Source organism: Amorphus sp. MBR-141 (assembly GCF_053628695.1).
In genome coordinates, this window is record NZ_JBRJGW010000003.1 from 115,343 (window position 1) to 171,468 (window position 56,126).

A 56,126-nucleotide genomic window follows, 5' to 3' on the forward strand; every position below is an offset into this window, starting at 1 on the left:
ACCTGATGCTGCTGCGCGGCTATGCCCATTACAATCTCGGCCAGTGGAACGCCGCGGAACAGATCTTCGAAGCGGTCGACAAGGCGGCCTCCACCCCGGATTCCCGAGGCGCCCTCAACGTGATCCGCTTCGCCCGCGAACCCCAGCAGCGGCGCTACTAGATCGCCCGGCGACGGCTTCGCCCGCGCGCCTCTTGCACGTCGCTATCCCGGGAGTTCGCGTCGTGTCGGCCCTCGTCCAAGACAGCCGCAAGCGCTATGATCGGCTCCGGTCGGCCCTGCCCCGCGCCAGTCCGGGCGGCATCGGCCGCGCGCGATCGATCCGGTCCCGCGCGATGCTGTTTCAAGGGTGACGGATCCGAATGATCCTCGACATTGGCACAATCATCGTGATGGTCGGTGTCACCTGCGCGGGATTGACCGTTCTCACCTTTGTCGTATGGCTGTCGCACCGCGAAGAACGCTTCCTGCTCACCTGGTCGATAGCGACCCTGATCCTCGTCGGCTCGATGGGGGCCTTCGGCTTCTACGAGCAGAGCCCGTCGCTGCTGATCGGCTGGATTGCGGCCGCCTCGACGGCGGTTGGCGCCGTCGGCGGATGGATGACCGCCATGCACCTGAAGCGGCGGCGTCTGGCCATCTGGGGCGGCGCGGTGCGCATCGCCGTCGCCGAGATCGCGATCGCAGCGCCCGCCGTCAGCGGTCTGCCGGGAACGATGATCGCCGCCTTCAACATCGTGGTCTTCCTCTGCCTGATGGACGCGGCGTCGGTGTTCTGGTCCATCCGGAAGGAAACCCGGGTCTACATGACCAGCCTCGCGGTGCTGTCCACGACCATCGGCGCAACGTTCCTTCTGTGCGGCCTGCACCTTCTTCTCTTCGAGCAGCCGGACTTCCTCGGAATCCCGCAGACCGCGCTCGAAACGGTCAACGGCATCGTCACCCTGTTCGGACTGACCGGCATGGGGGCGCTCATGCTCACCCTGGTTCACGAGCGGATCGCCAACCAGCACCGCGCCGACGCCATGACCGATGCGCTGACCGGGCTGCTCAACCGCCGCGCCCTGCTCGACATCGGCAACGCGAGCGGCACCCATGACTCGGCAGCCGTCATCATCTTCGATCTCGACCACTTCAAGAACGTCAACGACACCCACGGTCACGCCGTCGGCGACCTGGTGCTGCGCCGCTTCACCGTGATCTGCCGGCAGGCCCTTCGCGCCACCGATCTGGCCGCGCGCATCGGTGGCGAGGAGTTCGCGGTGGTTCTTCCGGGCACCGGCGAGGCCGAGGCGATCCTGGTCGCCGACCGCATCCGCCGGCGCTTCCAGCGCGAAGAGATCGAGACCGACAGCGGCACCGTGCAATGCACCGTCAGCGCCGGCGTGCACGCATCGCCGCGCGGCTCCGAATGGCAGCTGCACGACCTGCTGCTGGGTGCGGACCTGGCGCTCTACGAGGCCAAGAACGGCGGCCGCAACCAAGTGTGCTGGACCGAGCCGAACCGAGGCCGCAGCTAGGTCATCTCCCGTCCAGACCGAAGCGATCCGACAAGATCTTCTCAAGCCATTGATTCTGAAGTCTATTTCTGCACGATCAGGTGATTCCACCTGATCGGCTTCTGGACCGGGACGAGCTGGATCCCCAGCGCCTATCCGGCCGGACCGTCGTCGGCATCGCCACGCTTGCGGTCATTGCCCGGCCTGCGGGCATCGGCGGCGCTGCGCGGCTCGCCGGCCCGCGAATCCCCGGCGCCACGGCGGCGGCGGAGCCGCGCCGAGCTCAGCGCCCGCCGTCCGACCATCAGCGCACCGAGCACCATGGCGCCGACCGCGAACGCGCCGCCCGTGAGGCCGCCCATCGGCCGGTTGTCGTCGCCGTCGGTCTTTCGCTGATCGGGTACCATCGGATCACTCCGTACCTGACGCCCTCATCCGGCAGGGCGAAGGCTGAGTCTAGACCAACTCGGCGCAAGTCGAAAGGAGCGCCCGAAGCGACCGCGGGAGCCGTCGTGCACGAGGAACGGCGGAAGCCGATTTTCGCCGGCATTCCGCTCCAAGACACGAGGGTCGAGCAGACCTGTTTCATCGTGATCTCACGTCCGACGTGAGCTCAGGTCCGAGAAGACGGGCGCGCCCTCCACGAGGATCCGCGCGACCACGTCGCGCCCCTCCTGGGTGACGGTGAGGCTGTGCCGGTCCGGATAATGGATCGCCAGCCGGCGGCGGGTGTTGTCGAGACCGACACCACGCCCCGGACCGGGGCGCGGCGCATAGACGCCTTCGTTGGCGACTTCGATGGAGAGCCGGGCTTCGTCGCCCGCCACGCGGACCCGGACATGGAGCGGGCCCGGCGACGACGTCAGGCCGTGTTTCACCGCATTCTCGACGAGCCCCTGCAGCACCAGCGGCGGCAGCAGGACGCCGAGCGCCGCATCGTCGACGTCGAGGGTGAAGTCGAGCCGGTCCTCGAAGCGGAGCGCCTGGATGCGAACGTAGGCGCGCGCCTGCTCCAGCTCGGCGGAAAGCGGCGACAGCACCTGGGCGCGGCGGTCGAGCCCACCGCGAAGATAGTCGGCGATCAGGCGGTTCATCTCCAGCGCCGTTTCCGGATTGTCGGGGATTTCCGCCGCCAGCGTGTTGAGGGCGTTGAACAGGAAATGCGGATCGAGCTGCATCTGCAGCTGGTGCAGTTCCGCCTCGAGGGCGGCCGCTTCCGCCTCGATCCGCCGCAGGCGCTCCGCCCGCATCTCCGAATGCGCCATCAGCCAGAAGCAGGCGACCGACCAGCTCACGAACACCGTGGTGAAGAAGAACAGCTGGATGAACGGCCCGCCGAAGCCCTGGTGGAAACGGCCGGTCAGGATGACGTAGGCGCGCAGGATGTTGACGCAGCCGGTGAGCACCAGCCCGGCCGCCAGGCTGAGGCCGATGACCAGCAGCACCGCCCGCGTGAGCCGTACCCCCGAGGCGAGCTCGCGGAGATAGATCCAGCGCAGGAAGATCGTGTAGGCGAACGTCAGCGGATCGAGGAACGCGCTGAGGATCAGGGCATGGCCGGCGTTCTCGTAGAACACCGCACGGGCGGCGAAGGCGAACACGACATAGAACGCGAAGGCGACCAGGTTCGCCTGCCAGAAGGTGATCCGGGCGAACCCGGCATAGGTAGCATCGCGGCCCTCCGCGGTCGCCGGATCAGGCCCCGGCCCTCCGGCACCCCCCGCGCGGCCGCCGCGTCCCGACGTCCCGGTCAACGGCATGATCGGCATCGTGCGGATCGGATCATGGGACGGCGTCTGCTCAACTCTCTTCCCCTCCGGCCCCCGCCGGGATAGGGGGAGCGGCAAGACCACGGCCGCGCGACCACGCGGTCCGACGGCCCGAACCGGAGCATAGCTTTCGTGCCGATCCAACGCACGCGCGCCCCCGCCACCCTCGTTGCCGCCGCCTTCGTCATGACGCTCTCCTCGGCGTTCGGCCAGACCTATTTCATCGGCCTGTTCGCACCCTGGCTGAAGGAGGAACTGCAGCTCACCGACGGGTCGTTCGGCACGCTTTACATGGTCGCAACGCTGGCGAGCGCCGCCGTCCTCATGTGGTCGGGCCGGATCGCCGACCTGTTCCGGATCCGCCGGCTCGCGGTGATCGTGCTGGTCGGTCTCGCCGCGACGGCGACCGCCATGTCGCTGGCCCCGTCCGCCCTCGTGCTGCTTCCGGTGCTCTTCGGGCTGCGCCTGTTCGGCCAGGGCTATCTCGGACACCTGGCGATGACCGGCGTCGGCCGCTGGTACGTGCGTCGCCGCGGCCGCATGATGTCGGTGGCGGTGCTGGGCTTCCCGGCGAGCGAGGCGGTGATGCCGTTCGCCGCCGTGGCCCTCATCGGCGCCGTCGGCTGGCGCGAGACGTGGCAGCTCGTCGCCGCCTTCCTGTGCGTCGTCTCGGTGCCGCTGGTGCTGGTCTTCCTCCGCCGCGAACCCTCGCCCGGCGAGGCGGCCGAAACCGCCGACACGCCGGCCGCGCCGCGCCGGCACTGGACCCGCGCGGACGTGCTGCGGCAGCCGGTCTTCTACGCGCTGCTGGCCGGCATCGTCACACCGCCGTTCGTCGTGACCGGCATCCTCTTCCACCAGGCCACCCTGGTGGCCGCCAAGGGGTGGACGCTCGCCTGGTTCACCGCGTGGTTTCCCGTCTACGCGCTGGCAAGCGTCGCCACGGCGCTGGCCAGCGGCGCCCTCATCGACCGCTTCACGGCACGACAGCTGCTCCCCACCTACCTGCTGCCGCTGGCCGTCGGCGTGACCGTGCTGGCGCTCACCGATTCCCTCTATGCCGCCCCGGTGTTCATGGCGCTCGCGGCCGTCACCAACGGTGCGGCGCAGACCCTCATCGGCGCGCTCTGGGCCGAACTCTTCGGCGTCCGCCATCTCGGCGCGATCCGCTCGGTCGCCTTCGCGGCCATGGTGTTTTCCACCGCGCTCGCCCCGGCCATCATGGGCGTCCTGCTGGACGCCGGCGTCCGCCTCGAAGCGCAGTATCTGGTGATGGCCGCCTACACCGTGTTCGCCACGCTGCTGCTGTGGTCGCTGGGGCCGCGGCTCGGCCGCATCGCATCGGCGCCGTGAGGGTGCCGAAGGTCCGGGCATTGAGGCGGCCGCGGCCGGTGATAGACTTGGCCGCACCGTTCCTCTCCGCGACCCGAGCCGAAGCCCGCCCGTGACCTCCATGTCGATCATCTTCGCCAGCGCCGGCTTCGAGGCGGCGCGTTCGCATCTCGGCGACGCCGTGCCGGACGCGCAGATCGCGGCGATCGACGGCGGCGTGCTGCGGCAGGACGGCGCGGAAGCCGAGATCCTCATCCCGGCGATGACGCGCGTCGACGGGCCGCTGATGGACCGCATCGCCGGCCTGCGGCTGATCCACCAGTTCGGCTCCGGGCTGGAGGGCGTCGACGTGGCGGCGGCGACCGAGCGCGGCATCGCCGTCGCCAACGTGCCCACCGCCGGCACCGGCAACGCCGAGTCCGTCGCCGAATGGTGCGTGATGGCGGCGATCGCCGTCATGCGCCTGCTGCCGGTGTCGGTCCATGACATCCGCGCCGGCGGCAGCTGGGGCAAGCCGGCCGGCCGCGCGCTCCTCGGCAAGACGGCGGGCATCGTCGGCCTCGGCGGCATCGGCGAGGCGGTGGCGGCACGGCTCGGCCCCTTCGGGATGCGCCGGATCGCCGTGAAGCGCACGGAAGATCCAGCCCAGGCGGCGCGGCTGGGGATGGCCTGGGTGGGCACCATGGAGGCGTTGCCGAAGCTGCTCGAGGAGGCCGACATCGTGTTTCTGTGCCTGCCGGTGACGGCCGAGACGCGGGCGATGATCGACCGGGCGGCGCTGGACCGGCTCGGGCCGGAGGGGGTGCTGATCAATGCGTCGCGCGGCGGGCTCGTCGACGAGGACGCGCTGACGGCCGCCCTCGCCGAGGGCCGCATCGCCGGGGCCGGCCTGGACGTGTTCGCCACCGAACCGCTGGACCCGGCGTCGCCGCTGCTGAGGCTGCCGAACGTCGTCGCCACGCCCCACATCGCCGGCGTGACCGACGTCTCCTATGCCGGGATTTCGGCGGCGTTTGCGGAAAATGTCCGGCGGCTGCGGGCCGGCGAAGCGCTGGCGAACTGCGTCAACGCTGAGGCCGTGCGCAGCTGATACGCGCGCCGCACCGATCTGCGCATTTCGGGTGTTTTTCTGCGCGTTCCTGCGCTTTTCGGGTGCGCACGCTCAGGCGAGATCGCGCGCCGTGCGCACCAGCGCCGCCGCCTCGCCGATCGGTGCCGTCGCCGCCACGTAGTGGTCGGGCCGGAGCAGGATCGCGTGCTCGCGATAGCTGGCGTGCGCCTTGCCGCTCAGGTGCCGCGACGCGTCGCGCACGATGGTGAAGTCGGCGGCCTGGGGGTTCATGCCCTCCGGCGTCAGACCGATCACCCGGAGGCCCACCGCCTCCGCGTCGGCGAGTGTCGCGCGTGGCAGGGTCCGGTCCGGCGCGTCGGAGAACACGATCAGGCAGGCGGCGTTGCCGATCAGCGCGTCGAGGAGGAGCCGCGTCCGGTCGGGCCGTTCCACCACCGGCTGCGGGAACAGCTTGCCGACCAGCGTCGCCTTCCGGGAGCGGCCGTCCGGCCAGATCAGCCCGCCGGTCAGCCGCGGCGGCGGCTTGTAGCGCATCTGGGAGAGGTAGTCGCGCGCCGGCGGATAGACGCCGAGGAGCCGGAAGCCCGCGCGCACCGCCCATGCCCGCCCCCGCGAGGACGGCGTCATGATCCGGCCCATCGTCAGGGCGAGCTCGATCATCGACCAGGCGTGCGGCTTCCGCTCGGTCTCGTAGGAGGCCAGCAGCCGGACGACCGCTGGAGAGTGCGGATCGGACGACGGTGCAGACGGACCGGGCGCGCCGGTCCCGTCGCGGTCCCGCTTCAGGGCCGCGGCCAGCTTCCAGCCGAGATTGTGGGCGTCGCGCAGGCCGCTGTTCATGCCCTGGCCGGCGAACGGCGGGCTCAGATGGGCGGCGTCGCCGGCGAGGAAGACCCGGCCCTCCGCCCAGCGCTCGGCGAGGCGGGCGTGGAAGGTGTAGACCCGGGAGCGGCGGATCGGCGCGTCGCGGTCGGGGCCGACCGCGGCCATCAGCCCGCGCACGAAGGCGTCGTCCTCGGCGACGGTGTCGTCCTCGCCGTCGAACAGCATGAACTCGTAGCGGCGGATCCCGTCCGGGCCGGGCAGCGTGATGCAGGGGCGCACCGGATCGCAGTAGACCTCGGTGTGGCGGAACCGGTTGAAGGTCTGCGCCAGGTCGAGGATCAGCCAGCGCTCGGAAAAGGAAGATCCCACGAGCCCGATCCCGAGCTGCTTGCGCACGAAGGACCGCCCGCCATCGGCACCGACCAGATAGGCGGCGCGGACGCTGTGCTCCCCGTCCGCCCCGGCCCGCCGCAGGCGCGCCGTGACGCCGGTCCCGTCCTGCGAAAAGCCGACGAGCTCGGTGCGAAAGCCGGCGGTGACGGTGGCGTGGCGGGCGAGACCGGCGGCGAGCACGGCTTCGAGCTCGGGCTGCTGGAAGCCGTTGCGCTTGTCGAAGCCGTAGTCCCGCGACACCGGATCGACGGTGAGGAACAGGTCGCGGTTCGGCCCGAAATAGCGCGACCCGTAGCCGCGCGCGACGATCGCCTCCACGGCGCCGTCAAGGCCGATCGCCTGCATGGTGCGCATGGATTCGTCGTCGATGGAGACGGCCCGCGGCTCGTCGACGGTGCCGGCGTTGCGCTCGACGAGCACGGTGGAGACACCGTAGCCGCCGAGCAGGTTGGCGAGCGTCAGCCCGGTCGGGCCGGCACCGACGATCAGGACGTCGGTCGCTTCCGGCAGTGTGGTCGTGTCAGCCATCACCGGACCTTCGGACGGGGAGCGCGGGCCTGCACCGGCACGCTCAGGAGCGCATGATCGCACGGCCCCACAGGTTGAGGGTGCGCGGCCCCTGCGGCCAGTCCTTCGACGGCCGGTCGTGGATCACCTCCAGCTCGGCCGAGATCTCGATCCAGTTGCCGTCGGGATCGGCGATGAAGGCGAACAGGTTGTTGCCCGGCCCGTGCCGCCCCGGCCCCCACATGAGCTCGATGCCGAGGCCGCCGAACCGGTCGCACCAGTCCTTGATGGTGTCCCAGGTGCCGGCCTCGTAGCTGTGATGGTCGACGCCCTGCCGGTCCGACTTGAAGCAGGCGATGGTGTGGTGCTCGTGGTTGGAGCGCACGAAGCAGGTCGCCATCTCGCCGCCCGGATGCAGCACCCGGTCGGACAGCGCGAAGCCGAGCCGGTCGCAGTAGAACGCCCGGAACGCCTCGACGTCGAAGCTCGCGAAGGTGAGATGCTGGGTGGGGGCGTGCAGGCCGGTGAAGCCGTCGGCCTGGGGCCTGGCCAGCCCGAAGCAGATCAGGTTGCCGTCCGGATCGCGCACGCCGAAGGCGCCGTCCTCGAAATAGGGCGACGGCGACGCCTCGATGGCGATGCCTTCCGCTTCCGCCCGCGCCCGGATGGCGGCAAGGCCGTCCGCGTCGCGGCAGGCGAGCCCGGCAAACGCGAGCTGGCGGGCGCTTCCCTTGCGGGCGACGAACCGCCGCGCCGGCCCCTCGCAACGCCATTGGCCGTCGCCGACCGCCTCCAGCCGCATGTCCATCGCCTCGGCATAGAAGCGGGCAAGGCGTTCGGGATCGTCGCTCTCGAATGCGACGTGATGGAGGTAGGCGCCAGCGTGCACGGTGGTGAGGGTCATGGCCGGATCCTTCGTGTTATCCGACATAATTATCAAAAACTGATAATTATGTAAATATGCGCCGTCCGAGTTCCCGTCCCGATCGAAGCGACCCGACCGAAAGGGAACTGCTCAAGATATTGAATCTGGAGCCATTTCTGATCGATCAGGTGATTCCACCCGATCGGAAAAGGCTCTAGAATCGGCCCTTCCCGTCAGAGTGGCGCGGCAGCCATGGGAGACCGATTTGGCCGGACTGGAACGCTTCATGGCGATCCTGCACCTGTTCGACGAGGAGGCGCCCGCGTGGACCGTGCAGGCCGTCGCCGACAGGCTCGGCGCGCCGGCGAGCACGGTCTACCGCAGCGTGCGCGCGCTGGTGGCGGCCGGCTTCCTCGCCCCCGCCGGCGAGGCGCATTACCGGCTCGGCACCGCGTTCCTGGAGTTCGACCGGCTGATCCGGCTCACCGATCCGCTGACGATCGAGGGCACGGCGATCCTGTCGAGCCTCGTCGGGCGGGCCGACATGGCGTGCGTCGGCCTGGTGGCGAGCCTCTACGGGGATACGGTGATGTGCGTGGCCGACGCGGCCGCCGGCGGGCCGACCTTCCGGTCGAGCTACGAGCGCGGCCGGCCGATGCCGCTGCTGCGCGGCGCCACCTCCAAGGTCATCCTCGCCGACCTGCCGGCGCGCCGCCTGAAGCAGCTGGTCGGCCGGACGGCCGACCTTGCCGGCGACGAGGCGGAGCGCACCCGCTTCCGCAAGTCGCTCGCCTTCGTTCGCCGCCAGGGCCATTGCGTCGCCCGCGGCGAGATCGACCCGGGCCTCGCCGGGCTGGCGGTACCGATCCGCGAACCGGACAGCCAGACGGTGGCGAGCCTGAGCCTGGTGGTGCGCGAAAGCGACCTCACGCCGGCAGCCGAACGCAGCCTCGTCACGCTGCTGTCGGCCTCCTCGGCGCAGCTGGCCGAGGCGCTCGCCCGGGGGCGGGCGGGCGAGCCACCGGCGACAGGCCCCGCCGGTCAGGCGGCCGCGAGCCGGGCAAGCTCCAGGTCGAACAGGTAGGCCGAGTTCGGCCCCTCGCCGATCAGGTCGTGCTTGTCGAGGACGGCGCGGGCGAGCTTCTCCTCCTCGTGCTGTTCGCCGGCAAACCACTGCAGGAACTGGTCGGTGGCGTAGTCGTGCTCGCTGCGGGCCAGTTCGATCACCGCGAAGATGTTGCGCGAAACCGCCTGCTCCTCCGTCTGGAAGCGCTCCAGCACCTCGCGGATGCTGGTTGCATTGATGTCGGGCGACGGCTGCGCCTTGATGGCGATCGGCGCACCGAGGTCGTCGAGATAATCGAGGAACTTCAGCATGTGGACCCGCTCCTCGGCGGAGTGACCGAGAAAGAAGGCCTTCGCCCCTTCCAGATTGTGGCCGCAGGCCCAGGCGGCCATCTGCAGGTAGGTGTTGTGTGCGGCGAGTTCGCCGTTGAGGAGATCGTTGAGTTTCCTGGCAAGCTCTGCTTTCGCCATGGGGCGCTTCTCCGAATGACCGAGGCAATCTCCCGCGACAGGCCCGCGAGGGGCCGGCGCCCGGCGGAGGGGCGGGCGTCGAAACGGCTGGCAGACGCGCGGGTCCGGCGGCCTCAGCCGCCGGGAATCCAGCCCACCGTCTGGCCGAGCACGACCACGTTGAGGATCAGCAGGATGACGGTCGTGGGCCACAGCAGGATGCGGATCCACGGGCGGTTGGCGAAGGATCCCATCGTCGCCTTGTCGTCGGTGAACAGGACCAGAGGCAGCATCGCGAACGGCAGCTGCAGCGACAGGACCACCTGACTCCACACCAGGATCTCCACCGGTGGCGCGTTCATGAAGATGGCGACCAGCGCCGGCGCCATGGTCACGCTGCGCGTCCCGAGGCGGATCAGGAAGGGACTCACGTTCGGCATCTTCAGGAAGCCCTCGAAGACCACCTGGCCGGCCAGCGTGGCCGATGTGGACGAGGCGACGCCCGCGACCAGCAGCGCGATCGCGAAGATCAGCCCCGCCCCCTGGCTGAGGATCGGCACGAGCGTCTTGTAGGCGTCGTCGAAGGATTCGATGACGGTCCCGGTCTTCATGTAGATCGGATGGAAGACGGCCGCCGCCACGATCAGGATCGCCGCGTTCACGAACCAGGCGAAGGTCAGCGAGATGTTGGTGTCCCAAAGCGACCAGCGATAGAGCGTGCGCGGCGACGCCAGCCCTTCCCGCACCCGCGAGATCGCCAGGTGCGAATGGAGGTAGAGATTGTGGGGCATGATCGTCGCACCGATGATGCCGACGGCGATGAAGAGCGCGCTGGCGTCGAGGATATCGGCGCTCGGGAGGATGCTGTCGCGCGCCACCGCACCGTAGTCCGGATCGCTCATGAACAGCTCGATCACGTACATCGAGCTGACGCTGGTGAGGAACACCAGGAAGACCGTCTCGATCGCCCGGAAGCTCCAGCGGTTGAGGAGCAGGATCAGGAACACGTCGACGGCGGTGATGATCGCGCCGGCCCACATCGGGATCGCGAACAGCAGGTGCAGCGCGACCGCGACGCCGATGATCTCGGCGAGATCGGTCGCCATCATCGACAGGACGGCGGAGACGAAGAAGATGCGGGCCGCCCAGGGCGGGAACCGGTCGGCGCAGTGCTGCGCCAGGTCCTTGCCGGTGGCGATGCCGAGCTTCGAGCAGAGATTCTGCACGAGCGCGCCGATCAGGCAGCTCAGCGACAGGACCCAGAGCAGCGTGTAGCCGAACTGGCTGCCGGCCTGCAGGTCGGTTGCCCAGTTGCCGGGATCGAAGTAGCCGATGGAGATGATGAAGGCCGGGCCGAAGAACCGCCACCAAGCGGGCCGCGTGACCACGACCTTCTGCTCGAGCGGAAACGCCTCGCCGCGGGGCAGCAGAATTTCCACCGACTGCCGCCTACCCTCGTCGTCCCGCCCCATCGCAACCCCCAAGTCGCCTGCCTGGGGCGGCCAGTAACAGCCGCAAGGATTTCAGGCAACAGGACGCGATGAATTGATAATTATTCCATCTCTACACTGTACATGGCGAAAATTTTCTTCTTGATACTTTGATGACGGCCGGCGCGGAGGCCTGTGGACAACCGACCTGCGGCGATGGCGGCCGGCAACGCCGCGTCCGGCCGCTCCAGGCACGGGTTGCCGGCGGCCGGACCTTCGGCCGCGCGGCAACCGACTGGCCGCATCAGATCCAGCCGGGCATCTGCGGGACGAGTTCGACCTGGTCGTCGACCGACCTCACGCCCGGCGTGTTCTCCGCCGCGACCCGGAGCGCATCCTTGATGCGCGGGTCGATGACCGCGCCCTTCAGCTCGACGGCGCCGGCGCGAACGGTCACGTCGATGGTCGACGACGGCACCCAGCCGTGGCGGTGGATCTCGTCGACGATGTGGTTGCGGATGCCGAGATCGTCGACGGTGACCGGCGGGGCGGGATCGGCGCGGCGCACCAGCGCCCGCAGGAAGTTCGACCGCGAGACGATGCCGGTCACCTTGCCGTCGCGGACCACCGGCAGGCGGCGGTAGCCGTGTTCTTCCATCAGCCGGACGACCTCCGACAGCTCGGCGTCGGGCGCCACCGTCACCACGTCGCGGGACATCACGTCGGAGACCTTGCGGGCGTGGGCCCGCACGTACTCGTCGGCGAGCGTGCCGGCGCTCATCACCAGCTCCATCCAGTGGCGATGCTCCTGCTCGGTGCCGAGCTCGGTGCGGCGCAGGAGGTCGCGCTCGGTCACCATGCCGATCAGCATGCTGTCCGCGTCGACCACCGGCATGCCGCTGATGTGATGCTCCAGCATCAGCTGCGCCGCCTGGCCGATCGTGGTGTCCGGCGAAACGGTCGCCGCGCCCACGGTCATGATGTCACCGACCTTCATGGTCCTGCCTCTCCCTGTTCGCCCCCGGAAAGGGGGCCGTTCGTCTGTTTGTCGACGCTTCCGGCCGTGGCCGCCTTGCGCAACGTCAAGTCCGGCACCGCATGCCGCCGGCCGGGCCATCGCCTCCACTGAACGTGCGTCCGGCCGCGCGCCCCTGCAAGGGGCCGACCGGGACGGCAGGGCCAAAGGCCCGCGGGGTGCGGCGCACGGCGCCCGTGACACGGCACGCCCGGAACGTTGACACCGATCAATGCGTTCCAGGCGAGTGCGATGCACGGTTGCGCATCAATCCCGCCGCGACCCGAAGGATCATCCCCATGTCGGACACTCCGCACCACGTCGGCAACCCGTTCAAGGACACCCTCGACTTCGGTGGCCCGTTCGCCAAGGCGTTCGCCTTCGGCGGTCCCTACGGCGACATCTTCGCCTCCCGCGCCCCGTTTGCGGACGTCTGGAAGACGATGATGATCGACGTGCCGATGACCATGACGGCCGAGATGATGCGCTTCGCCGGCCGCCGCTTCGCGGCCCAGGCCAACCTGTGCGACCAGCTCGCCAAGTGCGGATCCATCGCCGACGCCATCGATGCCCAGTCGGAATTCGTGGAAGAGGCGATCGGCGACTTCAGCGCGGAATCGGCCAAGCTCGCCCAGGAATCCCAGGCGGTGGTGACCCGCGAGACCGCCTGAGGCTTTCGGCCGGCACGACAGGTCAGGGGCGCGGCAATGGCCACGCCCCCCTTCTCCTATTCCTGCAGCACGTAGGTGCCGGGGGCGTCGCACAGCGGCGGATAGCCGGCCGCGGCGTTGCCGAGGGCGGGCGGCGCGACCGGCTCGCCCGCCGACTGCGCCGCGAGCCATCCGGTCCAGGCGCTCCACCACGAGCCGTCGCGCGGCTCCGCCAGCTCCAGCCAGCTGTCGGGATCCACGTACGGCGCCTGCTCCTTCTTCTCTCGGATCCGGAAGTGCGCCTTCGGGCTCGACGGCGGCGCGACGATGCCGACGTTGTGGCCGCCGCTCGCCAGCACGAAGGTGACGTCGGCGTCGGAGAACAGGTGGATCTTGAACACCGACCGCCAGGGCGCGACGTGGTCGTGTTCGGTGCCGACGCAGAAGATCGGCGCGCGGATGTCGGAGAGCGCGATCGGCCGGCCGTCGACCTCGAAGCGGCCTTCCGACAGGTCGTTCTGCAGGAACAGCCCGCGCAGATACTGGGAATGCATCCGCGCCGGCATCCGCGTCGCGTCGGCGTTCCAGGCCATCAGGTCCGACATCGGCGCCCGCTCGCCCATCAGGTAGGAATGCACGAGCCGCGACCAGACCAGGTCGTTGGAGCGCAGAAGTTCGAACGCCCCCGCCATCTGCTTGGAATCGAGGGTGCCCTGCGACCACATCAGATCCTCCAGGAAGCGCACCTGGCTTTCCGAGATGAACAGGGTCAGCTCGCCCGCCTCCTCGAAGTCGGACTGGCCGGCGAACAGCGACACCGTCTTCAGGCGGTCGTCGCCGTCGCGCGCCATGGCGGCGGCGGCGATCGACAGCAGCGTGCCGCCCAGGCAGTAGCCCGTCGCGTGCACCTTGCGGCCCGGCACGATCGCGCCGACCGCGTCGAGCGCCGCGCCGATGCCGAGCCTCCGGTAGTCGTCGATGGACAGGTCGCGGTCGTCGGCGGTCGGATTGAGCCAGGAGATCATGAAGACCGTGAAGCCCTGGCCGGTGAGGTAGCGGACCAGCGAGTTCTCCGGCGACAGGTCGAGGATGTAGTATTTCATGATCCAGGCCGGCACGATCAGCACCGGTTCGGGATGCACGGTCCCGGTCGCGGCCTCGTACTGGATGAGCTCGATGAGGCGGTTGCGGTAGACGACCTTGCCGGGGGTGACGGCGACGGTCCGGCCCGGCACGAAGGCCTCGGCGCCGACGGGCGGGCGGCCGGTGGCCTCGCGCTGCCAGTCCTCCAGGAAATTGCCGAGCCCGCGGACCAGATTGGCGCCGGCCGTCTCGACGGTCTCCTTGAGGACCACTGGGTTGGTGGCGATGAAGTTGGCCGGCGAGACCATGTCGAGGACCTGCCGGGTGGCGAACTCGACCACCTGCTCGTGGTGGCGCGACACCCCCGGCACGCCCGTCGTCGCGTTGTGCCACCACTGCTGCTGCAGCAGGAAGCCCTGCTGGATCAGGTTGAAGGGAAAGGCGTGCCACTCGGGGTCGGCGAAGCGCTTGTCCTGGGGAAGCGGCTCGATGCCGGCGGCGCCCGAGCCGCCCGCCAGCAGGCTGCGGCCCGCGAAGTCGGCGAACCGGCTCCACTTGCGCGCCGCCTTGCCGGCGAGCTGCACGGACTTGCCCGGTGCGGAGGCGAGATGCACGGCCCAGTCGGTGAAGGCCTCCGACAGCCCCGCCGGGGCGAGGCCGCCGGTCATCCGCGCCACCGCGGCGTGGGAGGCCCGGTCGATGGTCTCGGCGAAGGCGTCGAGCGGATCCGCCGGAGCGGACGAAGCCGAAGGAAGGGTCGGGGAAGACGAGGTCACGCTCTGCACTCCAAACGGGGTGGCGCCTCGGACGAAGCGCCGGACGTTCGACAGGGCCCGGTCCGGAGGCCGATGCCCTATGCCGCCAGCCGGCGCGCGCGCACCCGGACGCGCCGCGATCCGTCGAGCGTGATCAGCCCGAGGTCCTGCAGCTGCGTCATCGTGCGCGACACGGTTTCGATGGTCAGGCCGAGATGGTCGGCGATGTCCTGGCGCGACATCGGAAGCTCGATGACGGCGGGCTGCTGCTGGCGCTCCGACAGGGCGCGCAGGAACGCCACCACCCGTTCCAGCGCGCTCCTGCGGCCAAGCAGCGTGACCTGCGACCGCAGGCGCTCCATCGACCGGAACGTGCAGGCGAGCATGGCCCGGCACAGCTCGGGTTCCCGCGCGGCGGCCATCTCCAGGGCGGCGCGGCGCACCCGCATCACCCGGCACGGGCCGACCGCCTCCGCCGAGAAGCCGTGGCGCTCGCGCGGCTCGAAGCCGAACACGTCGCCCGGCAGCTGGAACGAGCCGATCTGCCGGTGGCCGTCCTCGAGATAGACGCACGTGCGCACCACCCCGGAAACGACCTTGTAGAGATGCGTCGCCGGCTCGCCCTGGGCGAAGATCTCGGCGTTGCGTTCGACGGCGATGAGGGATCCGAATTCCTCCAGCGCCTGGCCGAGGGCATCGTCGGGGACGGCGGGCGTTGCAGCCAGGCAGCCGGCCCGGGGCACGACGCCCTGCCGATCTGAAGCGTGCGCGTGCAGCATGACCCCACCCCCTCCTGCGTCGGACCCCTTCGATATGGGCCCGGCGGGGAACGATCGATACTTCGGCATACTTCGTAGGTGTTTGTGCGTACGTAGCGTGCCGGACCTCGAATTTTGGCCGGGCAGCCGGCATAAGACCATCGGCCCGGACCGACGGGGCCGCCGCCAGGGAGGGACCTGCCCATGCTGACTTTCCCGCCGGCACGCCCGGCCGGCCGGAGCCGGCGCCCGTGAAGCCGCCGATCGCAATCGTCGAGGACGACGCGGCGGTGCGGGAGGCGCTGCGCACCGTGCTGGAACTCGACGGCTACGCGGTCTCGGCCTTCCAGAGCGCCGAGGCGCTGTTTTCCGCGGGCGGGCTCGACGCCGCGACCTGCCTGATCCTGGACGTGAACCTGCTCGGCATGAGCGGGCTGCAGGCGCTGGACCGCCTCCGCCTTGCCGGCGGCGCGTTCGCCGCGATCGTCGTCAGCGCCCGCGCCACCGACGAGATGCGGCGCGAGGCGGCCCGCCTGAAGGCCGCCGACTTCCTGGAAAAGCCGATCGACGTGGATGCGCTGCTGGACACTCTCGGCCGGCTCGCCGGCGAACGGACTTAGAGCGTGCGGTCAGGTGAGCCCACCTGACCGACAAGGCTCTATTGCCCGAACCAGCGGCCGATGTAGACGAGGTCCGGGAAGCTCAGCAGGAGGCCCACCACGAACAGCATCATCAGCGCGAACGGCGCTGCGCCGGCGAAGATGTCGCCGAGCTTGATGCGGTCGTCGGGCAGCGATCCCTTGATGACGAAGCACGCCATGCCGAGCGGCGGCGTCAGCAGCCCGATCTCCACCGAGATGATGGTGACGATGCCGAACCAGACGATGTCGGCGCCCATGCCGTTCAGGATCGGCAGGAACAGCGGCACCATGATGAGGATGATCGAGACGGAATCGATGATCGTGCCGAGCAGCAGGATCACCGCGATGTAGATCAGCATCACCATCAGGAAGCTGTTGCCGTCGCCACTGACCAGGCCGGACAGCCAGAACGGCACGCCGGCCACCGTCAGGGCGCGGCTGTACATGGTGGCGGAGATGATCAGGAAGCACACCGAGGCGGTGATGTGGCCGGTCTCCAGGAGCACGGTCCAGAAGCTCTTCAGCGTCAGGCTGCGCCGGGCCACCGCGATGGCAAGCGCCGCCAGCGAGCCGACGGCGCCGGCCTCGGTCGGCGTGAACACGCCGCCGTAGATGCCGCCGAGCACAATGGTGATGAGGAGCAGCAGCGGCCCGGCCTTGCGGACCAGTTCGCCGGCGGACAGCCGCGGCCGCTCGGCGCCTGCGTATCTGTCGGAGAACCGGCCGTCCACGTCGTAGACGAAGCGCGGCGTCAGATAGGCCATGCCGATGATGCCGGCGCAGTAGACCGCCGACAGCAGGATGCCCGGGCCGATGCCGGCGTAGAACATCATCCCGATCGATTGCTCGGTGAGGATGGCGTAGATGATCAGCAGGATCGACGGCGGGATCAGCATGCCCAGCACCGACGAGCCGGCGACGACGCCGACCGCGAAGCGCGGATGGTAGCCCAGCCGCAGCATCTCGGGCACGGCGACCCGGGTGAACACGGCGGCGGCGGCGATCGACACGCCGGTGACGGCGGCGAAGACGGCGTTCGACGTCACCGTGGCGAGCCCCAGCCCGCCGCGGATGGAGCGCAGGAAATGGTCGGCCACGTCGTAGGCGTCGCGCCCGACGTTCGACGCGCTCATGATCAGCCCCATCAGCACGAACAGCGGGATCACCGCAAAGGTCTGGCTGGCGATGCTATCGGCGGCGGCGAGCGTCAGCAGGTGGACGGCGATGGCCGGATCGTTCCGCAGCACCGCGACCAGCACGAAGGAGACGATCGACAGGGCGACGGCGATGTAGGAGCCGGCGTAGATCAGGAGCACGATGGCGCCGATCGAGATCAGCCCGAGTTCGTGGGGAGCCAGGACCATCACGTCCGCCCCGGGGTCGCGTTCAGCGCCCGCATCAGCGCGACGTTCTGCCAGGCGAGCACCCCGAACTGGACGATGCCGAAGATCGCGCCGACCAGCAGGATCGCCTCCAGCGGCCAGGTCGGCGCCTGGAAGACGCCGGGATTGCCCTTGTAGAAGCCGTTCTCCCAGGCGCTGACGAGGCGCGGCAGCTGGCCGTAGACGATGACGGCGAGCACGAAGGCGCCCATCAGGTTGAAGACCGTCCGGAGGGTGAGGTTGAGGCGCGGCATCCGGCGCTCGGTGAGATCGAGGAGCATCTCCGACCGCGTCAGCCGGCCGACGGCGATGGCGTGGGCGAGCTGCAGATAGACGATGGCGACGATGCCCATCTCGGTGAGCTCGACGGCACCGTCGAGCGGCGAATTGAACAGCCAGCGGCCGAGGACGTCGACGTTGACGAGCAGCGCCATCAACAGGACCACCACGGCCCCGATGGCGTTCATGCCCGTGACGGCGGGCGTCAGGCCGGGCACGTAGCCGGCGTGATCCCGGGACGAGTCCTCCCCGGCAGCGTCGTGCGATGGCCCGGACATCGTTCCTCCCCGATCTGTCATCCCGGTCCGGCCCGAGCGGGCCCGGACGGAGAGAATAGCCTCGATCTCAATCGGCGAAAGCCGGTCCGGGCCACCGGATGGCCGGACCGGTCGATCCGCCTCCCCCGGAGCCGATCAGGCGGCGGCGCCCGAGCGCACGGGGCAACGGCTGTGAATGCAAGCGCTTGGAGAACCGGCGCGCTCGGACCGGCGCGATCCGAACGCGGTGCCGACCGACGACACGGCTGTGGCCGCCCGGGCCCGGGACGAACCCGGGGCCGTCTCCGATCAGGCAGCGCGCCTGATCGACGAGGCATGGCCCCGGGTTCGCCCCTCGAACCGGTCCTTTCCGGTCGGATCACGGACCTGAGCGGACAGGGCGCTAGTTCTGGTCCCACTGGCGGGCGATCGGCTGGTCGGCCGCGCGCATCGCCTCCATGTAGTCGTGCAGGATCGCCTTGCCGGGAATGCCCTTGGCTTCCAGGTTCTCGGCCCACTCCTGGGCGATGTTCGGCAGCTCGGCCGCCCAGTCGAGGCGCTCCTGCTCGTCGATGTCGACGACGGTTCCGCCGCTTTCCTTGAAGGTGGCGATGGCCTTCTCGCCGAGCTCGGCGGCGAACTCGCCGATGGCGACGCTGTAGGCTTCGGCGCCCGTCTTGAGGGCCGCCTGGACCTCTTCCGGAAGCTGCTCCCACTTCGACTTGTTGACGTTCACCGCGTAGGTGTTGGCGCCGCCGAGGTTGGCGTTGAAGTAGTACGGGCACACCTCGTAGAACTTCAGCGACACGACGGACTCGCCCCACACCAGAATCGCGTCGGTCACCCCGGTCTGGGTCATGTTGTAGAAGTTGCCGAGATTGGCGTTGACGCCGACCGCGCCGATCGGCTCCACCCAGCGCAGGTTCGGCCCGATGCCGCCGATCTTCAGGCCGTCGATGTCGTCCACCGATTCGATCGGCTTGGACGAGCAGATGATGTAGTTGTCGGCGATGCCCGACGCCGACAGCGTCACCTGGTCGAACTTGTCCCAGGTTTCCTTGAAGGCCGGATACTTCTCCACCAGCCCGTCGACGACGTTGTGGACGAGCACCATGTCGGTGGTGGTGAACGGCGTCACGTAGCCGATCAGGTAGAGCGGGATCTTGTCGGCGTGGATGGCGGTGACGATGACGCCGACATCGGCGAGGCCGGTCTGCACGGCTTCCAGCTCGCCGCCCGGGGTGGCCAGCGTGCCGGAGAACGCCTCCTGCCAGTTGATCTTGTAGTCGCCGGACTTGGCGAGCTCGGCGTCGACCGTCGGGATGAAGCTCTCCTGGAGCATCTTCACCGCGGCGACGCTGGGCGAAAATCCGGAGACCACGGTCAGGTTGATCGTCTCCTGAGCGGCCGCCGGCGCGGTCATCAGCGCCGCGAGGCCGAGGCCAAGCCCAAACTTCCTAAGGTTTCGCATGCGTTCTCCTCCCGTTTTGACGTCTTGTTTTCGTTTTTCGTGGTGACCGCTCAGCACGCCCGCGATCAGCCTGCTGCCGGTTCGCCGATGCGCCAAGGCCGAAAATGTCCGATGCGGACATCTTCGCACCGGGACCTGCGCCCGGCCGTTGCGAGGACCGTTTTCCGCGGAGCCTTCCCGGCCATCCCGGAACCGACGGTCAGCGCCCTGTTTCCTTCCCCCTCTCGCTCGCCGTGCCATTTCGGCCCGGTCAGGCGTCGGTCCAGTCTCCTTCGTTGATCCGGAGCCGGTGGGCCACGGTGTTCGACACGGCCAGGGTCTGCTCGACGAAGCAGGCGCGCTTCGACGCCTCGACCAGCCGCGCGACGTCCTCGGCCGGCGCCCCCGACGTGAGGTCGACGTCGACGCTGAAGCTGCGCGGAAAGCCCTCGTAGGGTCCGAGCTCACCCTTTTCGGCCGTCCATTCCGCCCGGCAGTGCACCTTCAGGTCCGAGACCTCGATGCGCATCTTGCGGGAGAACACCCGGATCTGGGTCATCAGGCAGCCGACGAGACCGGTGAGAAAATACTCGAGCGGCGTCGGGGCGGTGCCCTCGCCGCCCTGGAACGGCCCCTCGTCGGTGGCCAGCACGTTGACGCTCTTGAACGGCGAACTCGCCGTCAGCGTCACCTCGTTGCGCATCTTGCCGACGGCCACGCCCTCGGCATCGAAGATGACTTCGAACATCTGGCGGTTCTCCGTGGCCCCCGTCAGGCCGTTTCCATCGTGTCGAGCCCGCGCAGCATCGGCTGCAGCTCGCAGGCCTCGCCCCACGTGCGCATCTGCAGCGAACGGGCGAACTTGCCGACGCCGTCGGTTTCCGCGCAGACGAGGCCGAGCTCGACGATCTCCTCGTCGCTGAAGTGCCGCTTCAGATCCTCATAGACCGCGTCGTCGTCGATGGCGTCGTCGCCCGCCTTGAAGGCGGTGGCGAAGCGCAGCGCCGCCTTTTCGCGCGCGTCGAACAGCGGGCTCGCCTCGAAGTCCATGGTGGCCATGAGCTTCTCCTCCGTCAGGCCGGCCTCCTGGGCGATCCGCGAGCGCACCGTGGAGCAGTAGCCGCAGAAGTGCTTCATCGAGATCAGCACCCGGCACATCTCCTTCAGCGGCACCGGCAGCACGCCGCCGTTCAGCAGCTCGTTCCAGTGGCGCAGCCAGTTGCGGCCGGCCTCGGCCCGCACGTAGATGCGGGCGCAGAGCGGATCCGGAGCGCCGTTGGCTTCGGCCGTCTGGATGAGCAGGCGCTGGGTGCCGCTCGCCTCGGCGTCGCTCAGGGGTTCGATACGCGGTGCCATGACCATGTCCTTCCGTTTCCGGCCGCCCGATGGCCGGTCGTGTCGTGCTGCAATCGATTGTAGCGCCACGCTTTCATGCTAAAAACGCAAATTCAGAGATGATTATGATGCGAGGTACGCATGGATAGATCGGACGAGAGCGTCAGCGATCTCTACCGGTTCCTGGAAATCGCCGAGCAGCGGAACCTGACGGCGGCGGCCGAACGGCTCGGCGTGTCCCAGTCGGCGCTCAGCCGGTCGGTGCAGGCGCTCGAGCAGGCCTACGGCTCGCGGCTGCTCGATCGCGGCAAGCGCGGGGTGCGGCTGACGGAGTCCGGCCAGATCTTCGTGGAGCGGGCGCGCGAGATGGTGAACCTGCACGAGGCGACCGTCCGCGAGCTGAGCGACTTCGACGCCGATCCCGGCGGCCGCGTCCGGATCGGGCTGCCGATCTCCACCTCGCGGGTGTTCGCGACGCCGCTCGTCGCGCTGGTGGCCGAGCGCCATCCGCGCGTGACGCTGGCGATCACCGAGGACATTTCGGAGAACATGGAGATCGGCCTGTCGAAGGGGCACCTGGATCTCGCCATCCTGGTCAGCCCGAAGACCCGGCGCGGCAAGCTGCATACGTCGCCGATCGCCGCCGAGCAGCTGCTGGCGGTGATGCCGCCGGACCACCCGCTGGCGGCACGAGCGACGCTGGAGTGGCGCGACCTCGCCGGCCAGCCCATGGTGGCGCACCCGGAAGGCAACTTCATGCGCCACTGGCTGACAAGGATGAACGCCCGCTACGGGCTGGGCGTCCATCTGGCCGCCGAGGTGAACTCGCGCACGCTGATGGTGGAGCTGGTCAAGGCGGGGATCGGCGTGGCTCTGATGCCGGGCTGCGCCGTCGTCGAGGAGCTCACCAACGGGGCCGTCGCCGGACGGCCGATCAACGGGATGCGGATCGTCTGGAGCGTGGCGTTCGATGGGCAGCGGCAGCCATCCGGCATCGTCGAACGGGTGCAGGTGCTGATGCAGGAGCTGGCCGGCGAACTGGCCCGCCAGGGGATCTGGACCCCCGTCGCCGCGCCCCGCAGCTGACCGGCCGGCCTGCCGCCGCGCCGAGGCGGTCGCTGCCGCCGCGGCGCGAGCATTTCCCATCGATCAGGTGATTTCACCCGATCGGAAAGTCTCTAATGCGGCAGCGTGCGCGGTGCCGACGCCGGCACGCCGCGGGCGACGCCGACCGCGTCCTTGTCCGGTCCGCTCTGCGGCTGACCGGTCCAGCGGGCGAGCACGGCGCGCCGGTCGAGCACCAGCTTCGGCGGCGCGATCTCGGTGGGCGTCCCGAACAGGCCGAGCCGCGCGGCGAGCAGGCCACTGCCCCGGGTCGAGCTGCCGTAGATGATCAGCGGGGCGAGCACCATCGGGATGCCGACGGGAAGCAGCCAGGGCAGCAGGTCGGGCGTGAAGACGCCGGCGACGCTGAGCGCGAGGATGCCGGCGGCGGAAATCCACCAGCTTCCCGCCCAGGATTCGGCGAGCGAGATGCCCTCCTCGCGATCGGACACCGGCCATCCGCCGTCCGAACCCGTCACGATCTGGAACACCGAGCGGCTCTGGTAAAGGAGCATGATCGGGGCCATCACGCTGGACCAGATCACCTCCACCAGCGTCGACCAGACCACGGCGGCCGCGCCGGAGAAACCATGGTGGCGGGCCGAGCCGGAGGCGCGGACCAGAATGAGGAGACGCGGCAGGATCAGGAGCCCGAACACCGTGACCAGCAGCATCAGCGCCTTGGCGGTGTCCACATGGGGGAACCGCGGGAACAGCATGCCCTGCTCGGGGAAATAGACCGGCCCGCTCACGAAGAACGGCGCGATGAGGCTGGACACGAGGAAGGCGAGCCAGAGCGGCGAGGCCAGATAGGCCATGATCCCCTGCACCAGAAAGAAGCGGCTCCACAGCCGCAGCTTCGGCGCGAACAGCAGCCGCATGTGCTGGAGGTTGCCCTGGCACCAGCGCCGGTCGCGCTTGGCGTAGGCGATCAGGTCGTCGGGCGCCTCCTCGTAGGAGCCCTCCAGGTCGGTGTAGAGCCGCAGCTTCCAGCCGCCGCTGGAAAGCAGCGCCGCCTCGACGTAGTCGTGGGACAGGATGTCGCCGCCGAACGGCGGCTTGCCGGAGAGCTTCGGCAGCCCGCAGGTGGCGGCGAACGCCTCGGTGCGAACGATGGCGTTGTGGCCCCAGAAGGTGCCGGCGGTGCCCTGAACGGCCGCCAGCCCGCGCGAGAACGACGGCGCGAAGAACCACGACGCGAACTGCATCGAGCGGCCGAACCAGGTCTTGGCGTTGATCACCTTGGGGAGCGTCTGGATGAGGCCGACGGTGGGCTCGGCATCCATCCGCCGCGCCATCTCGACCATGATCTCGCCCTCGACGAGGCTGTCGGCATCGAGGATCAGCAGAAAATCGTAGGCGGCGCCGGAGCGGCGGACGAAATCCGCGACGTTGCCGGCCTTGCGGCCGTGGTTGACCGCCCGGCGCCGGTAGAACATCCGGCCCTCGGCGCCCGTCTCCTGGACCAGCCGCTGGAACCACGTCTCCTCTTCGGCCGCGATGGCGTCGTCGCGGGTGTCGGAGAGGATCATGAAGTGGAAGTCGTCGTGGCGGCCGGTGGCGACGAGGCTGTCGCTCATCGCGGCGACGCGCGAGAAGGTGCCGACGGGATCCTCGTTGTAGATCGGGACCAGGACGGCGGTGCGCCGCGGCCGCGACAGCGGGCCGGGCGGCGGCGCCTTCGGATCCCGCGCGAACAGGCCGGCAAACGCCAGCGTCGCGCCCCAGGCGATGCCGAAGGAGGTAATCGCCAGCAGGGCCACCCGCAGGACGTCAAGCGCATCCAGATCGTCGGACGCGACGTAGTCGAAGAACAGCGACGTCGCGACGTAGGTCAGGATCAGTGCGGCCGTGAGGGTGAGGACCCGATAATAATAGACCATCAAATCCCTTGCTGGCGGAAGGCGGGCGGAGGGGGCGAGACCGTCAGCCGGCGGCCCCGACCAGGGACGGCCGCACGACGGCCAGGCGCAGACGCGCCGACCATCCGACCTCGAGGGTCTGCAGCGGCATCGCCATCGGCGCCGACGGCGGAGCGTATGCGTCGATGAACGCCGCGCGCTCCTGCGGCTCGACCGGCAGGCCCATATCGGCGTTAGTAACGTCGTTGCTCATCACCCAGTCTCCATTGGTAAAGCCACGTCTCGGTCAGGCGGCGCCCGGCCATGTCCAGACGGACAGAAAGCTCAACCGGCCCATCCCCGGCCGGCAGAACATCGAAGGCGAACCGCCATGTCCCGTCGTGAATTCGGTGCAGCGACGAGGTCTTCACCTCGCCCCCGGCAATTGCGGTGACGGGCGAAATGCCGGCATCAGGCCCGAGGCCGCGCAGCATTCCGCCCTGGTAGTCAATGACGAACTTCCGAAGTCCGTCTTCGTTCCGTACGCCGGACGGACCACCGACTCCGGTCCGCGTTGCGATCGCCCGGGCCAGGCTGGAATCCTCGGATCCCGGGGTGCCCCAGACCAGGCGATAGCCGAGCGACAGCTCGCTCCCCGCGGTGACGGGGTCGGCCGGCGTCCAGAAAGCGACGATGTTGTCCATATGGTCGGCGTCGGCGGGGATCTCAACGAGCTGGATCTGCCCCTTGCCCCATCCCTCGCCGGTTTCCACCCGCAGCGACGGACGCTTCTCGTAGTGGGCTTCGGCGTCCTGATAGTCTTCGAAGGCACGGTGGCGCTGGTTGAGGGCGAACGAGACCGGCTGGTCCTCGCCCAGGAACGAGTTCGCCAGCACGTGCGGATTGCTCAGATGCCGCCAGAGCTCGTCGCCGTTGCGGCGCACGACCCGCAGGCCCTCGGAATCGTGGACCCGCTCGCGGTAGTCGTCGAAGACCGTCCGGTTGTTCTCGCCGAACAGGAACATCGACGTCATCGGCGCCACGCCGAGCCGCTCGACGTCGGCGCGGAAGAACAGCCGCGCCGTGACGTCGGTGACCGTATCGGTGCCCGGGGTCACCCGGAACGCGTAGGCGCCGGTGAGGCTGGGGCTCTCCAGCGTGGCGTAGATCATGATCGAGCGCGCGTCGGGCTGCGGCTTCTCGATGTAGAACTCGCTGAACCGCGGGAACTCCTCCTCGCGGCCGGTCGCCGTGTTCACCGCCAGCCCGCGGGCGCTGATGCCGTAGACGTTTCCGTAACCGACGGCGCGGAAATAGCTGGCGCCCTGGAAGGCGATCACCTCGTCGAAGACGTCCGGCCGGTTCAGCGGAAAATGCAGGCGGAACCCCGCGACCCCCGGAAACGGCAGGTTCTCGAAGTCGGCGGGATTGAGCGGCGGCCGGTATTCGAAATCGGCGCTGCCGAAGGTGAGTTCCTTCGCCTCGCCGCCTTCCACCACGAACAGCTTCACCGGCTGGTTGAACAGCCACCCGGCGTGGAAGGCCTGCAGGCGGAACGGCAGGTCGGTGTCGCCCCACAGCGCACGCTCGGGGCGGAAGGCGACCTGCTTGTAGGCCTCGTAGTCCAGATTGCGGATCGGGTCGGGGATATCGAAGGTCGGGTTCTCGTAGCTCCGCGTCGCCGCATCGCGCATCCGCGCGGTCAGCGCCTCGAAGGAAAAGCCGGCCGGGGCCTGGCCGGCCTGCTGAGCGGCGCCGGCTTCCTCGGCGCGCACGCTCCGCGCAATCGTCGCGCTCGCAAGCGCACCGGTCATCCCGCCAATGACGGATCGACGACTGAGCATTCGTCCTCCTCTGCTTCGGCCATCAGCCGGATCATGCACGATGGGATCCCCGCCCCAGGTCGACGTTGCACTGCAAACCCGCGTAGGGGCCCGAGAGTTCCGCCGTTAACGTGGTGATATAGTGGATTAATTCGTGACGTTCTTGTGGCCGTGGCGTGCGGGCGAGAGGGCGATTGCTTGCTTATTTTGCAATCGCGACCAGTTGCTTGCGCGTGCGTCCCGTCCACGCCGGTCCCCGTGGACCGGCGCCCCCTATATGGTGCGGCGCAGCACATGATGCCCAATTTCCGGGGCGGGCGACTCTTAAATTTCAGGGGGAAGACCTGCGCCGATCCGGCAACCGATCCGACCGGCCGGCGGAGGGGCATTGCCGGGGCCACCGCCGCCCGTCCCGGCCATGGCAACAGGGCCGGAATCGGCCGATTTCCGACCGTCGGACGCGTTTGTCTGCCGGGCGGCGCGCCCGGCAGACGAGGGGGTGCGGCAGGACGCCGCACCCCCTCGTCTGGGGCGCGGGGACCGGCGAGTCCGATCCCGGCCGGGCGGCGATCAGCCGGGGAAGTCGAACGGCAGGTACTGGTACATCCAGGTCTCGCTCAGCACCTCGTCGCCGAGCTTCAGGTAGCAGCGCAGGTCCACCGCGTCGGTGCCGGTCACATCGAGGTCGAAGAACGCCCGCCAGCGGTCGGTGCCGACGACCTTGACCACGTAGCGTCCGCTGACCTTGCCGCGCGAGGTGTCGACGATCGGCTCGATATCGAACCGCTGCTCCAGCGCGCCGAGCGGGCCGCCCTGGAAGTCGATGACGAACTTCTTGGTGTCGCCCCGGCGCTGCTGGCCGGGAACGCCGCCGCGGCCGATGCGGGTGCTGACGACCCGGGCGACCGACTTCGGCGGGAACGGCTCGCGCGAGACCCAGTGGAGCCGGTAGGGGAAGTGGAGCGCATCGCCGGCGCGGACCGGATAGGCCGGTTTCCAGTAGGCGGCGATGTTGTCGTAGATCTCGTCGTCGGTGGGGATCTCGACCAGCTGGACCTCGCCTTTGCCCCAGTCCGACAGCGGCTCGACCCAGATGCCCGGGCGCTTGTCGTAGAAGGCGCCGTCGTCCTGGTAGTTGGCGAAGTCGCGGTCCCGCTGCAGCAGCCCAAATCCCTTCGGCGCGCTGTCGGTGAACGTGCTGGTGCGCACCGTCTTCGGATTGTTGAGGGGCCGCCAGATGCGCTCGCCCGCGCCGGTCCACAGCGCCAGGCCGTCGCTGTCGTGCACCTCGGGACGCCAGTCGTCGCCCTGGAAGCGCTTCGCCTCGGAATACCAGAACATGCTGGTCAGCGGCGCCACCCCCAGCCGCTCGATGTCCTTGCGGATGTAGAGGTAGGCGTCGACGTCCATCAGGATGTCGCCGGGCTTGGAGATCTTGAAACGATAGGCGCCGGTGCAGCTTTCGCTTTCCAAGAGCGCGTCGACGATCATCGCGTCGGGGTCGTCGCCGGCGCCGTGCAGCCAGAAGGCGGAGAAGCGCGGAAACTCCTCCGGCCGGGCCATGCCGGTGTCGATCGCCAGGCCGCGCGCCGACAGGCCATACTGGCCCTCGGGGCCCGACGAGCGGAAGTAGCTGGAGCCCAGGAAGGCGAGCCAGTCGGTCTCGGAGCCCGCGTTCATCAGCCGGAAGCCGGCGTAGCCGAGATCGTCGGGCAGCTTCTGCTCCAGCGCCTTGTCCTTGTAGGTGAAGGCGTCGTGGTCGTAGCCGATCTCGCGCGCCTCGCCGTCCTTCACCAGGTAGAGCTGCACCGGCACCTTGAAGTAGCGGCCGAGATGGAACAGGCGGATGGGCACCGTGGTGTCCTCGCCGGGGCCGAGCGTGCGGTCCGGCCGGAAGGTGATCGACTGGTAGGCATCGAAGTCGACGGTTTCCAGGAGATCGGCGTGGGGCACCGGCGGGGCGACGTAGGGTTTGGCCGCGAGGCTGCGGGCGCGCTCCTTCAGGATCTCGAAGTCGAAGCGGGTCGGAGGATCCAGCGGCAGCTCCGTCATCGCATGGGCCAGCCGGACGAACGGCGGCGCGCCCAGCCCGGCCAGGAGCGCCGCGCTGCCGATCAGCAGGCGCCGCCTGTCAACGTCGAAATCACCGCCAAATGTCATGGTTGCCCTCCAGATCCCGCTTCGCCTGTGCCCGCCGTGCGGGCGCCGCCTCCCTCCAACAGCGCAAATGCGGTCAAAATCGGTGCGCTCCCGGGGCCGGACCGGGGAATGTATATGTCGATTTTCGCGCGCGCGCTCGCCCGCGGCGGCCGGCCACCCGGCAGGGCCCGGGTCGGGCGAGCGCAGCCGGCCGGAAACGACTGCCCGCACGGCAAGCGCTTCCGAACGGGCCGGCCCCAAGGGACGCCCGGTCTTTCGACAAGCGTCCAAATACGATAGACAGACGGACGAAGCCCCTGTAGGGAGAACCCAACCGGGAGGCAGCCGCCTCCACCCGACCGGATGGACCGACGTGGCCCGCGCCGATACGCGACAGACCATTCTCGAGGTCGCCAAGGACCTGTTCGCCGAGCGCGGCTTCGGCTCGGTGCCGCTGCGCGAGATCGCGCGCGCCGCCGGCGTCCACGTCGGCAGCGTGACCTATCACTTCGGCGACAAGCTCGGCCTGCTGGAGGCGATCTACACCGCCCACACCCAGCCGATGAACGCCCGCCGCCTGGAGCTGATCGGCGAGGCGATGCGGATTTCCGACGACGACCAGCGGCTGATGGCGGTGCTGCGCGCCTACGTGCTGCCGGCGTTCACGTCGTCCCACGCCGATTCCGGCGGCGGCGCCCGCTTCACGCGAATGCGCGCCGTCCTCTCCGCCGAGGGCAACCCGGAAGCCCGCCAGATCATCGCCAACGCCTTCGACACGACGACCCGCGCCTTCATCGACGCCATCGCGGGCTGCCTGCCGGGCGCCGACCGCAACGCGATCGTCTGGCGCAGCCAGTTCCTGCTCGGCTCGCTCTACTACACGCTGATCAATCCGGAGCGAATCACCCGCCTCTCGGACGGCAGCACCGACGGCGGCGACCACGAACGCGCCATCGACGAGCTGGTCGCAACGAGCTTCGCGAGCTTCAAGGCGCTCGCGGAACCCGGCCGCAAGAGCCGGGTGCAGACGCTACACCCCGCTTGAGTCACGTTGACCGGCAACCAACCCAGGGAGGGAATGACATGAAGCTGACCCACGCACTGACGGCACTCGCGCTCGGGGCCGCCGTCCTCGCGACGCCTGCGGCCGCGCAGGACCGCATCTCGATCGGCACCGGCGGCACCGGCGGCCTGTTCTACGTGATCGGTGCCGGCATGGCCGACGTGCTGAACAAGCACATGAAGGACACCACGGCCCGCGCCGAAGTGACCGGCGCCTCGGTGGAGAACATCCGCCGCGTCGGCGCCGACCAGATGACCTTCGGCTTCTCCTCGTCCTCGACGCTCTACGAGGCGAAGAACGGCGAAGGCGCCTTCAACGGCGACGCCCAGCCGGTCGCCGCGATGGCCTATCTCTATCCGGCCGTGCTGCAGGTCGCGACCGTCAAGGATACCGGCATCGCCTCGTTCGAAGACCTGAAGGGCAAGCGGGTGAACCTCGGACCTCCGGGCTCCAACGCCGCCGTGCTCGCCAAGCGCCTGCTCGAGGCCTACGGCGTGTTCGATGCCGGCAAGGCGCAGTTCCTGTCCTACACCGAGGGCACCAACGCGCTGATGAACGGCACCGTCGACGCCACGGTGGTGCTGGCCGGCGCGCCGACCGCCGCCCTGATCGACCTCGACGCCCAGCGCGACATGGTGCTGCTGCCGCTCGAGGAATCGAAGGTCGCCGACATGATCGAGAAGTATCCGTTCTACCAGATCTACGAAATCCCGGCCGGCACCTATCCGGACCAGACCGGTGCGGTCGCGGTGATCAACGACCCGGCGACGATCTTCACCCGGGAAGATGCCGATGCGGACATGATCTACACGATCACCAAGACCATCTTCGACAACCTCGGAGAGCTCGGCCAGATCCATCCGCAGGCGAAAGCCATCAAGCTCGACACGGCGACCAAGACGCCGATCGCGCTGCAGGCGGGTGCCCAGCGTTACTTCGACGAGAAAAAGTAAGAAGCGGACGGCGGCGACATGGCTCTCGGCCTTGAACAATTGCGTCTGAGGCCCGCCGTCGAGCGGTCGGGGCCGGAAACGGTGATCGTTTCCGGCCTCGTCGCCGCCGGCGCGGTCGCCGCCACCGCGCTGGTGATCTACGGCGCCTATTACGGCCTGATCACCGCGCTGATCCTGCGTTCGTCGTTCTTCTCGCTGATCGCCGCCTCCGGCCTGCTCTATCTGGGCCTCAAGGCCAAGTCCGGCGTGGTGCGCGTCCTGTGCTACGCGCTGGCGCTGTTCGCGCCCATCCCTGGCCTGCATCTCTGGCAGTCCTACATCGACATCGTCATGCGCGGCGCGATGGCGACGCCGCCGGACCTGTGGATCTTCGTCGGCCTGATGGCCGTCATCCTGCTGCTCGCCCGGCTGACGCTCGGCTGGACGCTGGTCATCCTCGTCGTCCTGTCGCTCGCCTACGCCTGGTTCGGCTACCTGATCCCGGGCAAGTACGGCCACGGCGGCTACGACCTGCACCGCCTCACCTCCACCCTGATGCTGTCGACCGAGGGGGTGTACGGCGTCCCCATGGGCGTGGCGGTGGAGTACATCTTCCTGTTCGCGCTGCTTGGCGGGCTGCTGATGAAGATCGGCACCGGCGAGGTGTTCGTCGATCTCGCCCGCGGCATCACCGGCCGCGTCCAGGGCGGTCCCGGCCTGTCGGCGGCGCTGTCGAGCTCGCTCCTCGGCACCATCAACGGCAGCGCCGTCGCCAACGTGGTGACCACCGGCACCTTCACCATCCCGCTGATGAAACGGGTCGGCTACAGCCCGGCGCTGGCCGGCGCCATCGAGGCCGCCGCCTCCTCGGCCGGCCAGATCCTGCCGCCGGTGATGGGGGCCGCGGCGTTCCTGATGGCCGAGATCATCGGCGTGCCCTATTCGCAGATCGCGCTTGCGGCGCTGGTGCCCGGCCTCCTCTACGTCGTCGCGCTGATGGTCGCGGTGCGGCTGGAGGCCGGCAAGCTGGACCTCGAGCGCGACACCTCGGCGGGCCTGGCGCTGCTGCGCGAGACGCTGCTCAAGCGCGGCTACCTGCTGATCCCGCTGATCGCGCTGATCGCGTTCCTCTCCAACGGCTACACGCCCACCCAGTCGGCGGTGATCTGCATCGTCTTCGGCCTGGCGATCTCGCCGTGGCGCAAGGACACCCGCGTCGGCCCGGCCGGGCTGGTGCTCGTCTGCCGCGACACGCTGATCGCCACACTGCCGATCGTCGCCGCGGTGGCGGCCGCCGGAACGGTGATCGGCGTGCTCAACCTCACCGGCCTCGGGCTGATGCTGTCGAGCCTGATCGTCGAGACCGGCGGCGACAAGGTGTGGGCGATCCTGCTGCTGACGGCGGCGGCCTCGTTCGTCCTCGGCTTGGGGCTGCCGACATCGGCCGCCTATCTGCTGCTGGCGGTGCTGGTGGCCCCCGCGCTGACCCAGCTCGGCCTGCCGATCATCGTCGCCCACATGTTCATCTTCTACTACGGCCTGGTGTCGGCGATCACGCCGCCGGTGGCGCTCGCGGCCTATGCGGCGGCGTCAATCTCCGGCGGCGACCCGAACAAGACGGCGGTCGAGGCGGTGCGGCTCGGCTTCGTCAAGCTGCTGGTGCCGTTCCTGTTCGTCACCATGCCGGGCCTGCTGATGATCGGCACCGGCACGCAGATCTTCCTGTCGATCGTGTTCGCGGGGATCGGCGTCGTCGGCATCACCGTCGGCCTCGCCGGCTGGCTGGTGCGGCCGCTGGCGTTGGCCGAACGACTGGCGATGATCGTCGCCTCGCTGCTGGTGCTGTGGCCGACCGACGTGGCCTCGACCGAACCGGTGACGCTCGCGGCCCGGCTGGTCGGTATTGTCGGCCTGGCCTTTCTCGCCTATCGGTCGACGGCGGCCGGAGAGCCGCGGCCGGCCAGCACCGGCTGACGACCCCGCACGGGCACACACGACATCGGGAGACGGACCATGGCCGACAGCGAACCCTGTTTCGACGTGGCGCATCTGGGCCACGTCGAGGTGTTCACCGACAGGCCGGAAGAGAGCCTCGACTTCTTCGTCAACGTCTACGGCCTCACCGAGAGCGGCCGCGAGGGCTCATCCGTCTACCTGCGCGCCTGGGACGACTACGAGTTCCACACCCTGAAGCTGACCGCCGCGGCGACCACCGGCATGGGCCACGTCGCCTACCGCACCACCTCCGAGGCGGCGCTCGCCCGCCGGGTCAAGGCGATCGAGGCGATGGGCTGCGGCATCGGCTGGACCGACGGCGACCTCGGCCACGGCCGCGCCTACCGCTTCCACAGCCCGGACGGTCACGTCTTCGAGCTCTATTACGACACCAACCGCTACGTGGCGCCCGAGGCCGAGCGCCCGGCGCTGAAGAACATCGCCCAGCGCTACCACGGGCGCGGCGTGGCGGTGCGCCGGCTCGACCACCTGAACCTCCTCGCCCAGGACGTCTCGAAGATCCGCGATTTCATGGTGGCGGCGCTCGGCAGCCGCGTCACCGAGCAGATCCAGCTCGACAACGGCCGGCTCGGTGGCTGCTGGTTCACGGTCAACAACAAGAGCTACGACGTCGCCTTCACCGAGGACCATTCCGGCGCGTCCGGCCGCTTCCACCACATCACCTACGCCGTGGACCAGCGCGAGGACGTGCTGCGCGCGGCCGACATCTTCCTGGAGAACGGCGTGTTCATCGAGACCGGGCCGCACAAGCACGCGATCCAGGGCACGTTCTTCCTCTACGTCTACGAGCCCGCCGGAAACCGGGTCGAGGTGGCCAACGCCGGGGCGCGGCTGATCCTGGCGCCGGACTGGCAGACGGTCACCTGGACGGAGGCGGAGCGCCGCAAGGGGCAGGCCTGGGGGCTGAAGACCATCGAGAGCTTCCACACCCACGGCACCCCGCCGGTGGGCGAGACGATCATCGAGTAGCGCACCGGATCGCCGGCGCCGCACGCAACGGATCTCCCATCATGAAGATCGCCTTCATCGGCTTCGGCGAAGCGGCCCGGGCCTTCCGCGACAGCCTGGCGGCGACGGACCCGGCGCTCGGCTTTTCCGCCTACGACATCCTGTTCGACAGCGAGGGCATGGAGGGCCCGACGGCCGAGGCGGCACGCACGGCCGGGGTCGCGGCGTTCGGCAGCCCGGCCGAGGCCATCGCCCACGCCGACTGGATCGTCTCCGCCGTCACCGCCAGCTCCAGCCTGGCGGCTGGACGGTCGGTGGGTCCGGCAATCCGGCCCGGCCAGGTGTTCATCGACATCAATTCGGTGTCGCCGGGCCGCAAGCAGGAGACCGCCGCGCCGATGACGGCGAAGGGCGCGGCCTACGTCGACATGGCGGTGATGGCGCCGGTGCATCCGCGCGGCCACCGCACCCCGGTGCTGGTGGCGGGCGCGCTGCCGGACGGCTTCCGGGAGAGGCTGGCGGCACTCGCCTTCGACCTGGAGGTGGTCGGTGAGACGGTCGGCGCCGCCACGGCGATCAAGATGGTGCGCAGCCAGTTCGTGAAGGGGCTGGAGGCGATCACCGTGGAGACGCTGCTCGCCGCATCGGCCTCGGGCTGCCTCGAGTACACGATGAAGTCGCTTTCGGCGTCGTATCCGGGCCTCGATCTGCCGACGCTCGCGCCCTACCAGTTCGAGCGCACGCTGAAGCACGGGATCCGGCGGTCGGAGGAGATGCGCGAGAGCGCCGCCACCGTGGCCGAGCTGGGCCTGCACGGCGCGCTCGGCGACGCCATCGCCGACGTGCAGCACAAGATGGGGAGCCTGCCGGCCGACCGGCTGCCCGGCGACGATCTCGCCGAGGCGCTCAAGCGGCTGGTGGAACTCCGCCGGGGCGCGTGATCGGACCGGAGGGGACGGCGTTTCCCGCAGCCGTTACGGATCGAAGATCAGCACCATGTAGGCGACGAACACCACCAGGTGCGCCATGCCCTGAAGCATGGTGGTGCGCGACGCGCCGAAGGTGACGATGCTCATCAGGAGCGTCAGCACCAGCATCACCGTTTCGGTGGAGTCCAGGCCGAGCACCACCGGGTCGCCGGTGACGAGCCCGATGACGACGACGGCCGGGACGGTGAGGCTGATGGTGGCGAGCGCCGAGCCCAGGCAGATGTTGACGGACCGCTGCAGGTGGTTGTTGCCGGCCGCTTCCAGCGCCGCGAGGCCTTCCGGCGCCAGCACCAGAATGGCGACCAGCACGCCGCCGAGGGCCGCCGGCGCCCCGAGCTGCCCGGTGCCGTAGTCGACCAGGACGGCGAGCTTCTTCGACAGCAGCACGATCGGCACGAGGGTGAGAACCAGCATCACCGCGTGGAAGGGGACGTTGACCGGGTTGTGGTGGCCGTGGCTGCCCGGCTCGTCATCCTGGTCAGGCGCGGCACCCGCCGCCGTGATCGTTTTCGGCTGCACGAAGAAGCTCTGGTGCCGCATCGTCTGGATGGCGATGAAGGTGCCGTAGAGGACCACCGTGAGGCCGCCGAAGAAGATCGCCTGGAAGGTGGTGAGCGTCGGCGTGTCGGTCGAATGGGTGAAGTTCGGCAGGATCAGCGAGAGGGTGGCGAGCGGCAGCAGGACGCCGATGTAGGCGCGGGCGCCCTGGAAGTTGAACTCCTGCTCGCGGTGGCGCAGGCCGCCGATGAGGAGCGCCAGGCCGATCATCAGGTTGAGCACGATCATGATGACGGCGAGCATGGTGTCGCGGGCGAGCTCCGGCGTCTCGCTGCCGGTCAGCATGATCGCCGAGATGAGCGCCACCTCGATGGTGATGACCGCGACGGTCAGGATCAGCGTGCCGTAGGGCTCGCCCAGCAGCTCGGCGAGGCAGTCGGCGTGGCGGACGACGCCGAAGGCCGCCCACAGCATCGCGGCGAACAGCCAGATGAAGAGCCCCGCGGTGATGACCGGGTTGGAGAGATCGGCCAGCCAGGCCTTGCCGTAGAGGGTGAAGATGACCGTCGTCAGAAGCCCGGCGAAGAAGGGACCTTCCTTCCGCGCCAGGCCGAGCACTCCCGTTTGTCCACCAGCCATTCCGCCGCTCATTCCTTTTCCCCGCACCGATCCGGATGCCGCACCGCACACCGAGCGGCGTGCCCGATCTGCCCGGCAATTTCAAGGTGCACGCAGCGCGCTGGGGCGCCGGCGGTTCGGACGCGGCGGCGCGGAGCGCCGCTCAGAAGCCGAACAGGCGGGGCAGGTAGAGCGCGATCGCCGGGAACGCGATCAGGATCGCGACGCGGACGATGTCGGCGGTGATGAACGGCAGGATGCCGCGGATGACGGTGCCGATGGAGAGGTTCGGCGTCACCGCCTGAATGACGAACAGGTTCATGCCGATCGGCGGGGTGATCAGCCCGATCTCGGCCACGGTGACGACCAGGATGCCGAACCAGATGCCGTCGAAGCCGATGCCGGTGGCGAGCTGGTAGAGCGGCACCACCGTGAGCAGCACCATCGACAGGCTGTCCATGAAGCAGCCGAGCACCAGGTAGAAGACGATGATCAGCAGCAGGATGCCGAGCGGCGGCAGGCCGGAGGCCTGGATCGCATCGGTGAGCACCGAGGTCAGGTGGCTGAGCTCGATGAAGTAGTTGAACAGCGACGCGCCGACCAGGATGAGGAAGATCATGCCGGTCATGCCGGCGGTCTCGGCGAGCCCTTTCACCAGGATGCCGGCGGTGAGCTTGCCGCGCAGGATGGTGATCAGCAGCGCCCCGCCGGCGCCGACCGCGGCGGCCTCGGTGGGCGAGAAGATCCGCCCGTAGATGCCGCCGATGACCAGCACGATCAGCAGCGCCGCGTCCCAGATCCGTCCCATCGCCGCGAGCTTCTGGCGGAACGTGAAGCGCGGTCCGGCCGGTCCGAGCTCCGGCTTGCGCAGCACCTGGACGAGCACGGCGGCCATGTAGAGGGCGGTGGCGAGGAGACCCGGCAGCAGGGCGGCGGCGAACAGCGCGCCGATCGATTCACCGGTCAGGATGGCGTAGAGGATCAGGATGATCGACGGCGGGATCAGCACGCCCAGCGTGCCGCCGGCGGCGACCGAGGCGGAGGCGAGGCTGTCGGAATAGTTGCGGGCGCGCATCTCCGGCATGGCCACCCGGCCGATCGTCGCGGCGGTGGCCAGCGACGAGCCGCAGATGGCGCCGAAGCCGGCCGAGGCGCCGATGGTCGCCATGGCGATGCCGCCGCGCCAGTGGCCGATGAGCGCCTGCACGCCGGAATAGAGGTTCGCCGACAGCCCCGAATAGGTGGCGAACACGCCCATGAAGATGAACAGCGGGACGACTTCCATGCCGTCGTTGGAGATCGCCTCGAACGGCAGGTTCGACAGCACGTAGGTGGCGCTCGACCAGCCGCCGATCCAGATCGAGCCGACGGTGCCGACCAGCGCCATGGCGAGCGCGATGGGCACGCGCAGCGCGATCAGCGCGACGACGATCCCGAAGCCGATCGGGCCGGCGAGTTCCGGGCTCAAAGGGGCTTCTCCATCGGACCGTAGACGATCGTCTCGGCGGCGCGGGCGAGGGCGGCGAGCGCCCCGAGCGCCAGGCCGAGAAGGAAGATGCCCCAATAGTAGATGAGGGGGATCTGCAGGTTGGGGGTGGTGTCGCCGTAGGCGTAACGGAGCATCGCCCCCTGCCAGGTCAACCAGACGAGGAAGGCGAGGAGCGCCGCGGAGACGATCGAGACGGTCACGTCCAGAACGATCCGCGCGCGCCGCGGAAACCGGTCGGCCAGGAGGTCGACCGTGATGTGCGAGCCAAGGGTGAAGCCGTAGGGGATCGACAGCGAGGCGGCCGCCACCAGGCACAGCTTGTTGATGTCGGCGGTGTCCGTGAACGCGCCGCCGACGAGCTGACGCCAGACGATGTCGGCACAGGTCAGCAGGATCGCCACGAGCAGCGTGGAGATCCCGGCGAGGGCGAGCCAGAACGTCAGCCGGCCGAGCGCACGGGCGGGCGCGAACCGCAGCCCGCCTGTCTCGCGCATCCGCGACTCGATCTCTCCGAGATCACTCACGCCGTGCTGCCGCCGGTCAGGAGTTGGAGTATTTCTGCACGAGCGCGAGCGCCTGCTCGTAGAGCTCGTGCGGGTTCTCCACGCCTTCCTTCTTCAGGCCGTCGAGATAGGAATCGATCATCGGCTTCAGCTGGTCGCGCCACTGGTCGCGGGTCGCGTCGTCGATGACGATGATCTCCTGGCCGCGGTCGACGGCGTCCTTCTTGCCGGCCGCGTCCCACTTGTCCCACCACGGGCCCATCTGCGACTGCCAGGCTTCGCCGGTGGTCTCGTCGATGATCTTGCGGGCGTTCTCCGGAAGCGCCTCGTAGGATTTCGGGTTCATCACGATGTAGAACGCAGCCGCGTAGACGCGCGCGTCGGTGTGGTACTTGAGCACCTCGTTGAGCTTGATCGCCCCCACCAGATCCCAGGTCGTCGCCACGCCGTCGAGCGCGCCCTTCTGCAGCGCCTCGTAGATCTGCGCCGGCGGCATGCCGATGGCGCTCGCGCCCTCGAACTCCAGCATGGCGTTGACGGCCGGTCCCGGCGAGCGGATGCGCAGGCCCTTCAGGTCGGACAGCTGCTTGATCGGCCGGTCGACCGTGTGGAACAGCGCGCCGTGATGGGTCATCAGGCCCAGCACCTTGAAGCCGTCATACTCGCCGCCGAGCTGGCCGGTCTCGTAGAGTTCCCACAGCGCCCGGCTGCCGGCACCCGCCTTCTCCACCACGAACGGCAGTTCGATCACCGAGGTGTGCGGGAAGCGCCCGCGCGGAATGCCCGCGAGGCCGAACGCGATGTCGGTGACGCCGGCGCGCACCTGGTCGGCCTGGCGGTCGGCGCGGCCGAGCGCGCTGGAGACGTTGTGGATCTCGAAATCCACCTGGCCGTCGGTCTTCTCGCGCAGCTGCTCCGCCCACGGGCGCAGCATGTCCACCTCGATCCCGTGGGTCGGCGGCAGGTAATGGGTGATGTCGAGCTTGATGGTCTCGGCGCGCAGGATCGCCGGCATCGCCAGCGTGCCGACGGCGGCGACCGATCCGGCCAGAAACGTTCTGCGATTGGCCCTGAAAGTCATGAGGCTGTTCCTCCCGAACTTGGTTTTCACGATGGCCGCCCCGGGGGGGCCGACGCGTGCGTTCACGGTCTTCTTGGCAGTCACCGGGCCGGACCCGAGCCGGCCCGCCCCACCACGTCATTTCATGCGCCGGATCTCTTGCGGTCCGGCGAGCGCAAGCGACGCTTGCCCAGTGGCACCGATTTGGCAAGCCCCGAAACGGTCGGCGGGGGCGTCGCCATCGCCGCACCGCCGGGGCCGGTTCGCACCGGCCGGCGTGCCGCATCGTTGCGCGAAGGGAATTTACTTAGTATACCTAATCAAATCAAGCTCGGCACCGCGGCGCGACCATACGCGCCGGAAATGGATGCGAGACGAGTTCGGGGACGACGACGGGTCCGCCGGCTGGCGGCCCAATCTGGAGGAAACGCGATGACCGAGACCATCGACGACGCAACCCGCGCCAAGCGCCAGGAATTCTACGACCGGCTGGCCCCCAACAACCTGGCCCCCTTGTGGGAAGTGCTGAAGGGCCTGATGCCGCCGGAGCCGACCTCCAAGGCGGTGCCGCACCAGTGGCGTTACGAAGAGGTGCGGCCGCTGCTGATGGAATCCGGCGGCCTGCTGACGGCGGAAGAGGCCGAGCGCCGGGTGCTGGTGCTGGAGAACCCGGCGTTTGCCGGCGAGAGCCGCGCCACCGCCACCATCTATGCCGGCCTGCAGCTGATCATGCCGGGCGAGACCGCGCCGGCCCATCGCCACACCCCGTCGGCGCTGCGCTTCATGCTGGAGGGCGAAGGCGCCTTCACCGCCGTCGGCGGCGAGCGGACCACCATGCGCGCCGGCGACTTCGTCATCACGCCGAGCTGGGCCTACCACGACCACGGCAACGAGGGCTCCGGCCCGTGCGCCTGGCTCGACGGCCTCGACATCCCGATGGTGCGCTTCTTCGAGACGGTGTTCTCGGAAGGCTACAACGACAAGAGCCAGAGCCTGACCCGGCCCGAGGGCGACGCGCTCGCCCGCTTCGGCAGCCGCATGCTGCCGCTCGACGACTCCGGTCGCCGCTACGGCCAGACCACGCCGATCTTCAACTACCCCTACGAGCGCACCCGCGAAGCCCTCGTCACCGCCGCAAAGGGCGAGGACCTGGATCCGCACCTGGCGACGACGCTGCGTTACGCCAATCCGGTCGACGGCGGCTGGACGATGCCGACCATGTCGGCGTGGATGACCCACGTGCCGAAGGGCTTCGAGACCAAGCGCATGCGCTCCACCGACGGCATCGTCATGTGCGTGGCCGAAGGCCGCGGCCAGGTGACGACCGGCGACAAGACGTTCAGCTACGCCCCGCGCGACGTCGTCGTGCTGCCGGCCTGGGCGTGGCGGTCGTTCAAGGCGGAAGAGGATTCCTTCCTGTTCTGCCTGTCCGACCGGGTCGCCCAGGAAAAGCTCGGCCTGTTCCGCGAACAGCGCGGCTGACACGGCGGCCAGACGGACAGCAGCGCCCGGCCCGTCGCCAGACGGCCGGGCGCGCCACCCCGTCCGACCGAGCCACACAACAATCCAGGGAGACACGCATGCGCTTTTGCCGGTTCGACGACAACCGCCTCGGCCTCGTGGACGGCGATACCGTCCGCGACGTCACCGCCGCCGCCGACAGCCTGCCGCCGGCCCGCTGGCCGCTGCCCCACGGCGACCTGTTCATGGCCCACTTCGACGAGATGCGCGCCGCCATGGAGCGCCTCGCCAAGGACGCGCCGGCCAAGCCGCTGAGCGCGGTCAGGCTGCTGAGCCCGATCGCCAATCCGGGCAAGATCGTCGCCGCGCCGGTTAATTACCAGCTCCACCTCGACGAATCCCGCGTCGACACCGAAATCAACTTCGGCTCCAGCGTGAAGACGATTGCCGAGTGCGGCGTGTTCCTGAAGGCGACCAGCTCGCTCGTCGGTCCCGGCGAGGGCGTCGTCGCCGACTGGTCCGACCGACGCATCGACCACGAGATCGAGCTGGCGGTGGTGATCGGCAAAAAGGGGTTCCGGATCTCCGAGGAGGACGCCCTGTCTTATGTAGCCGGCTACACGATGGGCTTCGACATGACGATCCGCGGCACCGAGGACCGCAGCTACCGCAAGTCCCTCGACACCTTCACGGTGCTCGGCCCCTGGGTGGTGACGGCCGACGAACTGCCGGACCCGAGCGCCCTCGACTTCGAGCTGAAGGTCAACGGCGAGACCCGGCAGAAGTCGAACACGCGTCATCTGGTCTTCGACGTGAAGCGCCTGATCGCCGTCGCCTCCAAGGCCTACACGCTCTATCCGGGCGACGTCATCCTGACCGGCACGCCGGAAGGCGTCGCGCCGGTCGTGCCGGGCGACGTGATGCAGGCCTGGATGCAGGGCATCGGCGAGACGACGATCGCGGTGCGGGGCGCTTGAGCGACCCCGACACCCCGACCGGCACGGCCGGCGAGCCGGTGCTGACGCCGCTCGACGGCATCGTCGGCTTCCGGCTGCGCCGGCTGCAGGCCCGCTGGGTCACCCACTGGGGCCACTGGTTCCGGGCACTCGGGGTGTCCACCACCCCGGTGCAGGGCGGCATCCTGCTGCTGATCCGCGCCAACCCAGGCATCAGCCAGGTGGCGCTGGCCCGCCTGCTGCAGGTCGAGGCGCCGACGCTGATGCAGGCGCTGGCGCCGCTGACCCGGGCCGGCCTGATCGCCCGCGTCCGCTCGCCGCGCGACGGCCGCGCCTTCGAGCTGCGGCTGTCGGCGGCCGGAACCGCCGTCACCGACGTCATCGCGGCCGACATGGGCCGGCAGGAGGACGACCTGCTCGCCGCCCTCTCCGCCTCCGAGCGCACGACCTTCCTGGCGCTCCTCGACAAGGCGCTCGCCAGCGCCGATGCGGCCACCGCCGCGATCAGCGCAGAAGCTTGCCCACCAGCCGGCGAAACGTCGCCGCTTCCTCGGGGCTGAGCTTCTCCAGGAAGCGCCCTTCGAAGGCGAGCGCCAACGAGGCGATCTCGGCAAACAGCGCCCGCCCCTTCTCCGTCAGCGACAGCGCCACCAGCCGGCGGTCCTGCGGCACCTCCTTGCGGATCAGCCCGGCGGCCTCCAGCCGCGCCGCGGCCCGGCTGACCTTGGCCTTGTCCATCTCCACCCGCCGGTAGATCTCGCGCACCGAGACGTGCTCGTACTGGGACAGGTGCGCCAGCACCCGCCATTCCGGGATCGAGATGGAGAAGCGGCGGCCGTACTCCGCGCCGAGCTCGACCGACAGCCGCGACCCCAGCACGTTCACCAGGTAGGGCAGGAAATCGTCGAGGTCGAAGGCTTGCCCGGGGTCGGGCGGCAGATCCGTCATTCGGTTGACAACCGTTTCATATGATATGATCTTGCGTGCCAATCTGGCCCGTCCGGGCCATCGAGGCAATGGCCGGGCTGCGGACCCAGCGCCGCAATCGACCACCCCGCCAGGTCGATCCGGACCGGTGATGGCCCGATCGGCCGCAGGCCCGACACCAACGCATCTGGCTATCGCGACAGGGAGAACGCCATGGGCATCGCCTACATGCCGGGCTTCGGCAACGACTTCGAGACCGAATCGCTACCGGGCGCGCTGCCCCAGGGGCAGAACTCGCCCCAGCGCTGCCCCTACGGCCTCTATGCCGAGCAGCTGTCCGGCTCGCCGTTCACCGCGCCGCGCGGCACCAACGAGCGCTCGTGGCTCTACCGCATCCGCCCGTCGGTGCGCCACACCAGCAGCTTCACGCCGTTCGAGGCGCCGAACTGGAAGAGCGCCCCCAACCTCGACGACAGCACGCTGCCGATCGGCCAGTTCCGCTGGGATCCGACGCCGATGCCGAACGAGGCGACGACGTTCGTCCACGGCATGCGCACGATGACGACGGCCGGCGACGTGCACACCCACGTGGGCATGGGCGCCCACGTCTACGCCTTCAACGAGGCGATGGAGGACGACTACTTCTTCAACGCCGACGGCGAGATGCTGTTCGTGCCGCAGGAGGGCACGCTGGACCTGTTCACCGAGCTCGGCCGCATGGAGGTCGCCCCCGGCGAGATCGCCGTCGTGCCGCGCGGCATGATGTTCAAGGTCGGTCTCGCGGGCGGACCGGTGCGCGGCTACGTCTGCGAGAACTACGGCGCCAAGTTCACCCTGCCCGACCGCGGCCCGATCGGCGCCAACTGCCTGGCCAACCCGCGCGACTTCCGCACGCCGGTGGCAGCCTACGAGGACAAAGAAGTGCCGTGTCGGGTCCACGTGAAGTGGGGCGGGCGCTTCTACGAGACCGAAATCGACCACTCGCCCCTCGACGTGGTCGCCTGGCACGGCAACTACACGCCCTACAAGTACGACCTCTCGACCTTCTCGCCGGTGGGCGCGATCCTGTTCGACCATCCCGATCCGTCGATCTTCACGGTGCTCACCGCGCCGTCGGGCGAGCCGGGCACGGCGAACATCGACTTCGTGATCTTCCCGCCGCGCTGGCTGGTCGCCGAGCATTCGTTCCGGCCGCCCTGGTACCACCGCAACATCATGTCGGAGTTCATGGGCCTGATCCGCGGCCAGTACGACGCCAAGGAAGAGGGCTTCCTGCCCGGCGGCATGAGCCTGCACAACATGATGCTGCCGCACGGCCCCGACGCGTTCGGCTTCGAGAAGGCCTCCACCGCCGACCTGAAGCCCGTGAAACTCGACGAGACCATGGCCTTCATGTTCGAAACCCGATACCCGCAGCACCTGACGCGCTACGCTTCGGAAACGAAGACCCTGCAGGAGAATTACCACGACTGCTGGGACGGCCTTAAGAAGCGCTTCGATGGAACGCCAGAGGGGAATTGGGATCGATGAAACTCGCAAGCCTGAAGTCCGGCGGCCGTGACGGCCGCCTTGTCGTCGTGTCGCGCGACCTCACCCGGATGACCGACGCGGGCGAGGTCGCCCCGACGCTGCAGGCCGCCCTCGACGACTGGGCCCACTGCGGGCCGAAGCTCGCGGCCCTGGCCGAAAGCCTGGAGACCGGCGCGCTGCCGGCCGAGCGCTTCCACGAGCACGACGCCATGAGCCCGCTGCCCCGCGCCTACCAGTGGGCCGACGGCTCGGCCTACGTGAACCACGTGGAACTGGTGCGGAAGGCCCGCGGCGCGGAGATGCCCGACAGCTTCTGGACCGACCCGCTGATGTACCAGGGCGGCTCGGACGCCTTCCTCGGCCCGCGCGATCCGATCCGGCTCGCCGACGAGGCGTGGGGCATCGACATGGAGGGCGAGGTCGCCGTCATCGTCGACGACGTGCCGATGGGCGCCTCGCGCGAGGTCGCCGCCGAGCGCATCCGGCTGATCATGCTGGTCAACGACGTGTCGCTGCGCGGGCTGATCCCGGCCGAGCTGGGCAAGGGCTTCGGCTTCTTCCAGTCGAAGCCGTCGTCGGCCTTCTCGCCGGTGGCCGTCACCCCCGACGAGCTCGGCGACAAGTGGGACGGCGGCAAGGTCCACCTGCCGCTCGCCGTCGACTACAACGGCAAGCCGTTCGGCCGGGCCGATGCGGGCGTCGACATGACCTTCGACTTCCCGACGCTGATCGCTCACGCCGCCAAGACGCGCCCGCTCGGCGCCGGCGCGATCATCGGCTCCGGCACCGTCTCCAACAAGCTCGACGGCGGCCCCGGCAAGCCGATCGACCAGGGTGGCGTCGGCTACTCGTGCCTGGCCGAGGTCCGCACCGTCGAGACCATCGACACGGGTGCGGCGAAGACGCCGTTCATGAGCTTCGGCGACACCGTGCGTATCGAGATGCTGGACGACAAGCACCACTCGATCTTCGGCGCCATCGAGCAGACGGTCGAGAAATATAAGTAATTCTGATATTGAAAGGATCCGGGAAGAACGGAGGAAGCTAGATGGAACCCGACCCAAGCGAAATTCGACGGCTCACTCCAGATCAGATAGCTATCCTCTCTCTTTCCAACCCGTACAGCGCTCGGAATCACAGGCGCTCCCAAGACACAATGCTGCTAACTTCAAAAGAAATTTATTTCTGGGCATTTTGTATATGCCATTTTGCTTACAATCGATCTAAGAAGACAGACGACTATCCACTTATCGAAGACGAATTTCGAGAAATAGTGAATGAAGGCTTATACAGAATATTATTTATTGAGAACGGGCACCGAATTAAGAGAGGCGCTCCTTACTCTCCCTATCAAATCCCGCTTAGTGAATTCAAGAGAGCATTAAATCTTCCGGATTCAACTATAAGCGGCCCTCGCTACTCAAAATGGTTATCTCGAGTAGATGAGATGGAGGAAGACGGACTACTAGAAGACCCTTTTGAATATCCAGCCCTTGGAATGGGACTTTTCTGCTTGGGACTGGTTCCGTTCTCCTTCACACGCCGGACCGAAGAGGGTGATAGTCTATACTTAAAAATTAAGGCATACTTTTGGGAGGTGGAATATAATAGAAAATCCGCTGGAACAGAAATTAATGTCAAAATACTTACATACCGGCTTGTTCAAATTTTTCGAGATGATATTCCGAAGTTACTATCAAGCATGGATAAAGAACGCCGCTAGAAGTGATAGAGTAAAATAAACCAAAAAAATGAGCAAGATGCAACGAAATGCTAGGCCAGCTCTTCTTTAGCCTGCTCCTCGCCACCTCCGTCGCCACGGCGTCCGCGAAGGCAGCAGACCCGCAGGCGCCCGTCAGCGAGGTCATGAAGCAGACCCAGTCGAACTGGGCGGACGATGGCTCGGACTTCCAGCCGCTGTTCTCCGACGAGCGGCTGGCGCAGCTCTACAGCCGGGACTTCCGCGCGCTGTTCGCCGAGGCCAGCAAGAGCGCGTTCGCCAGCGAGGCGGGCACGCCCTTCGACTACGACGTCATCGTGAATGCCCAGGACGGATGCCCGCTGAAGGACATCGCGATCGCGGCCGAGCCGGGCGCCGGACCGCCGAGCGTCGTCGTCGCGCGCTACAAGTTCCTGACCTGCTTCGGCAACGCGCCGGAGTACCAGGCGGTATCGGAGACGCGCTTCGACGTGGTCGAGGAGAACGGCCGCGCCGTGATCGACGACATCCGGACCGCCGACGGCGATGGCGGCTTCAATTCCCTGAAGGACGAGATGAAGGCGATCGCGGCCGAGCCCGGCAACTGACCGGAGGGACGCGTCGACCGCGCGCCCGGCCCCACCGGGAGCGCACGCCAGACAAAGGGGCCGCCGGATCAACCGGCGGCCGGAGCCGCAGAGCGCTTCCCGCCCGTCGCAGTCGCCGGAGGGCCGGACCCGGCGCAGGGCTCGAAACCCGGGAGGATGACAATGCCCCATGTGACGCCCCTCGACCGCGCGAGCCTGCCGCAGTTCGCCGACCTGTTCGAACGCTACGACCGCATCCGCGGGTTCCTGCCGAACTCGATCCTGACCATGAGCCGGCGGCCGAAGATCGCCGAGGCGTTCATGCTCCTGAACCAGGCGATCCTCTATGAGGGGACCGTGCCGGAGGATCTGAAGATGATGGTGGCCTACATGGCGAGCTCGGCGGCCGGCTGCCGCTACTGCCAGGGCCACATGGCCAACCTCTCCAGCGTCTACGGCGTCTCCGACGAGAAGATCGCGGCGATCTGGACGTTCGAGGAGAGCCCGCTCTTCACCGACGCCGAGAAGGCCGCGCTGCGCCTGGCGCTCCACGCCGGCGCGGTGCCCAACACCGCCGAGGCCGCCCACTTCGACGAGCTGCGCAAGCACTTCAACGACGACGAGATCGTCGAGATCGTCGCCTCGATCGCCCTGTTCGGCTATCTGAACCGCTGGAACGACACCATGGCCACCGAGATGGAAGCAGCACCCGGCCGGCTGGCCGAGCGGGCGATCGGGCCGGCCGGCTGGACCGCCGGCAAGCACGGCGCCGCCTCCTGACCGCCCCATGACCCATGCCGCGCCGAGCGCGCGGCCCGCACCCACCGGCGCCGCTGCGGCGCCCGCACGAACCCGAGGGACTGGACCTATGGCAAAGCAATTCGCCTCCACCGGCGACATGAGCGACAAGAAGATCACCTTCGAGGAGGTCGGACCGGATCTCTACGCCTTCACCGCCGAGGGCGACCCCAACACCGGCGTCATCATCGGCGACGATTCGGTGATGATCTTCGACGCCCAGGCAACGCCGCGGCTGGCCAATCTCGTCATCGAAAAGGTGCGCTCGGTCACCGACAAGCCGATCCGCTACGTGACCCTCAGCCACTACCACGCGGTGCGCGTGCTGGGCGCCTCGGCTTACGAGGCCGACGAGATCATCGCCTCCGACGTCTGCCGCTCGATGGTCTACGAGCGCGGCAAGGAAGACTGGGACTCCGAGTTCGGCCGCTTCCCGCGGCTGTTCCAGGGCCATGAATCGATCCCGGGCCTGACCTGGCCGACGATGACCTTCGAAACCTCGATGAGCGTCTATCTCGGCAACCGCCGCGTCGACCTCATGCATCTCGGGCGCGGCCACACGGCCGGCGACATCGTCGCCTGGGTGCCGGACGCCGCCGTCATGTTCACCGGCGACCTGGTCGAGTACAAGTCCGCCTGCTACTGCGGCGACGGTCACTTCTCCGACTGGGGCGACACGCTGGACGCGGTGAAGTCGTTCGAGCCGACCGCCATCGCGCCCGGCCGCGGCGACGCGCTGATGGGCGAGGCGAAGGTGGAGGAGGCGATCGAGCTCACCCGCGACTTCCTCGATTCCACCTACCGGCCGATCGCCAAGGTGGCGGCGCGCGGCGGCACGCTGAAGGAAGCCTGGGACGCCTGCCGCCAGGCCTGCGATCCGAAGTTCGCCGACTACGCGATCTACGAGCACTGCCTGCCGTTCAACGTGGCGCGCGCCTTCGACGAGGCCCGCGGCATCGACACCCCGCGCATCTGGACCGCCGAGCGCGACAAGCAGATGTGGGAAGACCTGCAGGGCTGAGCCCGGTTGGTCGGCGAGGTTCCGAAGGAGGTCCGGCAACCGCCGGCCGCCTTCGGGCGTTGCCATGTGATCCGGCGGCCGGAACAGGGACGCGCACGTGCGGCTGGTCTATCTGATCCTCGGCTGGCTGTTCGTCGCGCTCGCGTTCGCGGGCGTCGTCCTGCCGGTGCTCCCCACCACGCCGTTCCTGATCGTCGCGGTCGGCTGTTTCGCGCGCTCCTCGCCGCGCCTCGAAGCCTGGCTGCTGGCGCATCCCCGCTTCGGGCCGGTGCTGCGGGACTGGCGCAGCCACGGCGCCATCCCGTTGCGCGCCAAGCTGTTCGCCTATTCCGGCATGACCGCCGGCTACGTGTTCTTCTGGGTGATGGTGCGGCCGGGCTGGCCGCTGGCGGCCGCGGTCGCGGCCCTGATGGCGGGCGGTGCGGCCTACGTGGCAACGCGCCCGCTGCCACCTTCGCCGTGACGATGGGGCCCTGCGCGCGGGCGGCCGACGGGGCCTCGGTCCACAGCCGGATCGCGCGTGTGTTTTCAGTCTCCCTGATATCCCCTATCTTCCGGGCAGCCGCGCGGTGCACCCGCGCCGTGCCCCCGTTCCCAACGATTGGAGACCGAACCCCGTGCATCTGAAAACGGACGTGGTGATCGTCGGCAGCGGCCCCGTCGGCATGACTCTCGCGCTCGATCTGGCGGCCCGCGGCGTCAACGTCGTCACGGTCGAGACCCGCCGGGTCGACGAGGCGCCGAGCGTCAAGTGCAACCACGTCTCGGCGCGCACCATGGAGATCTTCCGGCGGCTCGGCCTCGCCGCCGAGGTCCGCGAGGACGGGCTGCCCGGCGACTATCCCCACGACGTCACCTACCGGGTGACGACCACGGGCCGCGAGATCGCGCGGGTGCCGATCGCCTCGCGCAACGACCGCTTCACCCCGGCCGACACCGGCCCGGACGGCGCCTGGCCGACGCCCGAGCCGCCGCACCGGATCAACCAGATCTTCCTGGAACCGATCCTGGCGCGCCACCTCGTCGCCTCCGAGCGGATCACCGCCTTCCATCGCCACGAGGCGACCGGCTTCGAGGCCGACGGCGACGGCGTCCGCGTCACCCTCCGCGACCTCGACGGCGGCGAGACCCGCATTGTCGACGCCCAGTATCTCGTCGGCTGCGACGGCGGCCGCTCGCCGACCCGCAAGGCGATCAGCGCCTCGCTGTCGGGCGACGCGGTCATCCAGCGCGTCCAGTCCACCTACATCCGCTGTCCCGACCTGATCGGCTGCATGCGCGTGCCGCCCACCTGGGCGATGTTCTCCATGAACCCGACGCGCAGCGGCAACGTCTATTCCATCGACGGGCGCTCCACCTGGCTGGTGCACAACTACCTGCGCGACGACGAGCCGGACTTCGCCTCCGTCGACCGCGACGCCTGCATCCGTGCCATCCTGGGCATCCCCGACGACGTCTCCTACGAGATCCTCGCCAACGAGGACTGGTACGGACGGCGTCTGGTGACCGACAAGATGCGCGAGGGCCGCGTGTTCATCTGCGGCGACGCCGCGCACCTGTGGGTGCCCTACGCCGGCTACGGCATGAACGCCGGCATCGCCGACGCCGCCAACCTCGCCTGGATGCTGGCCGGCCGCCTCAACGGGTGGGCACCGGAGGCGATCCTCGACGCCCATCAGGCCGAGCGGCTGCCGATCACCGACCAGGTCAGCCGCTTCGCCATGGACCACTGCGCCTCGATGGCCAAGCAGCGCAGCGCCATCCCCGCCGGGATCGACGACGCCGGGCCCGACGCCGACGCCGTCCGCGCCCGCTTCGGCGCAGATGTCTACCGGCTGAACGTCCAGCAGTACTGCTGCGGCGGGCTGAACTTCGGCTACTACTACGACGCCTCGCCGATCATCGCCTACGACGGCGCGGCGCCTCCCAGCTACACCATGGAGACGTTCACCTCGTCGACCGTGCCGGGGTGCCGGGCGCCGCATCTGTGGCTCGCCGACGGCCGCTCGCTCTACGACGCCATGGGGCCCGACTTCGCGCTGCTGCGCTTCGATCCCGCCATCGACGCCGGCCCGCTGGTCGACGCGGCCGCGGCCGTCGGCCTGCCGCTCCGGGTGCTCGACGTGGAGACCAGCGATCCGCTGGCCTCGGCCTACACCACCGCGCTCACCCTGGTGCGCCCCGACCAGCACGTCGCCTGGCGCGGCGACCATCTCCCGGCCGATCCGAAAGCCCTGGTCGACCGGGTGCGCGGTGCGGCAAACCTCTAGTGTCGCTTCCGATCAGGTGGACTCACGTGATCGATCAGAAATGGCTCCAGATCCAAACCCTTGAGCCTCAGTCGGTCGCCGGGCCGCCGGTCAGCCGGGCCGCGGCCGCGGCGATCACCTCTTCCTCGCTGGTCCGGATCACCAGCACCGGCGTCGGGCCGGCGGACACCTCGGCGGCGCTGCGGGCGTTGGCGTCCGCGTCGATCGCCAGGCCGAGATAGCCGAGCCCGGCGACGATGTCCGCACGGACGCGGCCGGAGTTCTCGCCGATGCCACCGCAGAAGACGAGCGCGTCGAGCCCGCCGAGCACCGCGGTCAGCCCGCCGATCTCCCGCTGGGCGCGGGCGACGAAATAGGCGATCGCCGCCTCCGAGGCCGGCGTGCCCGCCGCCTCCACGTCGCGCATGTCGGCGCTCACGCCGGACAGCCCCAGCAGCCCGCTTTCGCGGTAGAGCAGCCGTTCCAGCTCCTCAAGCCCGAAGCCCTCGAACCGCATCAGGTGGAGCAGCACGCCGGGGTCGATCTGGCCGCAGCGGGTGCCCATCGCCAGCCCGTCGAGGGTGGAGAAGCCCATCGTTGTCGCCTGGCTCTCGCCGCCGGCCATGGCGCACATGGAGGCGCCGTTGCCGAGATGGGCGACGATCACCCGGCCGGCGTGGAGCTCCGGGTACTGCGCCTTCAGCCGGCGCGCGACGCTGGTGTAGCTGAGCCCGTGGAAGCCGTAGCGGCGCAACCCCTCGTCATAGAAGCGCGGCGGCAGGGCGAACGCCGACTGGGTCCACGGCATGGTCTGGTGGAAGCCGGTGTCGAAGCAGCCGATTTGGGCGACCGAGGGCGCCGCCGCCCGCGCGGCGCGCACGCAGTCGAGATTGATGGGCAGGTGGAGAGGCGCCAGCGGCTCGAGCCGCGCCAGCTCGGCAAGGGTCGCGTCATCGAGCAGCCTCGGTTCGGTGAGCGTGCTGCCGCCGTGCACGATGCGGTGGCCGACGGCCGACAGCGGCCGATCCCCCCAGACGGGCGCGAGCGCCGCGATCAGATGGGCCAGCGCCTGCTCGTGATCGGCCGCCTCGACGGACGCCGACGTCTCGCCGGCGAGCCGATCGACGGTCTTCATCGCCGCCGCGCCGCCGATCCGGGACACGGTGCCCGAGGCGACTTCGGCAAGGCCGTCGGACGGATCGAAGACGGCGACCTTCAGGCTCGACGAGCCCGCGTTGACGGTCAGGATCATGGCTCCCCCGGAGTGTGCGGCATGCCCGGCGCCCGCGCGCCCCGCCTCAGGCGAACGACAGCCGCGACAGCTCCAGCGCGGCGGCGTCGAGCTGCGGCAGGAACGCCTTCGCCCGCTCGATGTCGAAGCGCTGGGTGGGCGCGTGGAAGGACAGCGTGGCGAAGAGCCGGCCGTTGGTGTCGCGGATCGGCACCGCCAGCGCGATCATGCCTTCCATGAACTCCTCGTCGTCGGTGGCGAAGCCGTCCGCGCGGGCCCTGAGCAGCGCCTCGCGGAGACGCGCCGGATCGGTCAGGCTGTTGGGCGTGCGCGGCTCCAGCGTGGCGGCGGCGAGGTAGCGGTCCAGATGCCGGCTCGGCAGCGAGCTCAGGTACATCTTGCCGGACGACGTGCAGTAGAACGGCACCCGCGTGCCGACCGGCAGCTGGATGCGCAGCGGCCAGTCCGTCTCCACCCGCTCCAGGTAGATCATCGCATCGCGCTCGGGCAGAGAGATGTTGCAGGTCTCGCCGATCCCCGTGGCGAGCCGCGTCAGGATCGCCAGCCGGGCGGTGCGCAGCCGGAGCGACGACAGGATGCCGCCCGACATCTCGCGGGCCCGTCGGCCGGGCGCGTAGCTCCGCCCGTCGATGTCGCGCTGCAGGAAGCCCTCTTCCTCCAGGGTGGCGAACAGCCGGTGGATGGTCGGCTTGGGAAGCCCGAGCCCCAGGTTGACCTGGGTCGGCGTGATCGGAACGCCGGCTGCCGCGACCGCCTCCATCACCAGAAGCAGGCGCAGATTCGTCGGAATCGTGTCCTTGCCCTCGTCGAGAGCCTGCATGCACCACCGCCCGAAACCGAGAAAGACCCATCCGAAACGAGACGACCTTAGAAGAAGGAGGAATCCGCATCAATTCGATCGTGGACCGCAGCCGGCCGAACCCGGCAGCGGCGACGTCCGGTCATCACAGCACATTTTTTAGAATTTTGATACTTGCGGTCTCATTATCAAGAGTTGATTGTGGGGGTACACCGGCGAACAGGTGACCTGAGGGACGGGACGTGGGGACGGCATGGAGCAGCTGAGGGCTGATTACGTCATTGTCGGCGCTGGATCGGCCGGCTGCGTGATCGCCAACCGCCTGAGCGCCGACCCGTCGGTGCGGGTGATCCTGATCGAAGCCGGCGGCCGCGACAGCAATCCGTGGCTGCACGTGCCGGTCGGCTACTTCAAGACGATGCACAACCCGTCGGTCGACTGGTGCTACCGGACCGAGCCCGACCCCGGCCTCAACGGCCGCAGCCTGGAATGGCCGCGCGGCAAGGTGCTCGGCGGCTCCTCCTCGCTGAACGGCCTGCTCTACGTGCGCGGCCAGGCCCAGGACTACGACCGCTGGCGCCAGATGGGGCTGGAGGGGTGGGCCTGGTCCGACGTGCTGCCGCTGTTCAAGCGGTCGGAGGACCAGGAGCGCGGCGGCGACGACTTCCACGGGACCGAGGGCCCGCTGGCGGTCTCCAACATGCGGCTGGTGCGGCCGATCTGCGACGCCTGGATCGCCGCCGCCGAGGCCGTCGGCTACCGCTTCAACCCCGACTACAACGGCGCCACCCAGGAAGGCGTCGGCTACTTCCAGCTCACCGCCCGCAACGGCCGGCGCTGCTCGGCGGCGGTGGCCTTCCTGCGGCCGGCCCTCAGCCGCCCCAACCTGCAGATCGTCACCCGGGCGCACGTCCGCCGGGTCGTCGTCGAGGACGGCTGGGCCACCGGCGTCGAGTTCACCGACCCGGACGGGACGCCCCGGCTGGCGGTCGCCGAAGGCGAGGTGATCCTGTCGGCCGGGGCGATCGGATCGCCGCAGATCCTGATGCTGTCCGGCATCGGCGAGGCGGCGCACCTGGCCGGGCACGGCATCGCGCCGGTCGTCGACCTGCCGGGCGTCGGCCGGAACCTGCAGGACCATCTGCAGGCGCGGCTCGTCTACAAGTGCAACGAGCCGACGCTGAACGACGAGGTGCGCAGCCTGGTCGGACGCGCCCGGATCGCCCTGGAGTATGCGCTGTTCCGCACCGGCCCGATGACGATGGCGGCGAGCCTTGCCACCGGTTTCCTGCGCACCGACGACCGGCTGGAGACGCCGGACATCCAGTTCCACGTCCAGCCGTGGTCGGCCGACAGCCCCGGCGAGGGGGTGCACCCGTTCTCCGCGTTCACGATGTCGGTGTGCCAGCTGCGGCCGGAGAGTCGCGGCGAGATCCGGCTGCGCTCGGCAGACCCGGCCGAGCATCCGGCGATCCGCCCGAACTACCTGGCCACCGAGACCGACCGGCAGACGGTGATCGCCGGCATCAAGATCGCGCGGCGCATCGCCGCCGCGTCGCCGCTCGCCGAGAAGATCGCCGCCGAATACCGGCCCACGCCGGACATCGTCGACGACGACGGCCTGCTGGAATGGGCCCGCAACACCGCGACGACGATCTACCACCCGACCGGCACCTGCAAGATGGGCACCGGCGCCGACGCGGTGGTCGACGCCCGGCTTCGCGTCCGCGGCATTCGGGGATTGCGCATCGCCGACTGCTCCATCATGCCGGAGATCGTGTCCGGCAACACCAACGCGCCGGCCATCATGATCGGCGAAAAAGCAAGTGACCTGATCGTCGCCGACCGGGGATAGCCTGCGGAACGACGGGTTCAGGACGACCAATTGGGAGACGCGCCATGCGCATGACGACAGAAGAAGCCTTCGTGAAGGTGCTCCAGATGCACGGCATCGAGCACGCCTTCGGCATCATCGGGTCGGCAATGATGCCGATCTCGGACCTGTTCGGCCGGGCGGGCATCCACTTCTGGGACTGCGCCCACGAAGGCTCCGGCGGCATGATGGCCGACGGCTACAGCCGCGCCACCGGCCGGATGTCGATGATGATCGCCCAGAACGGGCCGGGCATCACCAACTTCGTGACGGCGGTGAAGACCGCCTACTGGAACCACACGCCGCTGCTGCTGGTGACGCCCCAGGCGGCCAACAAGACGATGGGCCAGGGCGGCTTCCAGGAAGTCGAGCAGATGAAGCTGTTCGAGGACATGGTCGCCTACCAGGAAGAGGTCCGCGACCCGTCGCGGATCGCCGAAGTGCTCAACCGGGTGATCCTGGAGGCGAAGCGCGCCACCGGTCCGGCGCAGATCAACGTGCCGCGCGACTTCTGGACCCAGGTGATCGACATCACCCTGCCGCAGATCGTCGAGTTCGAGCGGCCGGCGGGCGGCGAGGCGGCGTTGGCCGAGGCGGCCAAGCTGCTGGCGGCGGCGAAATTCCCGGTGATCCTCAACGGCGCCGGCGTGGTGCTGGCGGACGCCATCGGCGACACCGTGGCGCTCGCCGAGCGGCTGGCGGCGCCGGTGTGCGTCGGCTACCAGCACAACGACGCCTTCCCGGGCTCGCACCCGCTCTATGCCGGCCCGCTCGGCTACAACGGCTCGAAGGCGGGCATGGAGCTGATCTCCCAGGCCGACGTCGTGCTGGCGCTGGGCACCCGGCTGAACCCGTTCTCGACCCTGCCCGGCTACGGCATCGACTACTGGCCGAAGGACGCCAAGGTCATTCAGGTCGACATCAAGCCGGAGCGGATCGGGCTGACCAAGGCGGTGAGCGTCGGCATCGTCGGCGATGCCGGCAAGGTGGCGCGCCGGCTGCTGGAGCTGCTGCCCGAGGGCGACGCCGCGGCCGGCCGGGAGCGCCGCGACCTGATCGCCACCAAGAAGTCGGCCTGGGCCCAGCAGCTGAGCTCGATGGACCACGAGGACGACGATCCGGGCACGACGTGGAACGAGCGGGCCCGCGCCGCCAAGCCCGACTGGATGAGCCCCCGCATGGCGTGGCGGGCGATCCAGGCGGCGCTGCCGCGCGAGGCGATCATCTCCTCCGACATCGGCAACAACTGCGCCATCGGCAACGCCTATCCGTCGTTCGAGGCGGGGCGGAAATATCTCGCGCCGGGCCTGTTCGGCCCGTGCGGCTACGGCCTGCCGGCCATCGTCGGTGCGAAGATCGGCTGCCCGGACACGCCCGTGGTGGGCTTTGCCGGCGACGGCGCCTTCGGCATCGCGGTGACCGAGCTCACCGCCATCGGCCGCAAGGAATGGCCGGGCGTCACCATGGTCGTGTTCCGCAACTACCAGTGGGGCGCGGAAAAGCGGAATTCGACGCTTTGGTTCGACGACAACTTCGTCGGCACCGAGCTCGACGAGCAGGTGAGCTACGCCGGGATCGCCCGGGCCTGCGGGCTGGAGGGCATCGCCGCGAAGACGATGGACGAGCTCACCGCCGCCCTCGACAAGGCGATCCGCGACCAGATGGACCGCGGCCGCACGACGCTGATCGAAGCGTTCATCAACCAGGAGCTTGGCGAGCCGTTCCGGCGCGACGCGATGAAGAAGCCGGTCCCGGTGGCCGGCGTCGACGCGCACGACATGCGGCACCCCGCCTGAGGGCAGGCGCCGCACCGCACCAGGGGTCCCCCTGACGAACAGGGACCTGGCCGACCCCGGCCAGGTCCGATCGAAGATTGCACCGGATGCACTGTTGATGTCTTATTGAGGCTAGAAGTCTCATTTTCACTGGGGAGGGAAGATGAGAGTTGCGTCGTTCCAGTGTGAAACGTGAACCGGCCGACCGCCACCGCGGGTCGTCCTGCGCACCGCTGCGCTGATCGCCCTTCGACGTTGCAGCGCCTCCAACCGCCTCCTCCAACGCACGACACGACAGGGAGGACGCGATGACTATGAGTCCGGAGGCCGAAGAACGGCTCCGCCGCCTCACGCGGATACTGGATTTTCCGGGCATGCTGGTCGGCAAGGCGGCCGCCTGGCTGATCGTTCCGATGGTCGGCGCGCTGGTCTACGAGGTGATCGCCCGGTTCGGCTTCAACAGCCCGACCATGTGGGCCTACGACGCCACCTTCATGTTCTACGGCGCCCTCTTCATGCTGGGCGCGGCCTACACCCTCGGGCTCGATTCCCACGTGCGGGCCGACTTCCTGTTCAACATCATGTCGCCGCGCTGGCAGGGGCTGATCGACTTCCTGTTCACGCTCTGCCTGTTCTTCCCGGCGATGTACTTCTTCACCGTCGCCACCTTCGACTACGCGCTGGTGTCCTGGTACCGGGGCGAGCGCATCCCCACCAGCCCGATGATGCCCATCATCTATCCGCTGAAGACGGTGATGCCGATCACCGGCGCGCTGCTGCTCATCCAGGGCGTGTCGGAGCTTCTGAAGAGCTACTTCAGCATCGTCACCAACCGCCGCTTCCGCACTCCCACCGAGGAGGCAGGCGCATGACTGACGCTGGTCTCGGACTCATATCGCTCGGCCTGATCTTCGTCGGCATCCTGACCGGCTACCCGATGGCCTTCACCTTCATCTTCATCTCGCTGGTGTTCGGCTGGCTGGGCATCGGCGACCGCGTCGTCACGCTGATGCAGTACCAGTTCTTCGCGCTGATGCGGGACACCACGCTGGCGGCCATCCCGCTGTTCCTGTTCATGGGCTTCGTGCTGGAACAGTCCGGCCTGATGGAACGCATGTTCAAGGCGCTCCGCCTGCTGCTCGGCCGCCTGCGCGGCTCGCTCTACCTGATCGTGCTCATCGTCGCGACGGTGTTCGCGGCGGCCACCGGCATCGTCGGGGCTTCGGTGACGGTGCTCGGCGTGATGGCGGCGCCGATCATGATGTCGTCGAAGTACGACACCCGGCTGTCGGCGGGCGCCATCGCCGCCGGCGGCACGCTCGGCATCCTGATCCCGCCGAGCATCCTGCTCATCGTCATGGGGCC

General features: G+C 68.8%; 53 protein-coding genes (2 of these 53 running past the window's edge). 28 read left to right on the forward strand and 25 right to left on the reverse strand.

Annotated elements, in window-relative coordinates; all coding sequences use genetic code 11:
- Together ACSSVZ_RS05400 and ACSSVZ_RS05405 are read left to right on the forward strand one after the other, a co-directional pair.
- Positions 1-161, forward strand: partial view of a hypothetical protein gene (locus ACSSVZ_RS05400; protein WP_453968767.1) — the final stretch only. It extends 2,593 nt beyond the left edge of the window; only the last 161 of its 2,754 coding nucleotides appear in the window; its start codon lies off the left edge, out of view; the stop codon is at positions 159-161.
- A gap of 200 nt (positions 162-361) precedes the next feature.
- On the forward strand, positions 362-1,519 hold the full coding sequence (locus tag ACSSVZ_RS05405; RefSeq protein WP_453968768.1) for a diguanylate cyclase: 1,158 nt from the start codon (positions 362-364) through the stop codon (positions 1,517-1,519).
- A 131-nt stretch (positions 1,520-1,650) separates the two neighbouring features.
- Here the strand turns inward: ACSSVZ_RS05405 and ACSSVZ_RS05410 are convergent, their stop codons facing one another.
- The gene (locus ACSSVZ_RS05410; RefSeq protein ID WP_453968769.1) at positions 1,651-1,905 is read right to left on the reverse strand and encodes a hypothetical protein; all 255 of its coding nucleotides are present in this window, start codon (positions 1,903-1,905) and stop codon (positions 1,651-1,653) included.
- Between the two features lie 189 nt (positions 1,906-2,094).
- A complete protein-coding gene (locus tag ACSSVZ_RS05415; protein WP_453968770.1) occupies positions 2,095-3,258 on the reverse strand; it encodes a sensor histidine kinase in 1,164 nt (387 codons plus the stop codon).
- A 141-nt stretch (positions 3,259-3,399) separates the two neighbouring features.
- Here ACSSVZ_RS05415 and ACSSVZ_RS05420 point away from each other — a divergent pair, with 141 nt between their 5' ends.
- On the forward strand, positions 3,400-4,620 hold the full coding sequence (locus ACSSVZ_RS05420) for an MFS transporter (protein WP_453968771.1): 1,221 nt from the start codon (positions 3,400-3,402) through the stop codon (positions 4,618-4,620).
- 100 nt (positions 4,621-4,720) lie between these two features.
- Positions 4,721-5,689: a 2-hydroxyacid dehydrogenase gene (locus ACSSVZ_RS05425; RefSeq protein ID WP_453968982.1), complete on the forward strand. Its 969-nt coding sequence runs from the start codon at positions 4,721-4,723 to the stop codon at positions 5,687-5,689.
- 72 nt (positions 5,690-5,761) lie between these two features.
- Here ACSSVZ_RS05425 and ACSSVZ_RS05430 read toward each other — a convergent pair whose 3' ends face one another.
- Both ACSSVZ_RS05430 and ACSSVZ_RS05435 read right to left on the reverse strand, forming a co-directional pair.
- Positions 5,762-7,417 carry a bifunctional 3-(3-hydroxy-phenyl)propionate/3-hydroxycinnamic acid hydroxylase gene (locus tag ACSSVZ_RS05430; protein WP_453968772.1) on the reverse strand — a complete coding sequence of 552 codons (1,656 nt, stop codon included), beginning with the start codon at positions 7,415-7,417 and terminating at the stop codon, positions 5,762-5,764.
- Between the two features lie 43 nt (positions 7,418-7,460).
- Positions 7,461-8,300: a VOC family protein gene (locus ACSSVZ_RS05435; protein WP_453968773.1), complete on the reverse strand. Its 840-nt coding sequence runs from the start codon at positions 8,298-8,300 to the stop codon at positions 7,461-7,463.
- Positions 8,301-8,526: 226 nt separating this feature from the next.
- Between ACSSVZ_RS05435 and ACSSVZ_RS05440 the strand changes: the two genes are divergently transcribed.
- Entirely contained in the window at positions 8,527-9,345 is an 819-nt protein-coding gene (locus ACSSVZ_RS05440) for an IclR family transcriptional regulator (RefSeq protein WP_453968774.1), read from the forward strand.
- Here the strand turns inward: ACSSVZ_RS05440 and ACSSVZ_RS05445 are convergent.
- The 3 genes from ACSSVZ_RS05445 to ACSSVZ_RS05455 all read right to left on the reverse strand — a co-directional run bounded on the left by ACSSVZ_RS05445 (position 9,303) and on the right by ACSSVZ_RS05455 (position 12,203).
- Positions 9,303-9,797 (reverse strand): ferritin, encoded by a 495-nt coding sequence (locus ACSSVZ_RS05445; RefSeq protein ID WP_453968775.1) that lies wholly within the window; start codon positions 9,795-9,797, stop codon positions 9,303-9,305. The two genes, ACSSVZ_RS05440 and ACSSVZ_RS05445, sit on opposite strands and share 43 nt — an antisense overlap.
- Before the next feature lie 113 nt (positions 9,798-9,910).
- Positions 9,911-11,215 (reverse strand): Nramp family divalent metal transporter, encoded by a 1,305-nt coding sequence (locus ACSSVZ_RS05450; RefSeq protein WP_453968776.1) that lies wholly within the window; start codon positions 11,213-11,215, stop codon positions 9,911-9,913.
- Between the two features lie 295 nt (positions 11,216-11,510).
- A complete protein-coding gene (locus ACSSVZ_RS05455; RefSeq protein WP_453968777.1) occupies positions 11,511-12,203 on the reverse strand; it encodes a CBS domain-containing protein in 693 nt (230 codons plus the stop codon).
- 317 nt (positions 12,204-12,520) lie between these two features.
- Here ACSSVZ_RS05455 and ACSSVZ_RS05460 point away from each other — a divergent pair, with 317 nt between their 5' ends.
- On the forward strand, positions 12,521-12,892 hold the full coding sequence (locus tag ACSSVZ_RS05460) for a phasin family protein (RefSeq protein ID WP_453968778.1): 372 nt from the start codon (positions 12,521-12,523) through the stop codon (positions 12,890-12,892).
- A 56-nt stretch (positions 12,893-12,948) separates the two neighbouring features.
- Here ACSSVZ_RS05460 and ACSSVZ_RS05465 read toward each other — a convergent pair whose 3' ends face one another.
- Together ACSSVZ_RS05465 and ACSSVZ_RS05470 are read right to left on the reverse strand one after the other, a co-directional pair.
- A complete protein-coding gene (locus ACSSVZ_RS05465) occupies positions 12,949-14,622 on the reverse strand; it encodes a PHA/PHB synthase family protein (protein WP_453968983.1) in 1,674 nt (557 codons plus the stop codon).
- A gap of 185 nt (positions 14,623-14,807) precedes the next feature.
- A complete protein-coding gene (locus ACSSVZ_RS05470; RefSeq protein ID WP_453968779.1) occupies positions 14,808-15,488 on the reverse strand; it encodes a helix-turn-helix domain-containing protein in 681 nt (226 codons plus the stop codon).
- Positions 15,489-15,718: 230 nt separating this feature from the next.
- Here ACSSVZ_RS05470 and ACSSVZ_RS05475 point away from each other — a divergent pair, with 230 nt between their 5' ends.
- Positions 15,719-16,087, forward strand: a complete 369-nt coding sequence (locus tag ACSSVZ_RS05475; RefSeq protein WP_453968780.1) for a response regulator transcription factor — start codon at positions 15,719-15,721, stop codon at positions 16,085-16,087.
- 38 nt (positions 16,088-16,125) lie between these two features.
- On the opposite strand, the gene ACSSVZ_RS05480 is transcribed toward ACSSVZ_RS05475, so the two are convergent.
- From ACSSVZ_RS05480 to ACSSVZ_RS05500, 5 genes are all read right to left on the reverse strand, one after another.
- A complete protein-coding gene (locus ACSSVZ_RS05480; RefSeq protein WP_453968781.1) occupies positions 16,126-17,472 on the reverse strand; it encodes a TRAP transporter large permease in 1,347 nt (448 codons plus the stop codon).
- A complete protein-coding gene (locus tag ACSSVZ_RS05485; RefSeq protein ID WP_453968782.1) occupies positions 17,472-18,047 on the reverse strand; it encodes a TRAP transporter small permease subunit in 576 nt (191 codons plus the stop codon). Before ACSSVZ_RS05485 ends, ACSSVZ_RS05480 begins: the two co-directional genes overlap by 1 nt.
- Positions 18,048-18,429: 382 nt before the next feature.
- Positions 18,430-19,497: a C4-dicarboxylate TRAP transporter substrate-binding protein gene (locus tag ACSSVZ_RS05490; RefSeq protein WP_453968783.1), complete on the reverse strand. Its 1,068-nt coding sequence runs from the start codon at positions 19,495-19,497 to the stop codon at positions 18,430-18,432.
- 250 nt (positions 19,498-19,747) lie between these two features.
- A complete protein-coding gene (locus ACSSVZ_RS05495; RefSeq protein ID WP_453968784.1) occupies positions 19,748-20,224 on the reverse strand; it encodes an OsmC-related (seleno)protein in 477 nt (158 codons plus the stop codon).
- A gap of 23 nt (positions 20,225-20,247) precedes the next feature.
- The gene (locus ACSSVZ_RS05500) at positions 20,248-20,832 is read right to left on the reverse strand and encodes a carboxymuconolactone decarboxylase family protein (protein ID WP_453968785.1); all 585 of its coding nucleotides are present in this window, start codon (positions 20,830-20,832) and stop codon (positions 20,248-20,250) included.
- A 120-nt stretch (positions 20,833-20,952) separates the two neighbouring features.
- Between ACSSVZ_RS05500 and ACSSVZ_RS05505 the strand changes: the two genes are divergently transcribed.
- Positions 20,953-21,897, forward strand: a complete 945-nt coding sequence (locus ACSSVZ_RS05505) for a LysR family transcriptional regulator (protein ID WP_453968786.1) — start codon at positions 20,953-20,955, stop codon at positions 21,895-21,897.
- 92 nt (positions 21,898-21,989) lie between these two features.
- Here the strand turns inward: ACSSVZ_RS05505 and mdoH are convergent, their stop codons facing one another.
- The 4 genes from mdoH to ACSSVZ_RS05525 all read right to left on the reverse strand — a co-directional run bounded on the left by mdoH (position 21,990) and on the right by ACSSVZ_RS05525 (position 27,739).
- Entirely contained in the window at positions 21,990-23,798 is a 1,809-nt protein-coding gene (gene mdoH / locus ACSSVZ_RS05510; RefSeq protein ID WP_453968787.1) for a glucans biosynthesis glucosyltransferase MdoH, read from the reverse strand.
- Positions 23,799-23,841: 43 nt separating this feature from the next.
- Positions 23,842-24,030, reverse strand: a complete 189-nt coding sequence (locus ACSSVZ_RS05515; protein WP_453968788.1) for a hypothetical protein — start codon at positions 24,028-24,030, stop codon at positions 23,842-23,844.
- Complete coding sequence (locus ACSSVZ_RS05520) at positions 24,011-25,600, reverse strand: glucan biosynthesis protein (protein WP_453968789.1); 1,590 nt, start codon at positions 25,598-25,600, stop codon at positions 24,011-24,013. Before ACSSVZ_RS05520 ends, ACSSVZ_RS05515 begins: the two co-directional genes overlap by 20 nt.
- 549 nt (positions 25,601-26,149) lie before the next feature.
- On the reverse strand, positions 26,150-27,739 hold the full coding sequence (locus ACSSVZ_RS05525) for a glucan biosynthesis protein (protein ID WP_453968790.1): 1,590 nt from the start codon (positions 27,737-27,739) through the stop codon (positions 26,150-26,152).
- A 352-nt stretch (positions 27,740-28,091) separates the two neighbouring features.
- Between ACSSVZ_RS05525 and ACSSVZ_RS05530 the strand changes: the two genes are divergently transcribed.
- Genes ACSSVZ_RS05530 through ACSSVZ_RS05550 form a run of 5 tightly spaced genes read left to right on the forward strand, consistent with a single transcriptional unit; the run spans position 28,092 to position 33,618 of the window.
- Positions 28,092-28,763 carry a TetR/AcrR family transcriptional regulator gene (locus ACSSVZ_RS05530; RefSeq protein ID WP_453968791.1) on the forward strand — a complete coding sequence of 224 codons (672 nt, stop codon included), beginning with the start codon at positions 28,092-28,094 and terminating at the stop codon, positions 28,761-28,763.
- Between the two features lie 38 nt (positions 28,764-28,801).
- Positions 28,802-29,734, forward strand: coding sequence for a TAXI family TRAP transporter solute-binding subunit (locus tag ACSSVZ_RS05535; RefSeq protein WP_453968792.1), 933 nt, complete (start codon positions 28,802-28,804; stop codon positions 29,732-29,734).
- 18 nt (positions 29,735-29,752) lie between these two features.
- Positions 29,753-31,687, forward strand: coding sequence for a TRAP transporter permease (locus ACSSVZ_RS05540; protein WP_453968793.1), 1,935 nt, complete (start codon positions 29,753-29,755; stop codon positions 31,685-31,687).
- A 39-nt stretch (positions 31,688-31,726) separates the two neighbouring features.
- Positions 31,727-32,698, forward strand: coding sequence for a catechol 2,3-dioxygenase (locus ACSSVZ_RS05545; RefSeq protein WP_453968794.1), 972 nt, complete (start codon positions 31,727-31,729; stop codon positions 32,696-32,698).
- Between the two features lie 41 nt (positions 32,699-32,739).
- Positions 32,740-33,618: a DUF1932 domain-containing protein gene (locus ACSSVZ_RS05550; protein ID WP_453968795.1), complete on the forward strand. Its 879-nt coding sequence runs from the start codon at positions 32,740-32,742 to the stop codon at positions 33,616-33,618.
- Between the two features lie 33 nt (positions 33,619-33,651).
- Here ACSSVZ_RS05550 and ACSSVZ_RS05555 read toward each other — a convergent pair whose 3' ends face one another.
- From ACSSVZ_RS05555 to ACSSVZ_RS05570, 4 genes are all read right to left on the reverse strand, one after another.
- Positions 33,652-34,803: a calcium:proton antiporter gene (locus tag ACSSVZ_RS05555; RefSeq protein WP_453968796.1), complete on the reverse strand. Its 1,152-nt coding sequence runs from the start codon at positions 34,801-34,803 to the stop codon at positions 33,652-33,654.
- Positions 34,804-34,945: 142 nt separating this feature from the next.
- A complete protein-coding gene (locus ACSSVZ_RS05560) occupies positions 34,946-36,250 on the reverse strand; it encodes a TRAP transporter large permease (RefSeq protein WP_453968797.1) in 1,305 nt (434 codons plus the stop codon).
- Positions 36,247-36,795 (reverse strand): TRAP transporter small permease, encoded by a 549-nt coding sequence (locus ACSSVZ_RS05565; protein ID WP_453968798.1) that lies wholly within the window; start codon positions 36,793-36,795, stop codon positions 36,247-36,249. The genes ACSSVZ_RS05560 and ACSSVZ_RS05565 overlap by 4 nt, the downstream gene beginning before the upstream one ends.
- 16 nt (positions 36,796-36,811) lie before the next feature.
- Positions 36,812-37,855 carry a TRAP transporter substrate-binding protein gene (locus ACSSVZ_RS05570; RefSeq protein ID WP_453968799.1) on the reverse strand — a complete coding sequence of 348 codons (1,044 nt, stop codon included), beginning with the start codon at positions 37,853-37,855 and terminating at the stop codon, positions 36,812-36,814.
- Positions 37,856-38,266: 411 nt separating this feature from the next.
- On the opposite strand from ACSSVZ_RS05570, the gene gtdA reads away from it, so the two are divergent.
- From gtdA to ACSSVZ_RS05585, 3 genes are all read left to right on the forward strand, one after another.
- Positions 38,267-39,316 (forward strand): gentisate 1,2-dioxygenase, encoded by a 1,050-nt coding sequence (gtdA, locus tag ACSSVZ_RS05575; RefSeq protein ID WP_453968800.1) that lies wholly within the window; start codon positions 38,267-38,269, stop codon positions 39,314-39,316.
- A gap of 98 nt (positions 39,317-39,414) precedes the next feature.
- Positions 39,415-40,272, forward strand: a complete 858-nt coding sequence (locus tag ACSSVZ_RS05580) for a fumarylacetoacetate hydrolase family protein (RefSeq protein WP_453968801.1) — start codon at positions 39,415-39,417, stop codon at positions 40,270-40,272.
- The gene (locus ACSSVZ_RS05585) at positions 40,269-40,811 is read left to right on the forward strand and encodes a MarR family winged helix-turn-helix transcriptional regulator (protein ID WP_453968802.1); all 543 of its coding nucleotides are present in this window, start codon (positions 40,269-40,271) and stop codon (positions 40,809-40,811) included. Before ACSSVZ_RS05580 ends, ACSSVZ_RS05585 begins: the two co-directional genes overlap by 4 nt.
- Here ACSSVZ_RS05585 and ACSSVZ_RS05590 read toward each other — a convergent pair.
- Positions 40,756-41,199, reverse strand: a complete 444-nt coding sequence (locus ACSSVZ_RS05590) for a MarR family winged helix-turn-helix transcriptional regulator (RefSeq protein ID WP_453968803.1) — start codon at positions 41,197-41,199, stop codon at positions 40,756-40,758. The two genes, ACSSVZ_RS05585 and ACSSVZ_RS05590, sit on opposite strands and share 56 nt — an antisense overlap.
- Before the next feature lie 192 nt (positions 41,200-41,391).
- Between ACSSVZ_RS05590 and hmgA the strand changes: the two genes are divergently transcribed.
- The 8 genes from hmgA to ACSSVZ_RS05630 all read left to right on the forward strand — a co-directional run bounded on the left by hmgA (position 41,392) and on the right by ACSSVZ_RS05630 (position 49,083).
- Positions 41,392-42,708: a homogentisate 1,2-dioxygenase gene (gene hmgA, locus ACSSVZ_RS05595; protein ID WP_453968804.1), complete on the forward strand. Its 1,317-nt coding sequence runs from the start codon at positions 41,392-41,394 to the stop codon at positions 42,706-42,708.
- A complete protein-coding gene (locus ACSSVZ_RS05600) occupies positions 42,705-43,715 on the forward strand; it encodes a fumarylacetoacetate hydrolase family protein (RefSeq protein ID WP_453968805.1) in 1,011 nt (336 codons plus the stop codon). The genes hmgA and ACSSVZ_RS05600 overlap by 4 nt, the downstream gene beginning before the upstream one ends.
- Positions 43,716-43,756: 41 nt before the next feature.
- Positions 43,757-44,431, forward strand: coding sequence for a hypothetical protein (locus tag ACSSVZ_RS05605; RefSeq protein WP_453968806.1), 675 nt, complete (start codon positions 43,757-43,759; stop codon positions 44,429-44,431).
- 47 nt (positions 44,432-44,478) lie between these two features.
- Positions 44,479-45,015, forward strand: coding sequence for a hypothetical protein (locus ACSSVZ_RS05610; protein ID WP_453968807.1), 537 nt, complete (start codon positions 44,479-44,481; stop codon positions 45,013-45,015).
- A 162-nt stretch (positions 45,016-45,177) separates the two neighbouring features.
- Positions 45,178-45,774, forward strand: coding sequence for a carboxymuconolactone decarboxylase family protein (locus ACSSVZ_RS05615; RefSeq protein WP_453968808.1), 597 nt, complete (start codon positions 45,178-45,180; stop codon positions 45,772-45,774).
- 88 nt (positions 45,775-45,862) lie between these two features.
- Positions 45,863-46,813 carry an MBL fold metallo-hydrolase gene (locus ACSSVZ_RS05620; protein ID WP_453968809.1) on the forward strand — a complete coding sequence of 317 codons (951 nt, stop codon included), beginning with the start codon at positions 45,863-45,865 and terminating at the stop codon, positions 46,811-46,813.
- Between the two features lie 97 nt (positions 46,814-46,910).
- Complete coding sequence (locus tag ACSSVZ_RS05625) at positions 46,911-47,276, forward strand: YbaN family protein (protein WP_453968810.1); 366 nt, start codon at positions 46,911-46,913, stop codon at positions 47,274-47,276.
- A gap of 154 nt (positions 47,277-47,430) precedes the next feature.
- Positions 47,431-49,083, forward strand: coding sequence for an FAD-dependent oxidoreductase (locus tag ACSSVZ_RS05630; RefSeq protein WP_453968811.1), 1,653 nt, complete (start codon positions 47,431-47,433; stop codon positions 49,081-49,083).
- A 67-nt stretch (positions 49,084-49,150) separates the two neighbouring features.
- Here ACSSVZ_RS05630 and ACSSVZ_RS05635 read toward each other — a convergent pair whose 3' ends face one another.
- Positions 49,151-50,314, reverse strand: coding sequence for an acetate/propionate family kinase (locus ACSSVZ_RS05635; protein WP_453968812.1), 1,164 nt, complete (start codon positions 50,312-50,314; stop codon positions 49,151-49,153).
- 46 nt (positions 50,315-50,360) lie between these two features.
- Entirely contained in the window at positions 50,361-51,134 is a 774-nt protein-coding gene (locus ACSSVZ_RS05640) for an IclR family transcriptional regulator (protein WP_453968813.1), read from the reverse strand.
- Positions 51,135-51,366: 232 nt separating this feature from the next.
- Here ACSSVZ_RS05640 and ACSSVZ_RS05645 point away from each other — a divergent pair, with 232 nt between their 5' ends.
- The 4 genes from ACSSVZ_RS05645 to ACSSVZ_RS05660 form a co-directional block, all read left to right on the forward strand.
- Positions 51,367-52,968 carry a GMC family oxidoreductase gene (locus tag ACSSVZ_RS05645; RefSeq protein WP_453968814.1) on the forward strand — a complete coding sequence of 534 codons (1,602 nt, stop codon included), beginning with the start codon at positions 51,367-51,369 and terminating at the stop codon, positions 52,966-52,968.
- 44 nt (positions 52,969-53,012) lie between these two features.
- Positions 53,013-54,782: a sulfoacetaldehyde acetyltransferase gene (gene xsc / locus ACSSVZ_RS05650; RefSeq protein WP_453968815.1), complete on the forward strand. Its 1,770-nt coding sequence runs from the start codon at positions 53,013-53,015 to the stop codon at positions 54,780-54,782.
- A 287-nt stretch (positions 54,783-55,069) separates the two neighbouring features.
- Entirely contained in the window at positions 55,070-55,633 is a 564-nt protein-coding gene (locus tag ACSSVZ_RS05655; RefSeq protein WP_453968816.1) for a TRAP transporter small permease subunit, read from the forward strand.
- Positions 55,630-56,126, forward strand: the start of a protein-coding gene (locus ACSSVZ_RS05660) for a TRAP transporter large permease (RefSeq protein ID WP_453968817.1). 820 nt of this gene lie beyond the right edge of the window; the window shows 497 of its 1,317 coding nt (coding positions 1-497); it begins with the start codon at positions 55,630-55,632; the stop codon falls past the right edge of the window. Before ACSSVZ_RS05655 ends, ACSSVZ_RS05660 begins: the two co-directional genes overlap by 4 nt.

Coding starts and splice junctions, on each gene's coding strand:
- ACSSVZ_RS05555 (WP_453968796.1), bottom strand. CDS start 34,803: ATGGCTGGTGGACAAACGGGAGTGCTCGGCCTGGCGCGGAAGGAAGGT.
- hmgA (WP_453968804.1), top strand. CDS start 41,392: ATGGGCATCGCCTACATGCCGGGCTTCGGCAACGACTTCGAGACCGAA.
- ACSSVZ_RS05500 (WP_453968785.1), bottom strand. CDS start 20,832: ATGGCACCGCGTATCGAACCCCTGAGCGACGCCGAGGCGAGCGGCACC.
- ACSSVZ_RS05645 (WP_453968814.1), top strand. CDS start 51,367: ATGGAGCAGCTGAGGGCTGATTACGTCATTGTCGGCGCTGGATCGGCC.
- ACSSVZ_RS05415 (WP_453968770.1), bottom strand. CDS start 3,258: ATGCCGTTGACCGGGACGTCGGGACGCGGCGGCCGCGCGGGGGGTGCC.
- ACSSVZ_RS05525 (WP_453968790.1), bottom strand. CDS start 27,739: ATGACATTTGGCGGTGATTTCGACGTTGACAGGCGGCGCCTGCTGATC.
- ACSSVZ_RS05640 (WP_453968813.1), bottom strand. CDS start 51,134: ATGCAGGCTCTCGACGAGGGCAAGGACACGATTCCGACGAATCTGCGC.
- ACSSVZ_RS05535 (WP_453968792.1), top strand. CDS start 28,802: ATGAAGCTGACCCACGCACTGACGGCACTCGCGCTCGGGGCCGCCGTC.
- ACSSVZ_RS05600 (WP_453968805.1), top strand. CDS start 42,705: ATGAAACTCGCAAGCCTGAAGTCCGGCGGCCGTGACGGCCGCCTTGTC.
- ACSSVZ_RS05425 (WP_453968982.1), top strand. CDS start 4,721: ATGTCGATCATCTTCGCCAGCGCCGGCTTCGAGGCGGCGCGTTCGCAT.
- ACSSVZ_RS05495 (WP_453968784.1), bottom strand. CDS start 20,224: ATGTTCGAAGTCATCTTCGATGCCGAGGGCGTGGCCGTCGGCAAGATG.
- mdoH (WP_453968787.1), bottom strand. CDS start 23,798: ATGGTCTATTATTATCGGGTCCTCACCCTCACGGCCGCACTGATCCTG.
- ACSSVZ_RS05605 (WP_453968806.1), top strand. CDS start 43,757: ATGGAACCCGACCCAAGCGAAATTCGACGGCTCACTCCAGATCAGATA.
- xsc (WP_453968815.1), top strand. CDS start 53,013: ATGCGCATGACGACAGAAGAAGCCTTCGTGAAGGTGCTCCAGATGCAC.
- ACSSVZ_RS05410 (WP_453968769.1), bottom strand. CDS start 1,905: ATGGTACCCGATCAGCGAAAGACCGACGGCGACGACAACCGGCCGATG.
- ACSSVZ_RS05435 (WP_453968773.1), bottom strand. CDS start 8,300: ATGACCCTCACCACCGTGCACGCTGGCGCCTACCTCCATCACGTCGCA.
- ACSSVZ_RS05405 (WP_453968768.1), top strand. CDS start 362: ATGATCCTCGACATTGGCACAATCATCGTGATGGTCGGTGTCACCTGC.
- ACSSVZ_RS05545 (WP_453968794.1), top strand. CDS start 31,727: ATGGCCGACAGCGAACCCTGTTTCGACGTGGCGCATCTGGGCCACGTC.
- ACSSVZ_RS05465 (WP_453968983.1), bottom strand. CDS start 14,622: ATGACCGGCGGCCTCGCCCCGGCGGGGCTGTCGGAGGCCTTCACCGAC.
- ACSSVZ_RS05485 (WP_453968782.1), bottom strand. CDS start 18,047: ATGTCCGGGCCATCGCACGACGCTGCCGGGGAGGACTCGTCCCGGGAT.
- ACSSVZ_RS05620 (WP_453968809.1), top strand. CDS start 45,863: ATGGCAAAGCAATTCGCCTCCACCGGCGACATGAGCGACAAGAAGATC.
- ACSSVZ_RS05470 (WP_453968779.1), bottom strand. CDS start 15,488: ATGCTGCACGCGCACGCTTCAGATCGGCAGGGCGTCGTGCCCCGGGCC.
- ACSSVZ_RS05520 (WP_453968789.1), bottom strand. CDS start 25,600: ATGCTCAGTCGTCGATCCGTCATTGGCGGGATGACCGGTGCGCTTGCG.
- ACSSVZ_RS05505 (WP_453968786.1), top strand. CDS start 20,953: ATGGATAGATCGGACGAGAGCGTCAGCGATCTCTACCGGTTCCTGGAA.
- gtdA (WP_453968800.1), top strand. CDS start 38,267: ATGACCGAGACCATCGACGACGCAACCCGCGCCAAGCGCCAGGAATTC.
- ACSSVZ_RS05570 (WP_453968799.1), bottom strand. CDS start 37,855: ATGACTTTCAGGGCCAATCGCAGAACGTTTCTGGCCGGATCGGTCGCC.
- ACSSVZ_RS05430 (WP_453968772.1), bottom strand. CDS start 7,417: ATGGCTGACACGACCACACTGCCGGAAGCGACCGACGTCCTGATCGTC.
- ACSSVZ_RS05540 (WP_453968793.1), top strand. CDS start 29,753: ATGGCTCTCGGCCTTGAACAATTGCGTCTGAGGCCCGCCGTCGAGCGG.
- ACSSVZ_RS05635 (WP_453968812.1), bottom strand. CDS start 50,314: ATGATCCTGACCGTCAACGCGGGCTCGTCGAGCCTGAAGGTCGCCGTC.
- ACSSVZ_RS05590 (WP_453968803.1), bottom strand. CDS start 41,199: ATGACGGATCTGCCGCCCGACCCCGGGCAAGCCTTCGACCTCGACGAT.
- ACSSVZ_RS05490 (WP_453968783.1), bottom strand. CDS start 19,497: ATGCGAAACCTTAGGAAGTTTGGGCTTGGCCTCGGCCTCGCGGCGCTG.
- ACSSVZ_RS05460 (WP_453968778.1), top strand. CDS start 12,521: ATGTCGGACACTCCGCACCACGTCGGCAACCCGTTCAAGGACACCCTC.
- ACSSVZ_RS05580 (WP_453968801.1), top strand. CDS start 39,415: ATGCGCTTTTGCCGGTTCGACGACAACCGCCTCGGCCTCGTGGACGGC.
- ACSSVZ_RS05455 (WP_453968777.1), bottom strand. CDS start 12,203: ATGAAGGTCGGTGACATCATGACCGTGGGCGCGGCGACCGTTTCGCCG.
- ACSSVZ_RS05445 (WP_453968775.1), bottom strand. CDS start 9,797: ATGGCGAAAGCAGAGCTTGCCAGGAAACTCAACGATCTCCTCAACGGC.
- ACSSVZ_RS05610 (WP_453968807.1), top strand. CDS start 44,479: ATGCTAGGCCAGCTCTTCTTTAGCCTGCTCCTCGCCACCTCCGTCGCC.
- ACSSVZ_RS05480 (WP_453968781.1), bottom strand. CDS start 17,472: ATGGTCCTGGCTCCCCACGAACTCGGGCTGATCTCGATCGGCGCCATC.
- ACSSVZ_RS05550 (WP_453968795.1), top strand. CDS start 32,740: ATGAAGATCGCCTTCATCGGCTTCGGCGAAGCGGCCCGGGCCTTCCGC.
- ACSSVZ_RS05655 (WP_453968816.1), top strand. CDS start 55,070: ATGACTATGAGTCCGGAGGCCGAAGAACGGCTCCGCCGCCTCACGCGG.
- ACSSVZ_RS05515 (WP_453968788.1), bottom strand. CDS start 24,030: ATGAGCAACGACGTTACTAACGCCGATATGGGCCTGCCGGTCGAGCCG.
- ACSSVZ_RS05615 (WP_453968808.1), top strand. CDS start 45,178: ATGCCCCATGTGACGCCCCTCGACCGCGCGAGCCTGCCGCAGTTCGCC.